Genomic DNA, 57,671 nt, shown 5'->3' on the forward strand with positions numbered 1-57,671 from the left:
TGCAGCGTCCACGGCACGTTGCCGCCCATCACCTTCTGCTCGAGCCCGACCATCAGCGTGCCSAGGTACAGCCCCTTGGCCATCCACTGCTTGAAGTTGCGCGCGCGGTACAGCTCCGTGTACAGCCACGATTGCTTGAAGGCGTCCGGGTACGCGTTGAGTTCGTCGCTCTGGCGGCCGGCCTGCACCGCGTCGAACGCGGCGTCCGCCGCCAGCATGCCGGTCTTGATCGCCGCGTGGCTGCCCTTGATCCGCGACGCGTTCAGGAAGCCCGCATCGTCGCCGATCAACGCGCCGCCGGGGAACACCGTCTTCGGCAGCGACAGCAGGCCGCCCGCCGTGATCGCCCGCGCGCCGTACGACACGCGCTTGCCGCCTTCCAGAAATGCGCGAATCGACGGATGCGTCTTGTAGCGCTGGAATTCCTCGAACGGCGACAGGTACGGGTTCGTGTAGCCGAGGCCCACCACGAAGCCGACCACGACCTGGTTGTTGTCCATGTGATACAGGAACGAGCCGCCGTATGTATCGGACTTCAGCGGCCAGCCGGCCGTGTGGATCACCAGGCCCGGCTTGTGCTTGGCCGGGTCGATCTCCCACAGCTCCTTGATGCCGATTCCGTAGGCCTGCGGATCCGCGTTCGCGTCGAGCTTGAACTTCGAGATCAGCTGGCGGCCCAGATGGCCACGGCAGCCTTCGGCGAACAGCGTGTACTTCGCGTGCAGCTCCATGCCGAGCTGGAAGTTCTCGGTCGGCTCGCCGTCCTTGCCCACGCCCATGTTGCCGGTCGCGACGCCCTTCACCGAGCCGTCGTCGTTGTAGAGAATCTCGGCAGCCGGGAAGCCCGGGAAGATCTCGACGCCCAGCGCTTCGGCCTGTGCCCCAAGCCAGCGCGTGACGTTGCCCAGCGAGATCACGTAGTTGCCGTGGTTCTGGAAGTTGGCGGGCAGCGCCCAGTTCGGCGTGGTGACCGCGCTTTTCTCGGACAGGAACAGGAAGCGGTCTTCCGTCACCTCGACATCGAGCGGCGCGCCGCGTTCCTTCCAGTCGGGGAACAGTTCGTTGATCGCGCGCGGGTCCATCACCGCGCCCGACAGGATGTGCGCGCCGATCTCGGAACCCTTCTCGAGCACGCACACGCCGATCTCGGTGCCTTTCTCGGCGGCCAGCTGCTTGAGCCGGATCGCCGCCGACAGCCCGGCGGGGCCGCCGCCGACGATCACGACGTCGTATTCCATCGATTCGCGCGGGCCGTATTGCTCGATGAGGCTTGCGGGGGTCATTGGCGTTCCTCTAACCGTTAGAATGCTTTTATTCGGGAGCGTATTGTCTGCGAAACGAAACGCTTGCCGCAACAGCATGCGTCTAGATTAGCACGATCGTTCTATTTTTTGTGCTAGGGTAATGCCGTTCGGGCCATGCTGCCCGGGCGGCGAAACGACATCGAAAGGGGAAGTGCAAATGGGTCGGTCGATCAATCTGGAAGGCAAGGTTGCGTTGGTCACGGGTGCGTCGAGCGGCCTCGGGCAGCGCTTTGCGCAGGTGCTGTCACAGGCCGGCGCGAAGGTCGTGCTCGCGAGCCGTCGCGTCGAGCGCCTGAAGGAGCTGCGTGCCGAGATCGAGGCGGCGGGCGGTGCCGCGCACGTCGTGTCGCTCGACGTCACCGACGTCCAGAGCATCAAGGCAGCGGTCGCGCATGCGGAGACGGAAGCCGGCACGATCGACATCCTCGTGAACAATTCGGGCGTCTCGACGATGCAGAAGCTCGTCGACGTGACGCCGGCGGATTTCGAGTTCGTGTTCGATACCAACACGCGCGGCGCATTTTTCGTCGCGCAGGAAGTCGCGAAGCGGATGATCATGCGCGCGAACGGAAGCGGCAACGGCAAGCCGCCGTGCCGGATCATCAACATCGCATCGGTGGCCGGGCTGCGCGTGTTTCCGCAGATCGGGCTGTACGCGATGAGCAAGGCCGCGGTCGTGCAGATGACGCGCGCGATGGCGCTCGAGTGGGGGCGCCACGGAATCAACGTCAATGCGATCTGTCCGGGCTATATCGATACCGAAATCAATCATTACCTGTGGGAAACCGAGCAGGGCCAGAAGCTGCAGTCGATGCTGCCGCGCCGGCGCGTCGGCAAGCCGCAGGATCTCGACGGGCTGTTGTTGCTCCTCGCGGCCGACGAGTCGCAGTTCATCAATGGCTCGATTATCTCCGCCGACGATGGCTTCGGCCTCGCCTGAGCGGATGACGTCCAGCAACAAAGAAGACTGCAATGAGCGATTATTCCCCCGTTTTTGAAATGTCGATGCCGATCCGCTGGGGCGACATGGACGCGTTCGGCCACGTGAACAACACGGTCTATTTCCGCTACATGGAGCAGGCGCGGATCTCGTGGTTCGAGGAGCTCGGCATCGCCGGCGGCAACGGCGAGGGGCAGGGGCCTGTCATCGTCACGGCGTCGATGGAGTTTCTCAAGCAGCTGCACTATCCGGGCGACGTGATCGCGAGGATGTCGGCTGCGAAACCCGGCCGCAGCAGCTTCGACACGGGTTTCGAGCTGACGCGCGCCGACGATCCGCAGCATGTCTATGCGCGCGGCAATGCGCGCTGCGTGTGGGTCGACTATGCGCTCGGCAAGTCGGTGCCGCTGCCTCAGTTGCTGCGCGACACGATCGAGCGTGCGCTCGCGACGAAAGTCAGCTGAGCGTCGATACGGCGAGGCCGGCGCCAGGTCGCCGGCGGCACGCCATACCCGTTGGTTCCCGAATCGGCCGCCTTGCGCGGCCGATTGTCATCCGGGCGCAGCCATTCACTGCCCGAGCAGGCGCTGCAGCAGCTCCGGCGTATTGTTGGTTCCGTACTTGCGCATCAGCCGTGCGCGGTAGATGTCGACCGTGCGCGAGCTGATGTCGAGCACGCGCCCGATCTGCTTGCTGGTCTTGCCGGTCGCGAGCTGCGCGGCGATTTCGCGCTCGCGCGGGGTCAGTTCGACGGCGACCCGGCGCGTTGCGCTCAAATCCTCGAAGGTCCAGACGCCCGCCGCGAGCGGCGCGGTGCGGTCGAGCGCGCGGCCGGTGACGTGGCACCAGAACAGCTCGCCGTCCGCGCGTTTCATGATTCTGTCATCCGAGTAGATGCCGTTCGCGGCCATGACGCGCGCGATACGTTCGCCGATTCGCTGGAATTCGTCCGTCGACGGGTACAGCACCTCGTACGATTTCCCGATCAGATCGGCCCGCGCGCAGCGGAAGATCGACGCGAGCGCGTCGTTGCAGTCCTCGATCACGCGGTCGCGCGACAGGACGAGGCCGAGCGGCGCGAGGTGGAAGGCAGTCTGGTAATCGAGAGCGGGCATGGCGCAGGCAAGCGGAGGCAAACGCTTATGTATTTTTGCGTATTGTGCCGCATCCGCGCTGCATCGTACCCTTTCAGGCATCTCGTGGCGGTTTGCCGCGACATAAAAACAGCGCGCCTCGACGCAGGCATCGCCGTGCATGCATAGAATGATGCGGCGGGCTTGCGGCCCAGCTGGGCGCGTGAACCGGTTTTGCTGGTTTCCATAGAGGAAGGGACAACTGATGAACAAAGTCTATCCAAGCGCGGCTGCCGCGCTGGAAGGGATCGTCCGCGACGGACAGACCTTCGCGGTGGGCGGCTTCGGCCTGTGCGGGATTCCGGAAGCGCTGATCGCGGCGTTGCGCGATACGGCCGTCAAGGGCATCACCTGCATCAGCAACAACGCGGGTGTCGACGGCTTCGGCCTCGGCCTGCTGCTGGAAACGCGCCAGATCAAGAAGATGATCTCGTCGTACGTCGGCGAGAACAAGGAGTTCGAGCGCCAGTACCTGGCCGGTGAACTCGAGCTCGAATTCACGCCGCAGGGTACGCTCGCCGAAAAGCTGCGTGCGGGCGGCGCGGGCATCCCCGCGTTCTTCACGAATACGGGCTACGGCACCGTGATCGCGGAAGGCAAGGAAACGCGCCAGTTCGGCGATCGCCACTACGTGCTCGAGCCGTCGCTGACGGCCGATGTCGCGCTCGTGAAGGCCTGGAAGGCCGACAAGTCTGGCAACCTGATCTTTCGCCGCACCGCACGCAACTTCAATCCGATGTGCGCGATGGCTGGCAAGATCACCGTCGCGGAGGTCGAGGAGATCGTCGAGAACGGTGAGCTCGATCCGGATCACATCCACACGCCGGGGATTTTCGTGCAGCGCATCGTGCTGAACGCGACGCCCGAAAAACGCATCGAACAACGCGTCGTACGCGCGAAAGGAGACTGACATGGCCTGGAATCGTGACCAGATGGCCGCGCGCGCGGCGAAGGAACTTCAGGACGGCTTCTACGTGAACCTCGGTATCGGCCTGCCGACGCTCGTCGCGAACCACGTGCCGGAAGGCGTCGAGGTGTGGCTGCAGTCGGAGAACGGCCTGCTCGGCATCGGCCCGTCGCCGACCGAAGACGAAGTCGACGCCGATCTCATCAACGCCGGCAAGCAGACCGTCACGACGCTGCCGGGCTCGTCGATCTTCTCGTCGGCCGATTCGTTCGCGATGATCCGCGGCGGCCACATCAACCTCGCGATCCTCGGCGCGATGCAGGTCAGCAAGCAGGGCGACCTCGCGAACTGGATGATCCCCGGCAAGATGATCAAGGGGATGGGCGGCGCAATGGATCTCGTCGCCGGTGTGAAGCGCGTCGTCGTGCTGATGGAGCATGTCGCGAAGGGCGACCAGCACAAGATTCTCGAGGAGTGCAACCTGCCGTTGACGGGTGTCGGCGTGGTCGACCTGATCATCACCGATCTCGGCGTGATCGAAGTGACGCCGTCCGGCCTGAAGGTCCTTGAGCTCGCAGATGGCGTGAGCGCCGACGAGATCCAGGCAAAGACGGGCGCGCCGCTCGACGTCAGCGCGGTCGCATAAGGTTCCGCGCGCCGGCGCGGCTTCGACGCCCCGCATGCCGTCGTCCGGCGTGCGGGGCGTTTGTCATTGCGTGCGCCAGGCCGATTGGCTGGTGCCCGGTGAGCGGACCCGCGCAGCGGAAGCGGTTTACAATCGTTTGCATCGGGCGTCGCAAGCATTGCCCCGCGGTTGCCCCGCGCGTCGCCCCCGTTCGACAGGATGCCAACGATGCCAACGAATCCAGCGAATCCCCAGGTCCCTCGCCAGCGGCGCGTGCAGTGTGCAAGCGCTGCCGGCCTTCACCACGTTGCCTATACCGAGTGGGGCGATCCCGCCAACCCGCGCGTGCTGGTCTGCGTGCATGGCCTGACCCGTTCCGGGCGCGATTTCGACCGGCTTGCCGCTGCGCTGTCCGATACGTATCGCGTCGTCTGCCCCGATGTCGTCGGACGCGGCCAATCGGACTGGCTGGCCGATCCGCGGCTCTATGCGATTCCGCAGTACGTGGCCGACATGGTGACGCTGATCGCACGGCTCGACGTCGAATCGGTCGACTGGTTCGGCACGTCGATGGGCGGGCTGATCGGCATGGCGCTCGCGGGGCTGCCCGGTTCGCCGCTGCGCCGGATGATCGTCAACGACGTCGGCCCGCGCATCGAGCCCGATTCGCTCACGCGCATCGGCGAATATCTCGGCGTGCAGCCGCGCTTTGCAACCAGGCAGGAAGGCATCGACTATCTGACGTCGCTGTCGCTGCCGTTCGGTGCGCTGACCGCCGACGAGTGGCGCGAGATCAACGGGCCGCTGCTGCGCGAGCTGCCCGAAGGTGGCTGGACGATCCGCTACGATCCGCGCATCGCCGAACCGTTCAAGGCGACGACGCCCGAGCTGGCCGCGCTCGGCGAAGCTGCGCTGTGGCACGCCATCGAGACGACGAACGCCTCGCTGCTCGTCGTGCGTGGCGAGACGTCCGACCTGCTGTCGCGCGAGACGGTGGCCGACATGGTGCGGCGCGGCCGGCATGTGACGCACGCCGAGATTCCAGGGGCGGGCCATGCGCCGGCGTTCATCGACGCCGGCCAGATTGCGCTCGCGCGGCGGTTTTTCGTCGAAGGCGGCGCATAAACGCGTCATAATATGCGGTTCGGCGGCACGCGGGCCGTGCCGCCGTTCGATTCTCACCCATTCACGACCGGAACATTTCATGGCAGTCATTCGTCACCACGTCGGGGCCCGTCTCTCCGAAACCGCGATCCACAACGGTACCGTGTATCTGGCCGGCCAGATCGCCGAAGACACCACGCAGGACATCAAGGGGCAGACGCGCGAAGTGCTCGGCCACATCGACCGCCTGCTTGCCGAAGCGAACAGCGACAAGGCGCATCTGCTGTCGGTGCAGATCTACATCTCGGATCTGGCGAACTTCGAAGGCATGAATGCGGAGTGGGATGCATGGGTCGCGCAGGGCAACACGCCGCCGCGTGCGACCGTCGAAGCGAAGCTCGCGGATCCCGCGCTGCTTGTCGAAATCGTGGTCGTCGCCGCGCAGCGGAGCTGAACTGAGCGTAATCCGACGATGACCGTGTTCCGCCAGGCCGAGCAATGACCGAGTCCGTTTCCGCTTCCCCCGTCGCGGCGCCGTCGTTCGACGACGTGCTCGCGTTCGTGCGCGAACGGGCCGGCGACGTGCGTCTGTCGTCGGGCGAACTGCTCGCCGATCACTCGGCGGGCACGGCGTCGATCATGCGCACGCTGAACGTCGATCCGCCCGCGATGCAGGCGGCCGCGCTGTTCGTGCTGACGCCGCACCTGAGTGACCCCGCGCGCGAACTCACCGAGCGTTTCGGCGACGAAGTGGCGCGGCTCGTGTCCGACGTGCGCAAGCTGTTGCGGCTCGGTACGGTCAGCCTGCGTGCCGCGCAGAACGCGGTGCCCGACGTGGGGCGCGACGCGGCGGAAGAGCGGCGTACGCAGATCGAGGCGCTGCGCAAGATGCTGCTTGCGTTCGCGCAGGACATCCGCGTGGTGCTGATCCGGCTCGCGTCGCGCTTGCAGTCGCTGCGCTACTACGCGGCTGCGAAGATCGACCCGCCGCCCGACGTCGCGCGCGAGACGCTCGAGATCTATGCACCGCTCGCGAACCGTCTCGGTATCTGGCAACTGAAGTGGGAGCTCGAGGATCTCGCGTTCCGTTTCGAGGATCCCGTTACCTACAAGCGGATCGCGAAGCTGCTCGACGAGAAGCGCATCGAGCGCGAAGCGTACGTCACGCAGGCGATCGATCGGTTGCAGCAGGAGCTGGCGGACGCGAACATCCAGGCCGACGTGAGCGGCCGGCCGAAGCATATCTACAGCATCTGGCGCAAGATGCGCGGCAAGGAGCTCGATTTTTCCGAGCTGTACGACGTGCGCGCATTTCGCGTGATCGTGCCGGACATCAAGGATTGCTACGCGGTGCTCGGCATCGTGCATCACCTGTGGCAGCCGGTGCCGAAGGAATTCGACGACTACATCTCGCGGCCGAAGCCGAACGGCTACAAGTCGCTGCATACGGTCGTGATCGGCGACGACGGCCGTGCGTTCGAGGTGCAGATCCGCACGCAGGAGATGCACCGTTTCGCCGAGTATGGCGTCGCCGCGCACTGGCGCTACAAGGAGGCCGGCGCGCGCGGCTATGGCGGCCAGTTTTCGGCGAGCGACAAGTACGACGAGAAGATCGCGTGGCTGCGCCAGCTGCTCGCGTGGAAGGACGACGTCGAGGACGGCGCGGAAAAGTCGGGCGACAAGGCGTGGGCGCAATTGCGCGAGACGTCGCTCGACGACGACCACATCTACGTGCTGACGCCGCAGGCGCGCGTGATCGCGTTGCCGCAGGGCGCGACGCCGGTCGATTTCGCGTATCACCTGCACAGCGAACTTGGCCATCGCTGCCGTGGCGCGCGTGTCGATGGCGCGATGGTGCCGCTCAATACGCCGCTCGCAAACGGCCAGACGGTCGAGATCGTCGCGGTGAAGGAGGGCGGGCCGTCGCGTGACTGGCTGAACCAGCAGCTCGGCTATATGAAGAGCCCGCGCGCGCGTCAGAAGGTGCGTGCGTGGTTCAACTCGATCGAGCAGGAAGAAAACGTCTCGCACGGCCGCGCGCTTGTCGAAAAGACGCTGCAACGCGAGGGCAAGACGTCGGTCAACCTGGACAATCTCGCCGCGAAGCTTGGCTTCAAGTCGCCCGAGGAGCTGTTCTCGGTCGTCGGCAAGGAAGAGTTCAGCCTGCGCAATGTCGAGCACGCGCTGTCCGATGCGCCGCCGCCCGAGCCGGCGCCCGAAGCACCTGCGGATTTCGAGAAGCGCAGCAGCGGCGCGAGCGTGGCGCACGGCGCGTCGACCGGCGTGCTGGTGGTGGGCGTCGACGCGCTGCTGACCCAGCTCGCGCGCTGCTGCCGTCCGGCGCCGCCCGATCCGATCAGCGGTTTCGTCACGCGCGGCAAGGGGATGTCGATCCACCGCACCGATTGCCCGACGTTCCGCCGGATGGTCGAGCGTGCGCCGGAGCGCGTGCTGCAGACGACCTGGTCGGCCGACGTGCTCGGCGGGCGCGGCGCGTCTGTCTACCCGGTCGACCTGATGATCGAGGCGAGCGACCGTCAGGGGTTGCTGCGCGACATCTCCGAAGTGTTCGCGCGCGAGAAGATCAACGTGGTGGGCGTGAAGACGCAGAGCCGCCGCAACGCGGCATTCATGCAGTTCACGGTCGAGGTGTCGAACTCGGCGCAGGTGCAGCGCGCATGCACGTTGCTTGGCGAGGTGCAGGGCGTCGTGCGGGCGGGGCGGAAGGCATGATGTGGGGTTGGAACGCCGTTATTTTGCTGCGGTCGCATAAAAATACTTGCCAAGCGGGTAACGGCTCCATATAATCTTAGCTTCTCTAGGCTCGTAGCTCAGCTGGTTAGAGCACCACCTTGACATGGTGGGGGTCGTTGGTTCGAGTCCAATCGAGCCTACCAACGAATTGAGAATGCCCGGTCTCCGGGTGTTCGATGCAGTAATAACTCAACGCGAACAAGGCGAATACGGTTATGACACCGCGAACGTTGACCGAAACCTTTTCGGAGCGACGCTAGTCGAGGAACCCTTTCGCCCTTTCAGTTTGAGTGAAGTATCGAATGCGGCCCCTCGAAAGCGGGGCCGCATTTTTTTTGTCGCGAAATTTTCCTGCGTGATTTTTATATCGCGTACCTGGTCTGCCGCCCACTGTCGGCATCACGGAGATTGCTATGGTTTCGATACGCTTGCCTGACGGCTCAGTTCGACAATACGAGCATCCGGTGACAGTTGCCGAGGTTGCGGCCTCGATCGGTCCCGGCCTTGCGAAGGCTGCGCTTGGTGGCAAGCTCGATGGCGAGCTCGTTGACACGTCCACGGTGATCGACCGTGACGCGTCGCTCGCGATCATCACGGACAAGGATGCCGACGGCCTCGATATCATCCGTCACTCGACCGCGCACTTGCTCGCGTATGCGGTGAAGGATCTGTACCCGGACGCGCAGGTGACGATCGGCCCGGTGATCGACAACGGCTTCTATTACGACTTCTCGTACAACCGTCCGTTTACGCCGGAAGATCTGGAAAAGATCGAAAAGCGCATGCAGGAGCTCGCGAAGAAGGACGAGCCCGTGACGCGTCGCGTCGTGTCGCGCGACGAGGCGGCCGGTTACTTCCGCAGTATCGGCGAGAAGTACAAGGCCGAGATCATCGAATCGATTCCGCAAAGCGACGAAATCAAGCTGTACTCGCACGGCGGCTTCACCGATCTGTGCCGCGGCCCGCACGTGCCGTCCACCGGCAAGATGAAGGTCTTCAAGCTGATGAAGGTCGCGGGCGCGTACTGGCGCGGCGATTCGAAGAACGAGCAACTGCAGCGCATCTACGGTACGGCCTGGACGAAGAAGGAAGACCAGGATCAATACCTGCACATGCTCGAAGAAGCGGAAAAGCGCGACCACCGCAAGCTCGGCAAGCAGCTCGACCTGTTCCACATGCAGGAAGAGTCGCCGGGCATGGTGTTCTGGCATCCGAAGGGCTGGGCGCTGTGGCAGCAGGTCGAGCAGTACATGCGCCGCCGCGTGAACGAAGCCGGCTACCTCGAGATCAAGACGCCGATGATCATGGACCGCTCGCTGTGGGAGGCGTCGGGCCACTGGCAGAACTACCGCGAGAACATGTTCACGACGGAGTCGGAGAAGCGCGACTACGCGATCAAGCCGATGAACTGCCCGGGCCACGTTCAGGTGTTCAAGCACGGCCTGCGCTCGTACCGCGACCTGCCGCTGCGTTATGCGGAATTCGGTTCGTGCCACCGCAACGAGGCATCGGGCGCGCTGCATGGCCTGATGCGCGTGCGTGGCTTCGTGCAGGACGATGCACACATCTTCTGTACGGAAGACCAGTTCATCTCGGAATCGATCGCGTTCAACACGCTGGCAATGAGCGTGTACAAGGACTTCGGTTTCGATCACATCGACATCAAGCTGTCGTTGCGCCCCGAGCAGCGCGCGGGCACGGACGAAACGTGGGATCGCGCCGAGCAGGGCCTGCGCGACGCGCTGACGGCCTGCGGCCTCACGTGGGAAGAGTTGCCGGGTGAAGGCGCGTTCTACGGCCCGAAGATCGAGTACCACATCAAGGATGCGCTCGGCCGTTCGTGGCAGTGCGGCACGCTGCAGCTCGACATGGTGCTGCCGGAGCGCCTCGGCGCCGAGTATGTCGCGGACGACAGCAGTCGCCGCCGGCCGGTGATGCTGCACCGTGCGATCGTCGGTTCGATGGAGCGTTTTCTCGGCATTTTGATCGAGCACCACGCCGGTGCGATGCCGGCCTGGCTCGCGCCGTTCCAGGCAGTTGTGCTCAATATCGCCGAAAGTCAGGCCGAATATGCACAATCTCTGACCCAATCGTTGCAAAAACAAGGGGTTAGAGTGACGGCCGATTTGCGCAATGAGAAGATTAGCTATAAAATACGCGAGCACACGCTGGAAAAGGTGCCTTATCTCCTCGTCGTGGGTGATAAGGAGCGTGATGCGCAAACGGTAGCCGTGCGTGCCCGTGGCGGCGTCGATCTTGGCGTGATGCCGGTCGAAGCCTTCGTTGAGCGTCTGCAGGAAGACCTGCGCTCGTTCAAGTAACCGCCCTGGCAGCGCGGCTCGTTTTTTTAATTTTTAGAGGAAACGTAACATCGCTACTGATAAGTCGTCGCATCGCATCAACGGTGAAATCACTGCGCCGGAAGTGCGTCTGGTCGGGATCGAGAACGAACCGCTCGGTATCGTAAAACTCGCTGATGCTTTCCGTAAATCGGAAGAACTGGATGTTGACCTGGTGGAAATCGCGCCGCAAGCGGTTCCCCCGGTTTGCCGTCTGATGGATTACGGCAAGTTCAAGTACCAGGAATCGAAGAAGCAGCACGAAGCGAAGCTGAAGCAGAAGGTCATCCAGGTCAAGGAAGTCAAATTCCGCCCGGGTACCGATGACGGGGATTACAACGTCAAGCTTCGCAATCTCGTGCGCTTCCTCGAAGAAGGCGACAAGACGAAGATCACGTTGCGTTTCCGCGGCCGGGAAATGGCTCACCAGGAAATCGGTATGCGGATGCTGGAGCGTCTGCGCACGGATCTCGAGGAAGTCGGCCAGGTTGAGCAGATGCCGAAGATGGAAGGGCGCCAGATGATCATGGTGCTCTCGCCGAAGAAAAAGAAGTAACGGGCCCGCGCGCTTCGCGCGCAGGTTCGCAGTGGTTCGGTGCGCTGCCCGGTCAGGGCGGCGTGCCAACAATGACGGCGGCTGCGCAAGCGGTTCGCCGTACACAAGTGGACTGGGTTTCGAAGGGCGGGTCAAGGGCGCAAGCCAACCGCACACCCATCGCCATCTAATAAACTGGAGTTGTTCGTCATGCCTAAGATGAAGACCAAGAAGAGCGCTGCAAAGCGCTTCGTGGTGCGTCCGGGCGGTACCGTCAAGCGCGGTCAAGCCTTCAAGCGCCACATCCTGACCAAGAAAACCACGAAGAACAAGCGCCATCTGCGCGGCGCAACGGCAGTTCATGATTCCGATCTGAACTCCGTCCGCGCGATGCTCCCGTTCGCGTAACCCCTCAATCGATACTCCAAGGAGAGAAACATGCCTCGAGTCAAACGTGGGGTAACCGCACGGGCCCGCCACAAGAAGATCATCAACCTGGCCAAGGGTTATCGCGGCCGCCGCAATAACGTCTACCGCATCGCCAAGCAGGCGGTGATGCGCGCTGGTCAGTACGCGTACCGCGATCGCCGCAACAAGAAGCGTGTGTTCCGCGCACTGTGGATCACGCGTATCAACGCGGCAGTTCGCCAGCACGACATGACCTACAGCGTGTTCATCAACGGCCTGAAGAAGGCGTCGATCGAACTCGACCGTAAGGTGCTGGCCGACATGGCGGTGTTCGACAAGGCTGCTTTTGCTGCGATCGTCAAGCAGGTGAAAGCCGCCGTTGCAGCCTAATTGCGAAATTAGCACTGCGTGGTTAGTTGCAGCGATGTTCCGGTAGTTTCGGCCGCTGCAGCGAAAACGGGGCTCTTCCGAGCCCCTTTTTTGTTTGGTGTGCGATTTCGCTCGCCAAGACCGAATGACGTTGGAAATGATGGGATCTATGGATCTGGACCAGATTGTCGCCGACGCGCAGCAGTCCTTTGAACAGGCTGCCGACATCACCACGCTCGAAAACGAGAAAGCACGATTTCTCGGCAAGTCGGGTGCGCTGACCGAGTTGCTGAAGGGCCTCGGCAAGCTCGATCCCGAAGCACGCAAGACCGAAGGCGCCCGCATCAACGTCGCGAAGCAGCAGGTTGAAGCCGCGCTGACCGCACGCCGTCAGGCACTGGCCGACGCGTTGCTGAACCAGCGCCTCGCCGCCGAGTCGATCGACGTGACGTTGCCGGGCCGCGGCGCCGGTGCAGGCAGCCTGCACCCCGTGATGCGCACGTGGGAGCGTGTCGAACAGATCTTCGGCTCGATCGGCTTCGATGTGGCAGACGGCCCCGAAATCGAGACCGACTGGTACAACTTCACGTCGCTGAACAGCCCGGAGAACCATCCGGCGCGTTCGATGCAGGACACCTTCTACGTCGAAGGCAAGGATGCCGACGGCCGTCAGTTGCTGCTGCGCACGCACACGAGCCCGATGCAGGTGCGTTACGCGCGCATGAACCGCCCGCCGATTAAGGTGATCGCGCCGGGCCGTACGTATCGCGTCGACAGCGATGCGACCCACTCGCCGATGTTCAATCAGGTCGAGGGGCTGTGGATCGACGAAAACATCAGCTTTGCCGATCTCAAGGGCGTCTATACCGACTTCCTGAAAAAATTCTTCGAGCGCGACGACATCCTCGTGCGCTTCCGTCCGTCGTATTTCCCGTTCACGGAACCATCGGCCGAGATCGACATGATGTTCGAGCAAGGCAAGAACGCCGGCAAGTGGCTCGAGATCTCCGGTTCGGGGCAGGTGCACCCTACCGTGATTCGCAACATGGGCCTCGATCCCGAGCGCTACATCGGCTTCGCGTTCGGCAGCGGCCTCGAGCGCCTGACGATGCTGCGCTACGGCGTCCAGGATCTCCGGCTGTTCTTCGAGAACGACCTGCGTTTCCTGCGCCAGTTCGCGTAACGCCGCGCGCCGCGCCGACCTGTGCCCGTGCACGCCCCGACGGACGATCCGACGGGGCCCGGGCGTCGATCTAACCTGTTTCGAACGTAGACATCCATGCAATTCCCTGAATCCTGGTTGAGAACCTTTGTCGACCCGCAGCTGACGACCGACGAACTGTCGCACGCGCTGACGATGGCGGGGCTCGAAGTCGAATCGCTGAGCAAGGCTGCGCCGCCGACGTCGAAGATCGTCGTCGGCCGCGTGCTCGAAGTCGTCAAGCATCCGGATGCGGACAAGCTCAATGTCTGCCAGGTCGACGCCGGCACCGGCGCGACGCTGAACATCGTCTGCGGCGCACCGAACGTCGCGCCCGGCATCAAGGTACCGGTCGCGCTGGTCGGCGCGGAACTGCCGCCGGCAGAAGAGGGCGGCAAGCCGTTCGCGATCAAGCTGTCGAAGCTGCGCGGCGTGGAGAGCCAGGGGATGCTGTGCTCGGCGCGCGAGCTGAAGCTGTCCGAGGATCACAGCGGCCTGCTGGTGCTGCCGGAAGATACGCCGGTCGGCCAGGACATCCGCGAGACGCTCAATCTCGACGACACGATCTTCGAAATCAAGCTGACGCCGAACAAGGCTGACTGCCTGTCCGTGTTCGGTATCGCACGCGAGACGGCCGCGATCACCGGCGCGCCGCTGACGCCGGCCGACATCCGTCCGGTGCGCGTCGAACTCGACGAGACGCTGCCGGTGCGCATTGCCGCGCCCGATCTGTGCGGTCGTTTCTCGGGTCGCGTGATCCGCGGTGTGAACGCGCATGCGAAGACGCCGCAATGGATGGTCGAGCGCCTCGAACGTTCCGGCCAGCGCAGCGTGTCGGCGCTCGTCGACATCTCGAACTACGTGATGTTCGAGCTCGGCCGCCCGTCGCACGTGTTCGATCTCGACAAGATCCACGGCGGTATCGAGGTGCGCTGGGGCAAGCGCGGCGAATCGCTGAAGCTGCTCAATGGCAACACGGTCGAACTCGACGAAACGGTCGGCGTGATTTCGGACGACCGACAGGTCGAAAGCCTGGCCGGCATCATGGGCGGCGACAGCACGGCCGTCACGCTCGACACGACCAACATCTACCTGGAAGCCGCGTTCTGGTGGCCGGACAGCATCCGTGGCCGTGCGCGCAAGTACAACTTCTCGACCGATGCGGCCCATCGCTTCGAGCGCGGCGTCGATTACGCGACGACCGTCGAGCACGTCGAGCGCATTACGCAACTGATTCTCGAGATCTGCGGCGGCAAGGCCGGCCCGGTCGACGATCAGTCCGTGAACCTGCCGCAGCGCGCGCCGGTGAAGATGCGCGTGTCGCGCGCGAACCGCATCATCGGCGTGCAGATCGGTGCCGACGAGATCGCCAGCATCTTCACGCGCCTCGCCCTGCCGTTCGAGCGTGAAGACGATGCGTTCCTCGTCACGCCGCCGTCGCATCGCTTCGACATCGAGATCGAGGAAGACCTGATCGAGGAAGTGGCGCGCATCTACGGCTTCGAAAAGATTCCGGCGCGTCCGCCGGTCGCGACGAGCGAAATGCGCGCGACCAACGAGACGCGACGCTCGATCCACGATATCCGTCACGCGCTCGCCGCGCGCGACTACGCGGAAACGGTCAACTTCAGCTTCGTCGATGCGGAGTGGGAGCAGGATTTCGCAGGCAACGATCATCCGATCCGCCTGCTGAACCCGATCGCGAGCCAGCTGTCGGTGATGCGCACGACGCTGTTCGGCAGCCTGATTTCCGTGCTGCGCCACAACCTGAACCGCCGCGCGGATCGCGTGCGCGTGTTCGAGGCCGGCCGCGTGTTCTTAGCCGATGCGGCGGCGAAGGCCGGTGAGCTGACGGTCGAGGGCTACGTGCAACCGAAGCGCGTCGGCGCGCTTGCCTATGGTCCGGCGCTCGACGAACAGTGGGGCGTGGCGACTCGCGCGGTCGATTTCTTCGACGTGAAGGGCGATCTCGAAGCGCTGCTCGCGCCTGCGGCCGCACGCTTCGTGAAGGCAGAGCATCCGGCCCTCCATCCGGGCCGCAGCGCGCGTATCGAAGTCGATGGCCGTGCGGTTGGCTGGATCGGCGAACTGCACCCGCGCCTGATGCAGAAGTACGAGCTGCCGCACGCGCCGGTGATGTTCGAGGTCGATGCGGACGCGCTGATTGCGCGTGCGTTGCCCGCGCCGACCGACGTGTCGAAATTCCCGCCGGTTCGTCGCGATATCGCCGTTGTCGTCGATCAGGCGGTCGAGGTTCAGGCACTTTTCGACGAAATGAAGAAGGCGCTTGCCGAAGAGGCCTGCCGATTCGTTCAGAAGGTTGTACTCTTCGACGAATTTCGTGCAAAATCAAATACTTCCGGTGGTCTTGCCGCGCACGAGAAGAGCCTTGCCTTCCGCGTGACGCTGCAGGACGCGGCTGGCACGCTACAGGACGAGGTCGTCGATCAGGCGATCCAGACGCTGGTCGAGCGGATGGCTCGTGCCGGTGCGCGCCTGCGCGGCTAAGGAGGGGGTCCGCCCGCTTGCGGGCGGCCTTTTCCGATCGTAAGTTTTGATTTAACGCGCTGTATGGCAGATATGAACGACATGACCTCGAGTGAATTCGAAGCCCTCCTGACGGCGCAACGCAGCGCCATGAACCGCGACGCTTCGGCGCCGGCGTCCACCGAGACGCCCACGCTGACGAAGGCGGAGCTGGCGGAGCTGCTGTTCGACAGCGTCGGGCTGAACAAGCGTGAAGCGAAGGACATGGTCGAGGCGTTTTTCGAGGTGATCCGCGACGCGCTCGAAAATGGCGAAAGCGTCAAGTTGTCGGGGTTCGGCAATTTCCAGTTGCGCGACAAGCCGCAGCGTCCGGGCCGCAATCCGAAGACGGGCGAGGCGATTCCGATCGCGGCCCGCCGGGTGGTAACCTTCCACGCGAGCCAGAAACTGAAGGCGCTGGTCGAAAACGGCACGGAGTAAGTCCCGCGCGCTGACGTCCCCGCGCGGCCGCCGCGCACCCATTACCGACGGTTAACCGACGATGACCACTACGGTTGAGAAAGTCGTCTTGCCTCCGATTCCCGCGAAGCGCTACTTCACGATCGGTGAAGTCAGCGAACTGTGCGGGGTCAAGCCGCATGTGCTGCGCTATTGGGAACAGGAATTTACTCAGCTGCGGCCGGTGAAGCGGCGTGGCAATCGCCGGTATTACCAGCACCATGAAGTGCTGCTGATCCGGCGGATTCGCGAGTTGCTGTACGAGCAGGGATTCACGATCAACGGCGCGCGCAACCGGCTCGATTCGCCGGGCGGCGAGCGGGCTGCGGCGGCACCCGTCGAGCCGGAGGCGCAGGCCGCCGATGCACGCGCGCCGGGCAGGCCGGGCGCGACCGTCGACCTGACTGCATTGCGCCAGGCGCTGCTCGACGTGATCGACGGACTGAAGCACGACTGAACGCGAAGCGTGAAGGATGAGATGAAAAGCCCGGTTGGCAACGTGCCACCGGGCTTTTTTCATGTGCGTCGTGCATGCACGTCAACGCGATGCGAGCGGATTCTTTTGCCCCATGTCGACGACCAGCGTGCCGTCCGGCAGCATCCGCACCGAGCCTTGCGCGACCTGGCTACGGTAGCCGTACAGGTCGAAACGCATCGGGCCGGACTCGGCCGAATTCCGGATCAGCGCGCGCACGTTCAGTTCGAGCACGTTGAACATCTTCATGTCGCCGCCTTCCATCCACATGTAGCTCGGCGCATCGATCTGCGGCCGCTGCGGCGCAGGTGTACCCGCCGCGCGCCTGAACGTGAGGCGCAGCCCGTCGCGCTCGACGCTTGCCTGTCCGAGCTTGCCGTTCAGCACGGGCGGCGGGAACACGGTGTACTGATCGAGCACGAGTGTGTCGCCGCGCAGTTCCGCGCCGCGCCGCTGCAACGGCGTCAGCGAAGCGAGCTCGATGCCGAGCGAACGCAGCAGCTTCGCCTGCGGAATGCCGAGCACCGACACCTGGGACGGCGTGAACGCGAGGTGCCGGTCGTCGAGCACGGACAGCGAGCCCTTCATGTCGGTCGGCAGCCAGACGCCCGGCACGTGGTTCCATAGCTTGATGCCGCCCTGGACGCGCAGGTTCGTGCCGTCCGCGCTCAGTTGCAGTTCGTTGAGCGAGCGCGGCGAGTAGTCCAGCAGATAGTTGTTGAAGAGCGCGGACATCGCCTTCCACGACTCGACGACCGTGCCGCCGAGAATGCGAATGTCGTACTGGTTCGGATCGTCGAGATCGACGGGGTCACCGGGCCGCTTCGATACGAGTTCCACGTCGAGATCCTCGACGTGAAAGCCGATATCCCCGGACAGGTTGAAGTCGACGTTGCGCAGGTGGATCGTCGGATTGCGGTTCGACACGTGCCGTTCGTTGAACGGCGTGGTCGACGTGCGCCGCATCGCGACCTTCTGCATGCCGGGGTGGGCGGTGTTCGCCACGAGTGCGTAGGCTTCCCAGTGCTGGCGTATGTCGCGCAGCGCATTCTGCTGTGCGGCGAGGAAGCTGTCGTTCAGGCGCGCGGCCGCGTTGCCGAGCAGCGCACCGCTGGCCGGGCCCGCGTACGAAGGCATCCGGATCGCCATCGCACCGCTTTCGTCGAAATTGAAGTAGCCGGCCGAGACCTGGTCGCGATAGTGATACAGGTCGAACACGAAGGTCTGGTCGCGCTTCGCCGGATCGACCGGGCCGATCAGGATGTCCGCGTTCATCGGCATCGAGCGCATGAACTTCACGTCGCCGCCGCGAATGTACATCGCCTGCTGCGGTGCGTTCGCGGGCATCGCGAAGCCGGCACGCGTGCCGTCGTCGAGCTTCAGGTCGAGGCCGGCCGGCGTCACGCGCAGCGCGGTGATCGTGAGCTTCAGGCGCGGCGGCGGCATCAGTTTGTCGACCGACATCACGAGATCGTCGCCGGCGAGCTGCGCGATCGGCGTCTGGACTTTCAGCAGGTCGGCCATCTTCACGTTGGCCGCACGCATCACCGGCTGCGCGTTGATGCCCGATACGCGCACGCCCGTCGGATGGAACACGAGCTGGCTGCCATCGCGGATCGCGAGCGTGCCGGTCAGCGAGAACGGCACCCAGCCATCGCGCTGCATTTCGCCTTGCAGGTGGATCACGCCGTCGCCGGCGGACACGGCGAGCTTGCGCAGCGGCGCGTTGCGGTAGCCGAAGATGTAGGTATTGAAGAGGGCGGTCAGCTTCGCGTTGTCGAGCGTGACCGTACCTTCATGTACGTCGATCTCGAAACTCGTCGGATCGTCGAATACGATCGGCGCGCCGGCCTGCGTCGGCACGAGCGTCGCTGACAACTGGTGGATGAAGAAGCCGAGGTTGTTGACGATGCGGAAATCGACGTCGCGCAGGAACGTCATCGCACCGTTCTGGCCCGAGTCCCGCAGCGTGAACGGGCGCGGTTGCGTGAGGCTGATCGATGCAAGCGACGGCACGGTGCGTGCGACTTGCTGCTCGCGGGCGAGGCGTTCGGCTTTGGTGCGTTCGATCTTCGTCGATGCGACCGACGTGTTGCCGTCACGCTGCGCGGACGATTCCGCGCAACCGGCACACAGCAGCGCGAGCGCCAGCGCGCCGCAGCCGAATACACGGGATGTCGCGGGCGAGAGGGAGCGGGCCGCGCGTGGCGGGCCGGAAATCCAGTCGAAAATTGCCAAAGGCGAGCGATGGCCGCGCCGGACCGCATTCCGCATCGTCTGTCTCCAAGTCTTGTCGTGATCGACGGCGGCGCGCGCCACAGCACTGCACGGCGCGAGCGTCGATGCCGTGCAGTGTGTCATAGCGTGCTAGAGCGGCGTTACCAAACAACGGGCGCTGGGGCAGAGCGGGCCGGCGGGCTGCCGGACAACGGATTCGGGGTGGTTGGGCGACCGGATCAAACGGTCGTTTGGTTTGCGCGCTCCCTCGCTGGCGGATGTCGCTGCGTCCAGGCAAACCCGCTCCAGCCTTGGCCAGTGCGGGTTTCGCCGGATACGAGGTGCAGCAGCCGGTATGGTCGAAGCGGCCCGTGGGCGATCAGACCAGCATGTGCTGGCGGATTGCATTCAGCGTCGCCTGGTCGAGTTGCAAGCCGTTCGCGATATACGACGTCATCGAGCCGTATGACGCAGTCGCCTGATCGAACGCCGCCTGCAGATAGTCGGTGTGCGCGCCTTGCAGCGCGGTCATCATGTCTGCCGCATTTTGGCCGCCGGCTTTTTGCGCCTGGGCGATCGATGTGGCGATTTCCGACGCACTATAGACGTTGGTCAGCAGATAGTCGGCGAGTATCGTCGATGCAGAGATGCCGAGGATCGTGTGCAGGATGGCGGTCGCCCAGCCCGTGCGGTCCTTGCCGGCCGTGCAGTGGAACACCTGGTTTTCGCCGGAGGCGGCGAAGCCGGTGAAGAGTGCGTGATAGCTGGCATGTGCGGTGTCCGACGTGACGAATGCGCGGTACATGCTCAGCATGAATGCCGTCGCGGTGGCGCCGGTGGTCGGGATCGGATCGATGCTGGCGGCCCCGAGCACGTTGAGGTTTTGCCAACTGGCGCCGGACAGCGGCACATCCGGTTGCGACTTGATTTCGGCCGGCGTGCGCAGGTCACAGATCTGCCTGATGCCGAGCGTGCCGACGGTGGCGACGTCGGCGGCGGACAACGCGAGCGCGGATGAGCGATAGACCACGCCTTTCTTCATCTTCGCGCCGCTTGTCGTCACGTAGCCGGTTCCGTCCGGCCCGGCCGTGTCGCGAAAATTCGATGCCGAACTCAGCCGTGGTGTCGTGACCGGCGCGACCGAAATCGAGTCGCCTCCGCATGCCGACAGAAGCGACGCGCTCCCCAGCGCCACGCCGATCGTGCCGGCGCCCAGCCGGAGAAAATGTCGACGGGAAATTTCTTTTTTCCGATGCATTCAATGCCCTTTGTCGGAGACGGTTACAAAAGGTCGCGACTGCGGTGGTGACCGAAGCCGCCTCCTGTATCACGCGCGACGCAGCATAGCCGGGGCGGGCCGGATCGATCGGCATGCAGTCGGACGGTTCGCCCGTGCGCATCGATCTCGCACCGGTAACCGCACGGTAGCGATTTGCGGCGAACCGGCCATCGTCCTTTTCGATTAGGGCCGAATGCGGGTTGCCGGTGTCGGCTGCGCGCCGTCGACCGGTAGGATCGGTGGCAGCGGCGAGGTAAGATCGGCATCAGTGGCTGTATCGACCAAAGCACAGTAGCCATTACGGGGGAGCGTCATGGATCTCAAGGAAGTCGACGTATTGGGTGCGGGCGTGGGCGATCACTGGTACTACGCGTCGAAGGCGAGTGCGATCCGCCGGTTCCTGGGTGCGTCGGGCGCGAACCGGATACTCGATGTCGGTGCGGGCTCCGGCTTCTTCTCGAAGCACCTGCTGGAGCGTACTCAGGCGACGGAAGCATGGTGTGTCGATACGAGCTACGCCGACGATACCGATGGCGAAGCGTCCGGCAAGCCCATCCACTTTCGGCGCTCCGTTGATCGATTCGATGCCGATCTCGTGTTGCTGATGGACGTGCTCGAGCATGTCGACGACGATGTCGGCCTGCTGATGCAGTACGTAAAGGGCGCGCCGTCGGGCAGCCGGTTCCTGATCACGGTTCCTGCGTTCCAGTTTCTCTGGAGCGGCCATGACGATTTTCTCGAGCACAAGCGCCGATATACGCTCGGCAGTCTCGAGGACGTGGTGCGTCGCGCGGGGCTCCACGTCGAGCACGGCGCCTATTATTTCGGGCTCACGTTTCCGCTCGCGGCAGCGTTGCGGCTGGGCGAGCGGGCGCGCCGGCATCCGCGTGAGCCGGCGTCGCAATTGCGCCGTCACCATCCGTTCGTCAACGGCCTGCTCAAGACGATCTGTCGGATCGAGTTGCCGATGTTCCGCTTCAATCGCGTCGCCGGCCTGACGGTCATCTGCGTCGCGCGCAAGCAGTGAATGCGATGCGGGGCCATGGGGCCGATGCGCAGGGCGCTACGGCATGCGCGTCATTGCTTGCATCGGTACGGGCACGCCAAAAAATTTCGCAAGAATATTCACAAAATGCATGCGACCCGTTCTAAATCGGAAAACTGTCTGTTATAATTTTTTTCTTTCGGGGCGTAGCGCAGCCTGGTAGCGTACCTGCATGGGGTGCAGGTGGTCGGAGGTTCAAATCCTCTCGCCCCGACCAGACAAAAAAACCCGCGTCGGCTCAGGCTGGCGCGGGTTTTTTCTTGCCGGTCGCTTTTTTGCACATCGCGGCGCGGCCCCGGTAAAATGCAAGGTTGATCCACGGAAAGCGCCGTGATTTAGCGGAAGAGGATTCCCCGAACATGACTGATCTTCGTCTTACCATGCGGTTCGCTGCAGTGCTCGCCACCGGCGCGCTCGTCGCCGGTTGCGGTACGTCGTCGCCCACGAAAGTGGACTACAAGAGCGATTCGAAATCGAAGGAAGCGTCGCTCGCAGTGCCGCCCAACATGCTCGACGAGACGGCCGATCAGCGTTCGCTGCCGCCCCAGGGCGGCGCGACTTCCCTGTCCGCGCTTCAGCAGGTCCAGCAGGCAGCACCAGCGCTGGACACCGTTGCTCCGGCCGTAGCCGGCATGCATATCCAGCGGGACGGCACCGAGAGCTGGCTCGTGATCGACGGCAAGCAGCCGGCCGACGTCTGGCCGCAGGTCCGCCGTTTCTGGCAGGAGCAGGGCTTCCTGCTCGTCGTCGACCAGCGCGACAAGGGCGTGATGGAAACCGACTGGAACGAAACCCATCCGCAGATCAACGATGGCCTGATCCGCAGCGTGATCTCGAAGGCGATGGGCAACTCGTATGTGACGGCCGAGCGCAACAAGTACCGCACGCGTCTCGATTCGGCGCCGAATGGCGGTACCTATGTGTTCATCAGCCAGAAGGGAATGCGCGAAGCGATCACGGGCGCGAACAACGATTCGAGCAAGTGGGAGCCGAAGCCGAACGATCCGGCGCTCGAGACCGAATACCTGAAGCGGTTGATGGCCGTGCTCGCACAGAACGAGCAGCGCGCGAAGAACGGCGAGCCGCCGATCGCGAACATCAAGGACAACACGGTACCGAAGGAAAAGAAGGCCGACGCCGACGCATCGTCGAAGGCCGCTGCAGCGATTGCCGCACAAAACGTCTCCCGCACGTCGGCGCAAGGCAACGATACGGCCGATGCCGCCGTGCCGTCGGAAGTCACGCTTGGCGAGCCGTACGATCGATCGTGGCTGCACGTGGGTCTCGCGCTTGATCGTGCGAACTTCACGGTCGACGATCGCGATCGCACGAAGGGCTTGTATTTCGTACGCTATGTCGATCCGAAGGATCTGACTTCGGCCGAGCAGGGCTTCTGGAGCCAGCTGTTCCACGGCAAGAAGGAAAAGCAGGCGAAGCAGTACCGTGTCAACGTGAAGGCGCTCACCGGCGACCAGACGCGCGTGGCGGTCGTCGACGATTCGGGTGCGATCGACACGTCGTCACCGGCTCGCCAGATCATGGGGCTGCTTGTGAATCAGCTCCGCTGATTTCGACGTTCCTCCGCACCAATGAAAAGCCCGCCACATGGCGGGCTTTTTTCATGGCCGCTCGCCGGAACCCGCGTGTGCGGGACGTTCGGCCTCTCCTCGTGACGTTACGTAACATCCGCGCGTTACAGCGGCAGAACACATGCCGCATGGGTGCTGGCTAAAAAAATTTATCCTTATAAATCAATTGGATGGCCGGCATGTTGGGGCTGGCACGCAATCTGCTTTATATGTGGGAATCGTTGAAGCAGGGAGGATGGCGTCAGATACCGGGGGCGCTATGAGCGCCCGACCAACGGAATCGACGTTTTCGAATGCCGACGCGACAAGCGTCGGCGCAACGGATGACGATCCGCGCCAGCGTGCGGATCTCGATGGCCCCGTCGCCTATCCTCGTAGGGCGACGGTTTCGCCCGCGCTTCTCTGAAGCGCGGGCTATTTTTTTGGCCGTCGTGCGATGCCGTGCTGGCATAGCCGATGCACGGTGAGTGATTCGCGTATTCTCGGACTTTTCCAGATGAAAGGGGAGCGAGAATGGCGGAAATTGCAGTCGTGGCGCTGATCGTGGCGAAGCCGGGCGCCGAGGAGAAGGTGCGTGCCCAGCTCGAAGGGATCGTCGAGCCGACCCGCAACGAAGCAGGGGCATTGCAGTACGACCTGCACCGGGATCTGAAGGAGCCCGCGCGGTTCGTATTCGTCGAGCGCTGGGAAAGCGAGGAGGCGCTGGCGGCTCATGCACGTTCTGCGCACATTCTCGCTTATCGGGAGGCGGCGGCGAACTGGATCGAGCGTTCCGAAATCCGCGTGCTGTCGAAGCTCGTCTGAGCCGTGCGGGGCGACCGGACGCGTCCGGTCGCGGGGTGCGTCAGTGCGCCGTGTTGGGTACGTCGAGGATCAGGATGATCGTCCAGTCGGCGTCGCCGTCGTGATGATACTGTCGCTCGGCAACGATGAACGGTTGCTGCTTGCCTTGCGGGCCGAGGAAAAGCACGTCGCCCTCCATCGGCAGGCACTCGATCGGCGGCAGCGCGAGGAACGCGTCGGTCGAGCCACGGGGCATCAGTTGCTTGATCTGGCGAGTGGCGGCTTCGGTCCACTCGATGTCGAGTTGAATGTTGCTCATGCTGTCCTCCGCACCGGGGTGCGCACGGGTGGAAAAATTCGGTGCGCGACTTTAGCACAGCGCACGGGCACCGCAACCAAAAAAGCCGAACCCGGTTGCCCGGATTCGGCTTTTCGCTTGTGCGGTGCCGCCGAACTTACTGGCTGGCAGCGTCTGCGGCCTTGGCAGCCTTCTTGCCGGCCTTCTTCGCGGCAGCCTTGTGGTGAGCAGCCTTCTTGCCGTGGTGATGCTCTTCCTGCATCGCCGGCTGTGCGGCTTCAGCCGCTTGCTGCTGCTGCAGCGCCTGTGCGCGCTGCTCGATCTCGGAGATCTTGGCCGGATCGGTAATCGTCTTGATTTCCGTGCTCTCTTGCGCATACGCTGCGCCAGTCAGCGCCGACATCGCTACCAGGATAGCCAGGGACGTCTTCTTCATTGCTTTACCTCCGCTAAGTGGTGATGAACCCGAGTGTTGCCGTTTTGTCTGGCGACTGCAATCGAGTGCGTGTCGAGTGTAACAAAAGTGACGGATCAATGTGCATCGGATCGCGGCGCGGCGCAAGGCCCCGTTGAAGTCGCGCAACACTTCGCACCCTTCGTCACGTGCCTGCCATCGTCGCCGCCGCGGATATTTCCGTGCCGGTTTCTTCCGAGGCAGTCAGAACCACCCGAGCCATCGATAGACATGGAACTGCGCGATGCCGACCAGTTCGTGCAGCGCGCGCTCGGCGTTGGCCACATTGCGCCAGCGCGGCAGCCAGCCCGTTTGCGCGCGCCGGCGATTCGCGTACACGGGCTGCGGGTCGATGCCGAAACGGCGGAAATCGAGCAATGCGCGGCGCATCTGGTACGACGAAGTGACGAGAATGCGTGTGTCGTCATACTGTGAGCGTAGTATAGGCGCAGTGAATTTCGCATTTTCGTAGGTCGTGCGGCTATCCGGTTCCAGAACGAGGTCCGCGGGAGCGACGCCTTCGGCGACGAGTTGCCGCCCGTAGACGGCCGCCTCGGTTTCGCCGTGATGCTGCGGGTCGCCGCCCGACATCACCACGGTGCAGCGTTCGGCTTGCTGCCGGCAGGTGCGGTAGAGCGCCGCGACCTTGTGGATGCGGGCGGCTCCGTCAGGTGGCGGCCGCAATCCGGTGTCGGTGCGCCGGGTGCCGGCACCGATGAGAATCAGTGTGGTTCGCCCGTGCATGTCCGGGTGCTCGACGGGTACGACGCCTGCCTCGCTCCAGGCGATCAGCGGCGCGGCGAGCCAGCCTGTCGCGAGCAGCCAGAACAGCGCAACGGCAACGGTCGAGATGATTCGCCGCCGCTTGCGGCAGAGCATGAAACAGATGAAGAGAAGTACAAATGAATCGAACAGAATCAATTTGATTGGGGTATGGTGTCTTTTTATGGACGGCTGACGATCCGGCCCTGACGCGACGCCGAACGTTGGCCTCCAGAATCGGTGGCGGTATCGGCGGGCGGAGACCCTGCCCGGCGCGCCGCTTCGCATTGTCGCTGCACTTTAAGAAAGAATCGAGATGGCCACGTATTCCAACGAAGCGGTGCTCGACGCATTGAGGCGAGTGCAGTACCGCCAGGTACCGTGGGCGCGCCGCCCTGGCGTGTTCGAGTATCTCCGTTCGCTCGGGCTGATGGACACGGTCAGGCAGAAAACCGTTGCCCCTGCGCCGGGCTTCCATGCGCCGGTCGACATCGCCGTGCTGACCGAGAGCGGTCGAGCCGAATTCTCGCGCCTCGAGCGCGACGAGAAATTACTTTCCTGGACCGATCGCCGCATGGCCGACTACGCATTGAGCGAAGCGAGTGCCGTGGTGATTCTCGAAAGCCGCCTGTAGCGGCCGATCATCCCGCCACGCGCATCGCCGCGCGCTTGGCGATGCCCCCAAAAAAAAGCCCGTATCGCGAGGATACGGGCGTACCGGATACTTTTGCTGTTGCCACGCTGTGCTCATGGCAACGTTGTGACTCGCCGCATGCGGCGCAGTTCCCGGCAGCGGGCATTTTCTTTGGCGAAATCCTGATATTGGCAGGACTACGGATGACGCGGCACGTCCGACGGCTGCGAGCCGATGCGCGCTCGCGCATTGCTGGCGATGTCGCCGCGCAGGTCGCCGCGCGGCACAGTCTGTCGGCTGGACGGGTTGGCGGCCGGTGGCTGGCGCAGGGTGTTCCGGTGATCCTGCTGACGATGGGGCGGCTTCGCGCGATCGTCGGCGTGGGCTGGAGCGGACAGCGCCAGGGAAACGACAATGCCGCATGCGACGAGCAGTGACATTGGTTTCATGGCGGGGCTCCCTTCAAGCCGTCGACGCGGCCTGTTGATATGTCGCTAAGGTAAGCGCGGGAGTGCAGGCTAGCTGTAAATATTGGTAAATAGATGTATCGGGGCACGACAACGGTAATCGACGGCAACGCAGGCGTCGCGAACAAGTCGCGTCGCAGAAAGAAACCGGGCGGCCGAAGCCGCCCGATCGAGTATTCGTTACGCCATCTTGACGGGCGCGCGCCAGGATTCCGGATTGGTCCAGAAGGCGCCGCGCAGCCGGTCGCGGCTCGGCGGAGCGGGCGGCTTCGCAGCGCTTGCGCCGATGCGCCCGCGCAGGGAGATCTGCCGGCCGCTCGTGCCGAGTCGCTTCACGATTTCGGCGAGCGTGCCGTCCGCTTGCCATTCGTCGAAGCGACGGCGGCAAGTCGGCGGTGACGGATAGCGGCCCGGCAGCTTCGACCAGCCTTCGCCCGTCGACAGCACCCACAGCACGGCGTTCACCACCGAGCGGGCTTCCACGCGGGGGCGGCCGCGCCGCTCACTCCGTGCGGGTTCCGAGCAAAACAGACCCTCGACCAGCGCCCACTCGTTATCTCTCAAATCGTCGAACAGCATCATGTCCTCACCTCAGCGAAGCTAACTCCGGTGCGCTGCCCTGCGCCGCGCACTCTTCAAGCACTCGATCATCGAGTGCCGGGTGGGGGCGTCCGGTTGGCCGGCAGCGGCGTTTCTGCTCTTCCGTCCGACGAAACCTGCGCCCTGTGCGCAAGGTAATGCACGAAGCGTGCCATGTCGGAGGTAATTCCCTCGAGAGCCGCTTGGCAGCGAGCTAACGGCTAAGTCAGCTAGGGGCGTATAAGACGCCAAAATAACCCGGCAGCAAATCGGGACAATCACCAATCTTGTGCAGTTCGCCCGCGCTACGTGCGTTCGCGGATGTATTGCACCGCAGCGAAACATGTGGGGCGGGTGCCTGATTCGACATCGACACCGGATTCGCGCATTAAAATCGTGCATCGATATCGACGATTGATGAGGTCAGGAAATGAACGTCACGCTGCGCCAGCTTCGCGTCTTCATCGAGGTCGCGCGGCTCAAGAGTTTCAGTCGCGCGGGCGACGAGATCGGGCTCACGCAGTCCGCGGTCAGCCGCTGCGTGCGCGAGCTCGAGGCCGAGCTCGGGTTGAAGCTGATCGACCGCACGACACGCGACGTGCAGCTGACCGATGTCGGCGCGAACCTGATCGCGAGTGTGTCCCGCCTGCTCGACGATCTCGACGACACGCTGCGCGAGATTCGCGAGATCGGCGAGCAACGTCGCGGGCGCGTGATCGTCGCGGCAAGCCCGACGATCGCCTGCCGGCTGATGCCGCGCGTGGTTGCGTCGTGCGAGCGCCAGTTTCCGTTCGTAACGCTGGGCTTGCGCGACGACGTGCAGAGCGATGTGTTGCGCAAGGTGAAGTCGAGCGAGGTCGATTTCGGCGTCGTGATCGGGCCGCTCACGGTGGCCGATCTCGTCTGCGAATCGCTGATGACCGATTCGTTTTGCCTGGTCGCGCGCGCCGACCATCCGCTCGCGGCGCGTGCCGAGGTGCCCTGGACGGCGCTGGACGGCGAGCGTCTCGTGCTCCTCGATCATGCGTCGGGAAGCCGGCCGCTGATCGATGCCGCGCTGGCCGCCCATCGCGTCAACGCGACGGTCATGCAGGAGCTCGGGCATTCGGCGACCGTGTTCGGACTCGTCGAGGCTGGCGTCGGCGTGAGCGTGCAGCCGTGGCTATCGCTGCCGCTGCCTGCCGGCTCGACGCTCGTCGCACGGCCGCTCACGCCACGCACCGAGCGCACGGTCGAGCTGGTGCGCCGCCGCGACCGGTCGTTGTCGCCCGCTGCGCAGGCGATCTGGGAACTCGTGCGGCAGATGCCGGCGAGGGCGGAGGACCTCGACTGACGTACACCGGCGCGCGCCAGTCCGGCTTGCGGGCCGGTACACTACGCGGATCGTGTTCCTCGATGGTGGTTTTCGATGGTGCGTTCCGCAGATTCTCTTCCGGTGGCCGGCGCGCCGGCGGTGCGCGACGCGGTGCACGCGTTGCGTCCGTCGTTGATCCGGGAAGTGGCCAACGCCGGCTTTGGCGTGCCGGACATGCTGCCGTTCTGGTTCGGCGAATCCGATCGCGTGACGCCGGACTTCATCCGCGACGCCGCAGCGGCGGCGCTGCGCGATGGCGCAACCTTCTACACGCACAATCTCGGTACCGCACCGTTGCGCGACGCGATCGCGGCCTACGTCAGCGCCCGTCACGGTGCAACGGCGGCCGACACGGTGGCCGTGACGAGTTCCGGCGTGAGCGCACTGATGCTGGCCGCGCAGATGCTGGTCGGTCCGGGCGACCGCGTCGTCGCGGTCACGCCGCTGTGGCCGAATCTCGTGGAGATTCCGAAGATCCTTGGCGCGCGGGTCGAGTGCGTGCCGCTCGGCTATGGCGAGGCGGGCTGGCAGATCGATGTCGGGCAACTGCTTGCGGCACTGACGCCCGATACGCGGATGCTGCTGGTCAACTCGCCGAACAATCCGACCGGCTGGACGATGTCGCGCGACGATCAGCAAGTCGTACTCGCCCATTGCCGCCGCCACGGTATCTGGCTGGTTGCCGATGAGGTGTACGAGCGGCTCGCGTTCGACGCGGGCGGCGCGCCGTCGTTCCTCGACATTGCGTCGCGCGACGAGCGGGTCGTCGTCGTGAATTCGTTTTCGAAGGCATGGGCGATGACGGGCTGGCGCCTGGGATGGCTCGTTGCGCCGGCAGCGGTGATGGGCGACCTGTCGAAGCTTGTCGAATACAACACGTCGTGTGCGCCGGGCTTCGTGCAGGCCGCGGCTGAGGTCGCGCTGCGAGATGGCGAGCCGTTCGTGCAGTCGTTCGTCGCGGCGCTGCGCGATGCGCGCGATCACCTGGTTGCCGCGCTATGCACCCTGCCGGGCGTCGAGGTGCCGCCTCCACCGGGCGCGATGTACCTGTTCCTGCGCCTGCCGGGCGCGGCCGACAGTCTGGCCTTCTGCAAGACGCTGGTGCGCGAGGCGGGGCTCGGTCTCGCGCCTGGGCGGGCATTCGGCCCGGAGGGAGAAGGGTACGTGCGCTGGTGCTACGCATGTGATCCGGCACGACTCGACGCGGGTGTCGAGCGGCTGCGCCGGTTCCTCGCGCGTGGCGCGGCCATGCGCTGAAGCGGGGCCGGAGCGGACTCGGTGCGCTGCCGGCAGCCCGTTCAGCTCATCTTTACGCACCGGGCAATTTTGCGTAATATGGCGCTCAGTCACGCGGTTCCGTCGTTGAGCCGTGCTGTTCCGTCCGGTTTGGGCCTGGCCTGAAGTTGGTTCGCCGCCCCCGGTTCGTGCTCCCATCAATATGACCGATCAGAATCGGGCGAGCGCGTCTTCCGTTCCTTTCGTCTGTTTGTTGATCCGGTTCGTTTGACCACAGGGTCTGGCCTAGCTGCATGAATACCCAAGAGGCGAAGATCGTCCTCGAGACTGCTTTGATCTGCGCGCAGGAACCGCTGAAACTCGGCGATTTGCGCAAGCTCTTTGCCGACGGCGTGTCGGCTGACACGGTCCGCACGTTGCTCGAAGATCTGAAACAGGATTGGTCCGGCCGCGGCGTCGAACTGGTGGCGCTGGCGACCGGATGGCGCTTCCAGAGCAAGCCGGCGATGCGTCACTACCTGGATCGTCTGCATCCCGAGAAGCCGCCGAAATATTCGCGCGCGGTGCTCGAAACGCTCGCGATCATCGCGTACCGGCAACCCGTCACGCGCGGCGACATCGAAGAGATTCGCGGTGTCACGGTCAATACGCAGGTGGTCAAGCAACTCGAGGATCGCGGCTGGATCGAAGTAATCGGTCATCGCGACGTGCCGGGGCGGCCGGCGCTGTACGCGACGACCAAGCAGTTCCTCGACGATCTCGGCCTGAAGGCGCTCGATGATCTGCCTGCGCTCGAAGAGCCGGCCGCGAACATCGAGGCTGCGCTGCTGGCGCAGCAGGCAATGGATTTCGACGGGGACATGCCGGCTGCCGACGACGCAGCGGGCGACGCGCCGCACGCGGATGAGGCATCAGCTGGTCAATCGGCGGGATTGCCGGGAGATCCGGCGGCCGACATCGTGTCGGCGCAGGAAATCCCGAGCCGCGATACGCTTGGTGCTGATCGCGTGCAAGCGGAACAATTGGAACAGGCTGGCGCCGAAGCAGTGCCGGCCGGTGTGCAGCCCGAGCCGCTGCGCGCGGATTGGAGCGAGGAAGATCGCAAGCCGGCTGCCGAAGCGGTTGCCGGAGACGGAGCGGAAGCGGCCGGCGACACGCCCGGCGAGGCCGGTCAGGCCGACGCCTCCCGTTCCTGTCCCGCGGACGGCGAGATGCTGGACGACTCGTCCGACAGTCTCGCCGATGCCGTACGAAGCGCCAGTGCACCCATCGGTGCCGACGCGCTGCCGGACGACGAAGCAGAACCCAAACAGCGTCGCGCCTGATCGCGGCCAACTTCTTGCCGCGCCCGCGCCGGGCGCGAGACCTGACATTTTGAGGTTGTTTTGACAGATATCCACGATATTGAATCGTCCGCGCCTGCCGTGCAGGCAGCGCGTGCCGACGATGCACCGGAGCAGGGCGCTCCGGCCGAGGGTGGCGACGAGCGTCCCCGCCGCGGTCTGCGGCGAGGCCCGCGCAGCCTGATCGCGCGGCGTCGCGCGGCGGCCAAGTCGAAGGGCGCCGAAGGCGAGCCGCAAGGCGGCGAAGGCACTGACGTGCAGGCGCCCGAGGCTGCCGAAGCGCAACCGGCACGTGCACCGCGCAAGGAAGGTGCGGCCAAGGGCGGTCGCAAGCCGGCCGCCAAGCGCGAAGGCGCGGCCAAGGGTGCCCAGGGCGGCCAAAGCCGCCGCGGCGGCGCACCGAAGGTTGAAGGCGGCCCGGCGAAGGCGGAAGGCGATGCGTCCGAGGACGAACTGTTCGCATACGTGACGTCGCCGGCATTTGACGCGGACAACTCCGCAGGCGGTAGCGGCGTGCGTGCACCGATGCTGCGTCGCGGCCGCAACCAGCCGGCGAACAAGCGCGTGCTGTCGCCGGACGACGACGCGCCGAAGCTCCACAAGGTGCTGGCGGAAGCGGGCATGGGCTCGCGCCGCGAAATGGAAGAGCTGATCGTCGCCGGCCGCGTGTCGGTGAACGGAGAGCCGGCGCACATCGGCCAGCGCATCATGCCGACCGACCAGGTGCGAATCAACGGCAAGCCGGTCAAGCGCAAGCTGCCGAACAAGCCGCCGCGCGTGCTGCTGTACCACAAGCCGACGGGCGAGATCGTCAGCCACGCGGATCCGGAAGGCCGTCCGTCGGTGTTCGACCGCCTGCCGCCGATGAAAACGGCGAAATGGCTCGCGGTGGGCCGCCTCGACTTCAATACCGAAGGTCTGCTGATGCTGACGACTTCGGGCGACCTCGCAAACCGCTTCATGCATCCGCGCTACAGCGTCGAGCGCGAGTACGCGGTGCGCGTCGTCGGCGAGCTGGCCGAAGGCATGCGGCAAAAGCTGCTGCACGGCGTCGAGCTCGATGACGGCCCGGCGAACTTCCTGCGCATCCGCGACGGTGGCGGCGAGGGTACGAACCACTGGTATCACGTCGCGCTGGCCGAGGGCCGCAACCGCGAAGTGCGCCGGATGTTCGAGGCGGTCGGCCTGATGGTGAGCCGCCTGATCCGTACGCGTCACGGCCCGATTCCGCTGCCGCGCGGTTTGAAGCGCGGCCGCTGGGAGGAACTCGACGATGCGGAAGTGCGCAAGCTGATGGCGACCGTCGGCCTGAAGGCGCCGTCCGAGGAGAAGGGCAAGCGCGGCGGTGCCGGCCAGGCCGAGCGTCGCCAGCCCGATCCGATGCAGACGTCGATGGGCTTCATCGGCCGGGAGCCGGTGCTGACGACGCACGGGCAGCTGGATCAGCCGCGTCGCGGCGGCGGTCGCCGTGGCGGGCCGGGCCTGCCGGGCCTGAGTGGCTACGGCAGCCTGCCGGTCGCGCCGTCGGGCTACGGTAATCGCGCCGGCGGCGGCCGAGATGGCAACCGTGCTGGCGGTGGGCGCGATGGCAATCGCGCTGGTGGTGGTCGTGGCGATGTCGACGGCAACCGCGCGTCGTATGGCGCTGGCCCCAAGCGCGACGGTGCGGGTCCCAAGCGCGGCGGCAGCAAGGGCGGCAACCGCAACCCGAACGGCAATCGTGCCGAGGGCGCCGGCAGCAGCGGCGGCCCGCGCGGCGGCCAGCGCCCGCAGCGCAGCCGCACGCGCAGCCGCTGAGCGTCAGGCATGCGGCGGCGTAAAGCCGCCGGCGTGCCGGCCGGTCTTGTCGGCGCGACGCATTGCGTTGATTGCCTTCGATCGTATATATGTCGTTCGGCGCTGCGTGGCCACCGGCATAACCGATCCCCGGCGTGTCACGATGGCGCCGGTTGATCGTGCAGCCCGATTTCGCATTTTGGGTCCGTAAAGGCAGGGGCACGCTGCTTTTACCGGCTGGCTTGGCGTTTGCGCCAAAAATCGCTATAATCGCGGAGTCGCTGGGCGTACGGATTCAATGTGCGGCTCAGGTGCGACCACCAGTAAGAAGATGGGCGTTCCGCCCATTTTTTTTTGCTGAAACGGTTAGGCATCTCGGGTAGCGCTTCCTGCGCCGGCTAAGGCGCGCGCCCGCGGGTGAATCGCGAGCGGCGGGCGCGAACACCTGAGAGGACACAGTGCAACTGACGGAACTGATAGAAACCACGGTCACCGGGCTCGGCTACGAGCTGGTGGATCTCGAGCGCACCGGGCGCGGCATGCTTTGCATCTATATCGATCAGCCTGCCGGCATCTCGCTCGAAGATTGCGAAAAGGTCACGCGTCAGCTCCAGCACGTCTTGACGGTCGAAAACATCGATTACGAACGGCTCGAAGTCTCGTCCCCGGGGCTCGACCGCCCGTTGAAGAAGCTGGCCGACTTCGAGCGCTTCGCTGGCAGCGAAGTTTCCGTGACCTTGAAAAAGCCGCTGGACGGGCGCAAGACGTACCGGGGCATTCTGCACGCGCCGAATGGCGAAACGATCGGTTTGGAATTTGAGAGGAAGAAGGGCGAGGCGGCCATGCTGGATTTCACGCTGGCCGATATCGACAAAGCCCGCCTGATTCCGCAAGTTGACTTTAGGAGCCGCAAATAATGAGTCGCGAAGTGTTGATGCTGGTGGATGCGCTGGCGCGCGAGAAAAACGTCGACAAGGATGTGGTGCTGGGCGCCCTCGAGGCTGCGCTCGCGTCCGCTTCCAAGAAGCTGTTCGACGAAGGCGCCGAAATTCGCGTCCATATCGATCGCGAAAGCGGCGAGCACGAAACCTTCCGTCGCTGGCTCGTCGTTCCCGACGAGGCAGGCTTGCAGGAGCCGGATCGTGAGATCCTGCTGTTCGAAGCACGTGAGCAGAATGCCGACGTCGAAGTCGGCGAGTATGTCGAGGAACCCGTTCCGTCGATCGAGTTCGGTCGCATCGGCGCGCAGGCCGCGAAGCAGGTGATCCTGCAGAAGGTGCGCGACGCCGAGCGCGAGCAGATCCTGAACGACTACCTCGAGCGTGGTGAAAAGATCATGACGGGTACGGTGAAGCGCCTCGACAAGGGCAACTTCATCGTCGAATCGGGCCGTGTCGAGGCGCTGCTGCGCCGCGATCAGCTGATCCCGAAGGAAAACCTGCGCGTGGGCGACCGCGTGCGCGCGTACATCGCGAAGGTCGACCGCACCGCGCGCGGCCCGCAGATCGAGCTGTCGCGTACGGCGCCCGAGTTCCTGATGAAGCTGTTCGAGATGGAAGTGCCGGAAATCGAGCAGGGCCTGCTCGAGATCAAGGCGGCCGCCCGCGATCCGGGCGTGCGCGCGAAGATCGGCGTCATCGCGTATGACAAGCGGATCGATCCGATCGGCACCTGCGTCGGCATCCGCGGTTCCCGCGTGCAGGCCGTGCGCAACGAGCTCGGTGGCGAAAACATCGACATCGTGCTATGGTCGGAGGATCCCGCCCAGTTCGTGATCGGCGCGCTCGCGCCGGCAGCTGTCCAGTCGATTGTCGTCGATGAAGAAAAGCACTCGATGGACGTCGTCGTCGACGAGAACGAGCTGGCTGTCGCGATCGGCCGCAGCGGTCAGAACGTTCGCCTTGCAGGCGAACTGACCGGCTGGCAGATCAACATCATGACGCCGGACGAATCCGCCCTGAAGCAGGGTGAAGAGCGCGACCGGCTGCGTGCGCTGTTCATGGCGCGTCTCGACGTCGACGAAGAAGTTGCCGACATCCTGATTGACGAAGGCTTCACGAGCCTGGAAGAGATCGCCTACGTGCCGCTCAACGAAATGCTTGAAATCGAGGCGTTCGACGAGGATACCGTGCACGAACTGCGCAATCGCGCACGCGACGCGCTGTTGACGATGGCGATCGCGAACGAAGAAAAGGTCGAGAACGCAGCGCTGGATCTCAAGAGCCTCGACGGCATCACGCCGGAGCTGCTCGCGAAGCTGGCCGAACACGGCGTGCAGACGCGCGACGATCTCGCCGAGCTGGCTGTGGATGAACTGGTCGACATGACCGGGATGGAAGAGGATGCCGCTAAGGCGTTGATCATGAAAGCACGTGAACACTGGTTCCAGTGAGAAATGACCATGGCGCACTGATTTGATGGCGGCCGTATGGCCTGACCCGATGCTAACCGCAAGGAATCGGTCCTTGCACTAAGAGGAATGAATGGCGAGTAACAACGTAGCCCAATTTGCCGCGGAACTGAAAATGCCTGCTGGTGTGCTGCTCGAACAGCTGCAGGCAGCGGGCGTCCAGAAAGCGAGTGAAGACGATGCGCTGTCCGAAACGGACAAGGCGCGTCTGCTCGATCATTTGCGCAAGTCGCACGGCGCAACCGACGGCGACAAGCGCAAGATCACGCTGACCCGCAAGCATACGTCGGAGATCAAGCAATCTGACGCGACGGGCAAGGCTCGCACCATTCAGGTCGAGGTCCGCAAGAAGCGTACGTTCGTCAAGCGCGACGACGTGAGCGAGGGTGCGGAACAGGGTCAGGCGCAGGTCGCCGAAGCGGACGACGATGCAGAACTGAAGCGTCGCGAGGAAGAGGCGCGCCGCGAGGCCGAGCTGCTCGAGAAGCAGGCGCAGGAACTGCGCGAGCGTCAGGAACGCCTCGAGCGCGAGGAAGCAGAGCGCCGCGCCCGCGAGGAAGCGGCTGAAGCCGAGCGCCGTCGCGCCGAGGAAGAGGCCGCGGCGAAGCGTGTCGCGGCCGAAGCTGCGGCAGCACAGCAGCAGGCAGCCGCGCAGCAGGCCGCTGCAGCCGAACAGGAAGTGGCAAGCACGCAGTCCGCGCAGGACGAAGCACGCGCAGCCGCCGAACGTGCGGCGCAGCGCGAAGCGGCGAAGAAGGCTGAAGACGCTGCCCGCGAGGCGGCGGACAAGGCGCGCGCCGAGCAGGAAGAGATCAGCAAGCGTCGTGCGGCGGCAGAAGCCGAAGCGCGTGCGATTCGCGAAATGATGAACACGCCGCGCAAGGCCGTGGTCAAGGCAGTCGAGCCGCCGAAGCCGGTCGAGCCGCCGAAGCCGGCCGAAGCGAAGGGCACGCTGCACAAGCCGGCAAAGCCGGAAGGTGCGCAGGCGCGTCCGGCCGTGAAGAAGCCGGCCGGTGCAGCACCGGCAACGACGCAAGCGCCGGCAGGCGCGGGCGATCGCAACAAGAAGCCGGGCGCAGGCAAGGGCGGCTGGCAGGACGACGCGTCGAAGCGTCGCGGTATCAAGACGCGCGGCGATTCGAGCGGCGGCGTCGACCGCGGCTGGCGCGGCGGCCCGAAGGGTCGCGGCCGTCACCAGGACAGCGCATCGTCGTTCCAGGCGCCGACCGAGCCGATCGTCCGTGAAGTGCACGTGCCGGAAACCGTGTCGGTTGCCGATCTCGCGCACAAGATGTCGATCAAGGCCTCCGAAGTCATCAAGGTGATGATGAAGATGGGCCAGATGGTCACGATCAACCAGGTGCTGGACCAGGAAACGGCGATGATCGTCGTCGAGGAACTGGGCCACCGCGCGGTTGCCGCGAAGCTGGACGATCCGGAAGCGCTGCTCGTCGAAGGCGAAACCGGTACCGATGCGGAGCAACTGCCGCGTCCGCCGGTCGTCACGGTGATGGGTCACGTCGACCACGGCAAGACCTCGCTGCTCGACTACATCCGCCGCGCGAAGGTTGCCGCAGGCGAAGCGGGCGGCATTACGCAGCATATCGGCGCCTATCACGTCGATACGCCGCGTGGCGTCATCACGTTCCTCGATACACCGGGTCACGAAGCGTTCACGGCAATGCGTGCACGCGGCGCGAAGGCGACCGACATCGTGGTGCTGGTGGTGGCGGCTGACGACGGCGTGATGCCGCAGACGAAGGAAGCCATCGCTCACGCGAAGGCGGGTGGCGTGCCGATCGTCGTCGCGATCAACAAGATCGACAAGCCGGATGCGAACACCGACCGCGTCAAGCAGGAACTGGTCGCGGAAGGCGTCGTGCCGGAAGAATACGGTGGCGATTCGCCGTTCGTGCCGGTGTCGGCAAAGACGGGCGCGGGCATCGACGATCTGCTCGAGAACGTGCTGCTGCAAGCCGAAGTGCTGGAATTGAAGGCGCCGATCGAAGCACCGGCCAAGGGCATCGTGATCGAAGCGAAGCTCGACAAGGGCAAGGGCCCGGTCGCGACGATCCTCGTGCAGTCCGGTACGCTGAACCGCGGCGATATCGTGCTGGCGGGTACGGCCTACGGCCGCGTGCGCGCGATGCTCGACGAGAACGGCAAGCCGACGAAGGAAGCCGGCCCGTCGATCCCGGTCGAAATCCAGGGTCTGTCGGAAGTGCCGGGTGCGGGCGAGGAAGTGATCGTGCTGCCGGACGAGCGCAAGGCGCGTGAAATCGCGCTGTTCCGTCAGGGCAAGTTCCGCGACGTGAAGCTTGCGAAGCAGCAGGCCGCGAAGCTGGAAAGCATGCTCGAGCAGATGGGCGAAGGCGAAGTGCAGAACCTGCCGCTCATCATCAAGGCGGACGTGCAGGGCTCGCAGGAAGCACTCGTGCAGTCGCTGCTCAAGCTGTCGACCGACGAAGTGCGCGTGCAGATCGTGCACAGCGCGGTTGGCGGCATCAGCGAAAACGACGTCAACCTCGCAACGGCATCGAAGGCGGTCATCATCGGCTTCAACACGCGTGCGGATGCACAGGCGCGCAAGCTGGCCGAGTCGAATGGCATCGATATCCGCTACTACAACATCATCTACGACGCCGTGGATGAGGTGAAGGCGGCAATGTCGGGCATGCTGGCGCCGGAGAAGCGCGAAGTCATCACCGGTATGGTCGAGGTGCGCCAGGTCTTCAAGGTGCCGAAGGTTGGCACGGTTGCAGGCTGTATGGTCACGGACGGTATCGTCAAGCGCTCGTCGTCGGTTCGCGTGCTGCGCAACAACGTCGTGATCTTCACGGGCGAACTCGAATCGCTGAAGCGCTTCAAGGACGACGTGAAGGAAGTGAAGCAAGGCTTCGAGTGCGGTATGTCGGTGAAGAATTTCAACGACGTCGTCGAAGGCGACCAGTTCGAAGTCTTCGAAGTGACCGAAGTCGCGCGTACGCTGTAACCCTCGCGCATCGGCTCATGGGCGGGGCAGGCTTGGGCCTGTCCCGCCCATTTTCATGGTGGCGTGCCAACACTGGCCGCCGCTTTATCCTGATAAACGGATCACGGATCGATCATGTCCAGGAAACGTACTTCCCCGAATCGCAACGTGCAGATCGCTGACCAGATTCAGCGCGATCTGTCTGAACTCATCATGCGCGAGGTCAAGGATCCGCGCATCGGCATCGTGACCATCCAGAGCGTGGAACTCACGCCGGATTACGCACATGCGAAGGTCTACTTCACCGCGCTGACCGGCGATCCGGCCAAGACGCAGGAAGCGCTGAACCACGCGTCGGGTCACTTGCACAACCTGTTGTTCAAGCGCCTGCACATCCATACGGTGCCGACGTTGCATTTCCACTACGACCAGACGATCGAGAAGGCCGTGGAGATGTCGCGCCTGATCAAGGAAGCGAACTCGACGCGTGCCAAGGACGACGACGAGACCGACGCAGCCACCAAGGACGACTGAGCTCGACCGGCCTATGACGACTGCAGCATCCCAACGTCCGCGCGTGCCTCGTCGCGTGCTGGACGGCGTCCTCCTGCTCGACAAGCCGGTCGGCCTGTCGAGCAACGACGCGCTGATTCGCGCGAAGCGCCTGCTGCTCGCGAAGAAAGCCGGTCACACCGGCACGCTCGATCCGCTGGCTTCGGGCCTGCTGCCGCTGTGCTTCGGCGAGGCGACGAAGTTCTCGCAGGATCTGCTCGAAGCAGACAAGACCTACGAAGCGACAATGCGTCTCGGCCAGCGTACGGCCACCGGCGACGCGGAAGGCGATGTGATCGACACGCGGCCCGTCGAATGCGACCGCGCGGCGGTGGCAGCCGCGCTCGTGCGCTTCACCGGCGAAATCGTGCAGGTGCCGCCGATGTATTCGGCGCTCAAGCGCGATGGCAAGCCGCTGTACGAATATGCGCGCGCGGGGCAAACCGTCGAGCGCGAGGGCCGCAACGTGACGATCCTCGCGCTCGACCTGCTCGCGTGCGACCTGCCGAACGTGACGTTTCGCGTGACCTGCAGCAAGGGCACTTACGTGCGAACGCTGGCGGAGGATATCGGCGAGGCGCTCGGTTGCGGTGCGCATCTGACGATGCTGCGTCGCACGGGTGTCGGTGCGCTGACGCTCGAGCACGCGGTGACGCTCGATGCGCTGTCCGATGCCGACGAAGCGTCGCGCGATGCGTGGCTCCAGCCGGTCGACGCGCTGCTGTCGACGTTTCCGCTGGTTCGTCTCGATGAAACCAGCGCGAAGCGGTTCCTGCACGGCCAGCGTCTGCCGCTGTCGGCGCTTGGCGCGATCGATGCGGTCGAAGGCGAGCGTGTGCGCGTCTACGACGCGACTCGGCTGCTCGGCGTGGCCCGCAAGGCGAACGGCGTACTGGCGCCGGAGCGGCTCGTCGTCACGGCTGCCTGACGCAGGCGCGCGAACGCGCGCCCTTCGGTATAAAAAAGCCCGGTCGATGCGACCGGGCTTTTTGTTTGCCTTCAGGCTGCGTGCTCAGTGTGCAGCCGATGCTGCGGCACCTGCATCGCCGCCGCCCGAGCGCTCGGGCTTCGTGATCCAGATCAGCCCGATCAGCAGCACGAAGATCGCCGCCGAGATGTAGAACAGGTCGTTCACCCCGAGTTGTGCGGCCTGCTGCGTGGCCAGGTTGTTGATCAGCCCGTGCGCCTGGTCCGGCGTCAGCCCGAGGTTGCCCATCTGCGTGACGGCCTGGTTGAACGTCGGGTTGTAGACATTCGTCTGCTCGACCAGCTGCGCGTGATGGAAGTTGTTGCGATGGTCCCAAGCCGTCTGGAAGATCGACGTGCCGATGCCGCCGCACATGATCCGCACGAAGTTCGACAGGCCCGACGCCGCGGGAATGCGGTGGCCAGGCAGGCCGGACAGCGTGATCGATACCAGCGGGATGAAGAATCCGGCCATTGCGATGCCTTGCACGAGCGTCGGCAGCGTCAGCGACCATTCGTCGACACCCGTCGTATAGCGCGAGCGCATCCAGAAGCACAGCGCAAACGTCAGGAACGACGCCGTCGAGATAAAGCGCGGATCGGTGCGTGGCAGGTACTTCCCGGTGAGTGGCGACAGCAGGATGGCGAACAGCCCGACCGGCGCCATCACGAGGCCGGCGTCGGTCGCGGTGTAGCCGATCTGCGTCTGCAGCCACAGCGGCAGCAGCACGAGGTTGCCGAAGTACAGGCCGTACCCGATCGACAGCGCAACCGTGCCGCCGGTGAAGTTCCGCATGCGGAACAGCGACAGGTCGACCACCGGGTGCTCGGCGGTCAGTTCCCAGATGACGAAGAACGCGAACGCAATGACGGCGGTCAGCGCGAGCACGATGATGGTTGTCGACGCGAACCAGTCGAGATCCTTGCCCTTGTCGAGCATGATCTGCAGCGAGCCGACCCAGATGACCAGCAGTGCGAGGCCCACGCCGTCGATCGGCGCGCGGCGCACGGCCGACTCCCGATTGCGGTAGATCGCCCACGTCGCGGCGGCGGCGGCGATGCCGACCGGGATGTTGACGTAGAAGATCCACGGCCACGAGTAGTTGTCCGAGATCCAGCCGCCGAGGATCGGGCCGGCAACGGGCGCGATCAGCGTCGTCATCGCCCATAGCGCGAGCGCCATTGGCGCCTTGGCGCGCGGATAGCTCGACAGCAGGAGCGCTTGAGACAGCGGAATCATCGGGCCCGCAACCGCGCCTTGCAGCACGCGCGACGCAAGCAGGAACGGCAGGGTGGGCGAGAGCCCGCACATCCACGACGAAATCACGAACAGGATGATCGACGCGAGGAACAGGCGCACCTGCCCGAAGCGGTCGGTCAGCCAGCCGGTCAGCGGCACGGAGATCGCGTTCGCGACCGCGAACGACGTGATGACCCACGTGCCCTGGTCGGACGACACGCCGAGGTCGCCCGAGATGGTCGGGATCGCGACGTTCGCGATGGACGTGTCGAGCACGTTCATGAACACCGCGAGCGATACCGCGATCGTCCCGATCACGAGCTGCCCGCCCTGCAAGGGCGGGTGAGAGACAGGAGCCTGTGCCATGTCGGTTGTCTTTCCGGAGTCGGAACGGTTACATCATCTTCGCGGCGGCGTTCGACTTCGCCGCGGCCGGTGCCGATGCCGATGCGTTACCGCCTGCGTTCTCGGCGATGACGCGGGCGATTTCGGCGTCGGCTTCGTCGCCGTACTTCGCGAACACGTTGGTCTCGTAGACGGTATTCGGCGCGTTCACGAGCTGGTCGCCGCGTTCGTCCTTGATGTCCACATCGACCTGCATCGACAGGCCGATGCGCAGCGGATGCTTGTCGAGATCCTTCGGATCGAGTTCGATCCGTACCGGCAGGCGCTGCACGACCTTGATCCAGTTACCCGTCGCGTTCTGCGCGGGCAGCAGCGAGAACGCCGAGCCGGTACCGGCCGAGAAGCCCACCACCTTGCCGTGGTACACCGCCGACGAGCCGTAGATGTCGGCCGTCAGTTCGACCGGCTGGCCGATACGCATGTGCTTGAGCTGAACTTCCTTGAAGTTCGCATCGACCCACACCGCGTTCAGCGGCACCACCGACATCAGCGGCGTACCCGGCGACACGCGCTGGCCGACCTGCACCGAGCGCTTCGCGACATAGCCGGTGACCGGCGCGGGCAGCACGTTACGCGCGTTCGCCAGGTACGCGTCGCGAACCTTCGCGGCCGCGGCCATCACGTTCGGGTGCGAGGCGATCGTCGTGTTCGCGGTCAGCGCGCGGTTCGACGCGAGCTGCTGCTGCGAGGCATCGAGCGATGCCTGGGCGGCGCGAACGGCGTCGCGTGCGTGCGAGATTTCTTCCTGCGACACGGCGCCCGTCTGCGCGACGGCCATGCGGCGGCGGAGATCGTCCTCGGCCTTCGACAGGTCGGACTGGCGCAGCGCAACTTGCGCGCGGTACTGGTCGTCGTTGACGAACAGGCCGCGTACCTGGCGCACCGTCTGTGCGAGATTGGCTTCGGCCTGCTGCAGCGCGACCTGCGAGTCGGCCGGATCGAGAACGACGAGCGGATCGCCGGCCTTGACCGTCTGCGTATCGTCGGCCTTCACTGCGATCACGGTGCCGGTGACTTGCGGCGTGATCTGCACGACGTTGCCGTTCACGTACGCGTCATCGGTCCCTTCATGGAAGCGGGCGACGAGGAAGTAGTACAGGCCATACGCAATGGCCGCGATCACGATGACCGCGACGAGCAGCGTCATCATCCGTTTGCGCTTGCCGTTGTTCTGCGGCTGTGCGCTGGCGGCGTTTTGTTGGTCGCTCATGGCGATTTTCTCCGTCCGTTATTTCGAGTGTCTGCGTAGTGGTGGCGCCGGATCAGTTGGCGGCCTGTTTTGTCGGCTTGTCGGCATCGGGCGCGGCGAGCGGCGTACCGGTCGCGTCGAACCCGCCACCCAGCGCCTTGATCAGTGCAAGCTGCATGTCGCGGCGGCGCATCTTCAGGTTGATCACCGTCTGCTCCGATGCGAGGCGGTTGCTGTCCGCAGTCAGCACCTGCAACTGCGGCGACAGGCCGGCCTTGTAGCGGATGACCGCGAGGTCATAGGCGCGCGTCGATGCGTCGAGTGCGCGTTGCGCATCGCCCATCTGGCGATCGACCGCGCGGATCGACGCGACCTGCGTCGCGACGTCGTTCAGCGCACTGATCAGCGTCTGGTTGTAGTTCGCCACCGACAGGTCGAAGTCCGCGTAGCGGCCCTTGAGTTGCGCGCGCAGCGCGCCGGCGTCGAAAATCGGCAGGTGGACCGCCGGGCCGAACTGCGCCTGCCGGCTCGCGAAGTTCAGGAATTTGCCCCAGCCGAACGCATCGAAGCCGAAGCCGGCCGCGAGGTTCACGTCGGGATAGAACTCCGCCTTCGCTTCCTTCACGTCGTGCATTGCGGCTTCGACCTGCCAGCGCGCGGCGACGATGTCGGGGCGGCGCGAGACGAGATCGGCCGGCAGGTTGCCGGGCAGTGCGACTTCGCCGGTCGGGTTCATCACGGGTGCCGCGATCTGCAGCCCGCGATCCGGACCCTTGCCGAGCAGCGCCGCGAGCTGGTAGCGCACCGTCGTGATCTGACCGTCGAGATCGGAGCGCGAAGCCTGGGTCGTCGCGATGTTGCCGCGGGCCGTCTGGCGTTCGACGTTGGTGTCGAGGCCGGCCGACACGCGGCCGTCGGTGATCTTGCCGACCGTCTCGCGGTTGGTGATCTCGCGCTGGGCGATATCGCGCAGCGCATAGAGTTGTGCGAGCGAGTTGTAGGTGCGTGCGACCGACGATGCGAGCGTGATGCGTGCCTGCTGCATGTCGGCTTCGGCCGCCTTTTCCTGCGACACGGCGGTGCGCAGGCGTTCGCGGTTCTTGCCCCACAGGTCGAGTTCCCACGACGCGCTTGCGAGCACGTTGTTCTCGCTATACCACTGGCCGCCGTACGGGGGCGGGAACAGCGCGTTCGACGAATACAGCTCGCGCGTCCACGAATAGCTGGCCTCCGCCTTCGGCATCAGGTTCGAACGCGACGATTCGATGTACGACGACGCCTTCGCGATGCGCGCCTGCGCCTGCGCGATCGACGGATTGCCCTGCAGGGCCTCGTCGATCAGCTTCGGCAGCTGCGGGTCGCCGAACTGGCTGGCCCAGTCGAGCGCCGGCCACTGGCCGCCCTCGGCCGGCAGGCTCTGGGCGGATTCGAATTGCGACGCGGGGGCGATTTGCTTGTCGCTCTTGATGCCGATGTAGTTCGCGCAGCCCGCCAGCGCCAGTGCGGCGACCGCAGCGGCGACGGCGGCGCGGCACGACCCGGCGCGCACGGACAACGGGGAGGATTTCATCGCGCTGATCCCTGACTCGGAATGAATGATGGACACTGCAAGGATTTCCTTACATTAATCTGTCAAAAGTAATTGTTATGGCAACTATTACGTGATGCTGCCGCCGGCGGTCTCGCAGTAGTTGCTGAGAATGCGGCGCAGCATGCTCTTCAGGAACCCGACTTCTTCCGGCGTAAACCCGTCCAGTACCTGGTCGAGCACGCTGCGGAAAATGGGCGGCAGCCGTTCGGCGAGCGCACGGCCTTCGTCGGTCAGCTCGAGGCGCACGACACGCCGATCCTCGATGCTGCGGACGCGGGACAGCAGGCCGCGTTTCTCGACCCGGTCGAGCAGGCGCGTGACCGCGCTCGCGTCGATCCCGTACTCGCGCGCGAGCTCGGCGGCCGTCGAGCACTTGCCGACCGCGATCATGAACAGCATGCTTGCCTGCGTGCCCGTGATCCCCAGCTCTTCCTGCGTGCGTTGCGTGACGAGGTTGGTCATCACCGACTTCACGCGCGACATCAGATAACCGACGCTGTCGTTCATCTGATACGAAGACAGCGGCGAAACGGGCGGGTGGGTAGAAGAATCCGACATAAAACCCTGAAGCTGCAATAGTTGACTAGGCAGCATTGTAGGCGCAGTTGCTTGCCGCGGCAAATGTTAATCGAACGGCAAAGGGCGCGCTTCGCGCCACAAAAATCCCTGATCCCTATAAGGTTTTTGAGCGCGCCGGAGAAGGGGGCTTCGACCGATTGGCGTGTTCCAGGGGAGGGCGTGCCGGCCGCCTTGTTCCATTGCAACCTGCCCGTCAGCTCTCGACACGCCCACGTGCTATAATTTGTGGCTTTCCAAGCTGCAATGCGCGCGCCCGTGAAAAACGAGCGGGCGCTTTTGCGCGTTCAAACGATTTCCAGGTTTCTATGACCCGCGCCCTTCGCAATATCGCCATCATCGCCCACGTCGACCACGGCAAGACTACGCTCGTCGACCAACTGCTTCGCCAGTCCGGCACCTTCCGCGAGAACCAGCAGATTGCGGAGCGGGTGATGGACTCGAACGACATCGAAAAAGAGCGCGGGATCACGATTCTCGCGAAGAACTGCGCGGTCGAGTACGAAGGCACGCACATCAACATCGTCGACACGCCGGGGCACGCGGACTTCGGCGGCGAGGTGGAGCGCGTGCTGTCGATGGTCGACTCGGTGCTGCTGCTCGTCGACGCGGTCGAGGGCCCGATGCCGCAGACCCGCTTCGTCACGAAGAAGGCGCTCGCGCTCGGCCTGAAGCCGATCGTCATCGTCAACAAGATCGATCGCCCGGGTGCGCGGATCGACTGGGTCATCAACCAGACCTTCGACCTGTTCGACAAGCTCGGCGCAACCGAAGAGCAGCTCGACTTCCCGATCGTCTACGCATCGGGCCTGAACGGCTATGCGTCGCTCGACCCGGCTGCGCGCGAAGGCGACATGCGCCCGCTGTTCGAAGCAGTCCTCGAGCACGTGCCGGTCCGTCCGGCGGATCCGGACGCGCCGCTGCAGCTGCAGATTACGTCGCTCGACTATTCGACGTACGTCGGCCGGATTGGCGTCGGCCGCATCACGCGCGGTCGCATCAAGCCGGGCCAGCCGGTCGCGATGCGCTTCGGCCCGGAAGGCGACGTGCTGAATCGCAAGATCAACCAGGTGCTGTCGTTCACGGGCCTCGAGCGCGTGCAGGTCGAATCGGCCGAAGCGGGCGACATCGTGCTGATCAACGGTATTGAAGACGTGGGCATCGGCGCAACGATCTGCGCGGTGGATACGCCGGAAGCGCTGCCGATGATCACCGTCGACGAGCCGACGCTGACGATGAACTTCCTCGTCAACTCGTCGCCGCTCGCCGGCCGCGAAGGCAAGTTCGTCACGAGCCGCCAGATCCGCGACCGCCTGATGAAGGAACTGAACCACAACGTCGCGCTGCGCGTGAAGGACACCGGCGACGAAACGGTGTTCGAAGTGTCGGGCCGCGGCGAACTGCACCTGACGATTCTCGTCGAGAACATGCGTCGTGAAGGCTACGAACTGGCCGTGTCGCGTCCGCGCGTCGTGATGCAGGAAATCGACGGCGTGCGGCACGAGCCGTACGAGCTGCTGACCGTCGACGTCGAGGACGAGCACCAGGGTGGCGTGATGGAAGAGCTCGGCCGCCGCAAGGGCGAGATGCTCGACATGGCGTCGGACGGCCGCGGCCGCACGCGTCTGGAATACAAGATCTCGGCGCGTGGCCTGATCGGCTTCCAGAGCGAATTCCTGACGCTCACGCGCGGCACGGGCCTGATGAGCCACATCTTCGACTCGTACGCACCGGTCAAGGACGGCTCGGTCTTCGAGCGCCGCAACGGCGTGCTGATCTCGCAGGACGACGGCGCGGCAGTGGCGTACGCGCTGTGGAAGCTGCAGGATCGCGGCCGCATGTTCGTGAAGCCGGGCGACGCGCTGTATGAGGGCATGATCATCGGCATTCACAGCCGCGACAACGACCTGGTCGTGAACCCGATCAAGGGCAAGCAGCTGACCAACGTGCGTGCGTCGGGTACCGACGAAGCCGTGCGTCTCGTGCCGCCGGTCCAGATGTCGCTCGAATACGCGGTCGAATTCATCGACGACGACGAGCTCGTCGAAGTGACGCCGCAGTCGATCCGCCTGCGCAAGCGCTTCCTGAAGGAGCACGAGCGTCGCCGCGCGAGCCGCGAAGGCGCGGTCGACTAAGCGTTTCGACTGTTCGCTGCATCACGGAAAAGGCTGCCTGCGGGCAGCCTTTTTTGTATCTGCGCGATGTGCAATCGGGTTGTCTGCAAAACACTGTTCCTGCGGGTCGTGGCAATCCGGCAAAACCCCGTCGTGCGGTGCTTTCGGGCGCATTTCACCGTGAACTTCGGTATCGGTTCTGTGATATGCTGCGCGCACGCAAGTTTTAGGTCCTTCCAAGCAAGACTTGATTCGCAATCCGCTAAACGGTCAGGCCGTGTCGCGGAAGGTTGAGTAACCCGCTATTTCTCGAGAAGCTCGAAGAAAGGTGAGCGTAAAATGTCAGATGTAATGAAGCAGTTTCAGCTGAACTCCTATCTGTTCGGCGGCAATGCTTCGTACGTTGAAGAACTGTACGATGCATACCTCAACAATCCGGCATCGGTGCCGGAGAACTGGCGAGAGTATTTCGACGCGCTGCAGAATGTGCCTGCAACGGACGGTTCGAATGCCAATGACGTCGCCCATTTCCCGATCGTCGAATCGTTCGCCGAGCGTGCGAAGGCCAATGCCTTCATCCCGCGCGAAAGCACCAGCAATCTCGCGACCGCACGCAAGCAGGTTCACGTTCAGTCGCTCATCAGCGCCTACCGCTTCCTCGGCTCGCAATGGGCCAATCTCGATCCCCTGAAGCGTCGCGAACGTCCCGCCATTCCCGAACTCGAACCCGCGTTCTACGACTTCTCCGAAGGCGACCTCGACCAGACGTACAGCGCAAGCAACCTGTACTTCGGTTTCGACCAGGCTTCGCTGCGTGACATCGTCAAGGGTCTGCGCGACACGTACTGCGGCACGATCGGCGCCGAGTACATGTACATCAGCGATCCGGAACAGAAGCGCTGGTGGCAGGAGCGCCTGGAGTCGACCCGTGCGACGCCGGCATTCTCGATCGACAAGAAGAAGCACATCCTGAATCGCCTGACGGCAGCGGAAGGCCTCGAGCGCTATCTGCATACCAAGTACGTCGGCCAGAAGCGCTTCTCGCTCGAAGGCGGCGAAAGCTTCATCGCGGCGATGGACGAAGTCGTCCAGCACGCAGGCAAGAGCGGCGTGCAGGAAATCATCATCGGCATGGCCCACCGAGGCCGTCTGAACGTGCTGGTCAACACGCTGGGCAAGATGCCGGCCGACCTGTTCGCCGAATTCGAAGGCAAGCACGTCGACGATCTGCCGGCCGGTGACGTGAAGTACCACAAGGGCTTCTCGTCGGACGTGTCGACGGAAGGCGGCCCGGTTCACCTGTCGCTCGCATTCAACCCGTCGCACCTCGAAATCGTGAACCCGGTGGTCGAAGGGTCCGCGAAGGCGCGGATGGATCGTCGCGGCGACGAAGACGGCCTGCAGGTGCTGCCGGTGCAGATCCACGGCGACGCGGCCTTCGCAGGCCAGGGCGTCGTGATGGAAACGCTGAACCTCGCGCAGACGCGCGGCTACGGCACGCACGGCACGCTGCACATCGTCATCAACAACCAGATCGGCTTCACGACGTCCGACCCGCGCGATGCGCGCTCGACGCTGTACTGTACCGACGTCGTCAAGATGATCGAGGCGCCGGTGCTGCACGTGAACGGCGACGATCCGGAAGCCGTCGTGCTCGCGATCCAGATCGCGATCGACTACCGGATGCAGTTCCACAAGGATGTCGTGATCGACATCGTCTGCTTCCGCAAGCTGGGCCACAACGAGCAGGACACGCCGGCGGTCACGCAGCCGCTGATGTACAAGAAGATCGCACAGCACCCGGGCACCCGCGCGCTGTACGCCGAGAAGCTCGTGCAGCAGGGTGTGATCACCGCGGAAGACGCCGACAACTACGTGAAGGCGTACCGCAAGGCGATGGACGACGGTCACCACACGGTCGACCCGGTCCTGTCGAACTACAAGAGCAAGTACGCGGTCGACTGGGTTCCGTTCCTGAACCGCAAGTGGACGGATGCAGCCGACACGGCCGTGCCGCTCGCAGAACTGAAGCGCCTCGGCGAACGCATCACGACGGTCCCGGAAAACTTCAAGGTCCACCCGCTCGTCGAGCGCGTGATCAACGACCGCCGCAACATGGCGCGTGGCGACCAGCCGCTCGACTGGGGCATGGGCGAACACCTCGCGTTCGCGTCGCTCGTCGCATCGGGCTACTCGGTGCGTCTGACGGGCCAGGACTCGGGCCGCGGCACGTTCACGCATCGTCACGCGGTGCTGCACGACCAGAACCGCGAGCGCTGGAATGACGGCACGTACGTGCCGCTGCAGAACATCGCTGAAGGCCAGGCGAAGTTCACGGTGATCGACTCGGTGCTGTCGGAAGAAGCCGTGCTGGGCTTCGAATACGGTTACTCGACCGCCGAGCCGAACACGCTCGTGCTGTGGGAAGCGCAGTTCGGCGACTTCGTCAACGGTGCGCAGGTCGTGATCGACCAGTTCATCTCGTCGGGCGAAGTGAAGTGGGGCCGCGTGTCGGGTCTGACGATGCTGCTGCCGCACGGCTACGAAGGGCAGGGTCCGGAACACTCGTCCACGCGGATCGAGCGTTTCCTGCAACTGTGCGCGGATCACAACATGCAGGTCGTCCAGCCGACGACGCCGGCGCAGATTTTCCACCTGCTGCGTCGCCAGATGATCCGCCTGTTCCGCAAGCCGCTGATCGTCGCAACGCCGAAGTCGCTGCTGCGCCACAAGGAAGCGGTGTCGGACCTGTCGGAACTCGCGAAGGGTTCGTTCCAGCCGGTGCTGGGCGAAACCGACGGCGGTATCGACGCGAAGAAGGTCAAGCGCGTGCTGGCATGCTCGGGCCGCGTGTATTACGACCTCGTCGCCCATCGCCGCGAAGCGAAGGCGAACGACGTCGCGATCATCCGTATCGAGCAGCTGTATCCGTTCGCGCACAAGCAGTTCGAAGCCGAAATGAAGAAGTACGAGAACGCGACTGAAGTGGTCTGGGTGCAGGACGAGCCGCAGAACCAGGGCCCCTGGTTCTACGTCGAGCACCATCTGAAGGAAGGCATGAAGGAAGGGCAGAAGCTGGCATACAGCGGCCGTCCGGCTTCGGCCTCGCCGGCGGTTGGCTACTACGCGAAGCACTACGAGCAGCAGAAGGCCCTGATCGAAGGGGCATTCGGCCGCCTGAAGAGCGCATCGATCGCGAAATAACCGACGGAAGCGAAACGGGAAGGCGCCATGCGCTTTCCCGTCTCTTTTGGCCCGCCGGGCGCGTTGCGCGCCGCACCGGCCGAAAGAATCGCACGAACCTCGTCATTACCCAGATTAAGCATCCAGGAAAATCACATGGCTATCGTAGAAGTCAAAGTCCCCCAGCTTTCGGAGTCGGTTTCGGAAGCCACCATGCTGCAGTGGAAGAAGAAGCCGGGCGAAGCAGTCGCTCAAGACGAAATCCTGATCGAACTCGAGACCGACAAGGTCGTGCTCGAAGTGCCGGCGCCGGCTGCGGGCGTGCTCGCGCAAGTGCTGCAGAACGACGGTGACACGGTGGTTGCCGATCAGCTGATCGCGACGATCGACACCGAAGCGAAGGCAGGTGCTGCCGAAGCAGCGGCAGGTGCCGCTGAAGTCAAGCCGGCAGCAGCGCCTGCCGCAGCCGCACCGGCCGCACAGCCGGCTGCCGCGACGGCATCGAGCTCGGCCGCCGCATCGCCGGCCGCAGCGAAGCTGCTGGCCGAGAAGGGCCTGTCGACGGGCGACGTCGCAGGTTCGGGCCGCGACGGCCGCGTCACGAAGGGCGACGCGCTGGCCGCAGGCAGCGCACCGAAGGCGGCTCCGGCCGCCGCACCGGCGAAGGCCGCCGCCGCGAAGCCGGCGCTGCCGGAAGTGAAGGTGCCGGCGTCGGCAGCGACGTGGCTGAACGACCGTCCGGAACAGCGCGTGCCGATGTCGCGCCTGCGTGCGCGTATCGCCGAGCGCCTGCTCGAATCGCAGCAGACCAACGCGATCCTGACGACGTTCAACGAAGTGAACATGGCTCCGGTCATGGAGCTGCGCAACAAGTACAAGGACAAGTTCGAGAAGGAACATGGCGTGAAGCTCGGCTTCATGTCGTTCTTCGTGAAGGCGGCCGTGCACGCGCTGAAGAAGTTCCCGCTCGTGAACGCGTCGATCGACGGTAACGACATCGTCTATCACGGCTACTTCGACATCGGTATCGCGGTCGGTTCGCCGCGCGGCCTCGTCGTGCCGATCCTGCGCAACGCGGATCAACTGAGCCTCGCCGAGATCGAGAAGAAGATCGCCGAATTCGGCCAGAAGGCGAAGGACGGCAAGCTGTCGATCGAGGAAATGACGGGCGGTACGTTCTCGATCTCGAACGGCGGCGTGTTCGGCTCGATGCTGTCGACCCCGATCATCAACCCGCCGCAGTCGGCCATCCTCGGCGTGCACGCGACGAAGGAGCGTCCGGTCGTCGAAAACGGCCAGATCGTGATCCGCCCGATCAACTACCTCGCGCTGTCGTACGACCACCGCATCATCGACGGCCGCGAAGCCGTGCTGTCGCTCGTCGCGATGAAGGATGCGCTGGAAGATCCGGCACGTCTGCTGCTCGACCTGTAAGCCGAGTCTCACTGCATCGACCCGTTCCGCCGGTTCGCGCCCACGCGCGAACCGGCGGGCGTACAAGTAGAAAGGATTGTCATGTCCAAGGAATTTGACGTCGTCGTGATCGGCGCCGGCCCCGGCGGCTACATCGCCGCGATTCGCGCCGCGCAGCTCGGCAAGACCGTTGCCTGTATCGAAAAGTGGAAGAACCCGGCCGGCGCGCTGAAGCTCGGCGGCACCTGCCTGAACGTCGGCTGCATTCCGTCGAAGGCGCTGCTCGCGTCGTCGGAAGAGTTCGAGAACACGTCGCACCACCTGGCCGACCACGGCATCACCGTCGACGGCGTGAAGATCGACGTCGCGAAGATGCTCGGCCGCAAGGACGCGATCGTCGAGAAGATGACGAGCGGGATCGAGTTCCTGTTCAAGAAGAACAAGATCACCTGGCTGAAGGGCCACGGCAAGTTCACCGGCAAGACGGACGCCGGCGTGCAGATCGAAGTGAGCGGCGAGGGTGAAACCGAAGTCGTCACCGCGAAGAACGTGATCATCGCGACGGGCTCGAAGGCGCGTCACCTGCCGGGCATCCCGGTCGACAACAAGATCGTGTCGGACAACGAAGGTGCGCTGACGTTCGACGCGGTGCCGAAGAAGCTCGCCGTGATCGGCGCAGGCGTGATCGGCCTCGAGCTCGGCTCGGTGTGGCGCCGCCTGGGTGCCGAAGTGACGGTGCTCGAAGCGCTGCCGGCATTCCTCGGCGCAGCCGACGAAGCGCTCGCGAAGGAAGCGGCCAAGCTGTTCAAGAAGCAGGGCCTCGACATCCATCTCGGCGTGAAGATCGGCGAAGTGAAGACGACCGCGAACGGCGTGTCGATCGCCTACACGGACAAGGACGGCAACGCGCAGACGCTCGACGCCGACCGCCTGATCGTGTCGGTCGGCCGCGTGCCGAACACCGACAACCTCGGCCTCGAGGCAATCGGCCTGAAGGCGAACGAGCGTGGCTTCATCGACGTGGACGACCACTGCCGTACGGCGGTGCCGAACGTGTACGCGATCGGCGACGTGGTGCGCGGCCCGATGCTCGCGCACAAGGCGGAAGACGAAGGCGTGCTGGTCGCGGAAGTGATCGACGGCCAGAAGCCGCACATCGACTACAACTGCATTCCGTGGGTGATCTACACGTACCCGGAAATCGCATGGGTCGGCAAGACGGAGCAGCAGCTGAAGGCGGAAGGCCGCGAGATCAAGTCGGGCAAGTTCCCGTTCTCGATCAACGGCCGCGCGCTCGGCATGAACGCGCCGGACGGCTTCGTGAAGATGATCGCGGATGCGAAGACCGACGAACTGCTCGGCGTGCACGTGATCGCGGCGAACGCGTCGGACCTGATCGCGGAAGCCGTGGTGGCGATGGAATTCAAGGCGGCGTCGGAAGACATCGCCCGCATCTGCCATCCGCACCCGTCGATGTCGGAAGTGATGCGCGAAGCGGCGCTCGCCGTCGACAAGCGCTCGCTGAACAGCTGAGCACGGTATAGCGCCTGCCGGCCGCCGGCCGGCGCAGCCGTCTCATGACGAAGGCGGGCGGGGTTTCCCGCCCGCCTTCGTTTTTTCCGGTTTGCCCGATGAACGTCACCGAATACTACACGCGCGAACTGACCACGCGCGGCTATCAGTCCGATCCCGCGCAGCGCGCGGCCGTCGACCGCCTGCAGCAATGTTTCGACGAGTGGGTCGAGTACAAGGCGCGCCGCTCGAACGCATTCAAGAAGCTCATCAATCATCCTGACCTCCCGCGCGGCGTCTACATGTGGGGCGGCGTCGGTCGCGGCAAGAGCTTCCTGATGGACAGCTTTTACGCCGTCGTGCCCGTGCAGCGCAAGACGCGCCTGCATTTCCACGAATTCATGCGCGAAGTACACCGCGAGCTCGAGGAGTTGAAAGGGCAGGCCGATCCGCTCGACGAACTCGCACGGCGCATCGCGAAGCGCTACCGGCTGATCTGCTTCGACGAGTTCCACGTGTCGGACATCGCCGATGCGATGATCCTGTATCGTCTGCTCGACCGCCTGTTCAACAACGGCGTGCAGTTCGTGATGACGTCCAACTACGATCCCGACGACCTGTATCCGGACGGCCTGCACCGCGACCGCATGCTGCCCGCGATCGCGCTGATCAAGGCCAAGCTCGATGTGCTCAACGTCGATGCGGGCGTCGATTATCGCCAGCGCACGCTCGCACAGGTGAAGATGTATCACACGCCGCTCGGCGCGGACACCGATCGCGAACTGCGGCATGCATTCGCGAAACTCGCCGCGGTACCCGACGAAAGCCCGCTCCTGCATATCGAGAAGCGCGAGCTGAAGGCGCTGCGCAAGGCGGACGGCGTCGTATGGTTCGACTTCGCGACGCTGTGCGGCGGCCCGCGTTCGCAGAACGACTATCTCGAACTCGCGAGCCGCTTCCACGCGATCGTGCTGTCCGAGGTGCCGCAGATGTCGCCGCGGATGGCGTCCGAGGCGCGCCGCTTCACGTGGCTCATCGACGTACTGTACGACCACAAGGTCAAGCTGCTGATGTCCGCGGCGGTGCCGGCGGAGCAGTTGTACGTTGAAGGCCCGATGGCCAACGAGTTTGCACGTACGGTCTCGCGAATCGTCGAGATGCAATCGAAGGAATATATCGAAACGCCGCGCCGCATCGTCGATACGTCGCTGACCTGAATGCGATTTCCGGCAATTGATGGGATTCAAACGTCAATTCCGGTCAAATTGAGGTGATCTCGGGGTATTTTCGGATTTGTCTTATATTCATTGTTGAGGTGAGCCGATATCGTTGTGTCATGGTTACTAAGGCTGGAGATGTCCATGACACCGTATCGCGATCTGACCGACCACGAGTGGCGCTGTGTCGCGCCGCTTCTGCCCGAAATGCAGCCGCGCACCGAGTTGCGCGGCCGGCCATTGGCCAATACGCGTGCCGTCCTGAACGGCGTGCTCTGGGTGATCTACAGTGGCGCGACATGGTCGGCCATGCCGCGCCGTTACCCTTCGTACCAAACGTGCCATCGACGCTTCAAGGTCTGGCACGAGAGGGGTACGCTGATGAGTATCATGCGTGAACTCTATGGCGACGCAGGCGTGAAGCTGTGCAACGAATTGTCCACGCGGATGCGCAAGCACACGCAATCGAAGGCAGCGGAAGCGCGTAGCAATGTGGCGCCCGCGTATCGCGCACCTGGCAGCTATGCGCCGGACACGCTGAAGCATGCAGCGTGATGTCCGTCAGTTCCAGCTACGCACGCACCAAAAGAAAATCGGCCTGACGACTTCGTCGCAGGCCGATTTTTTCATTGAGCCGCGCGTTTAAGCGCGAGCCGCATTATTGCTGGCGAACCCAGGTCTGCGAACGACCGAGCAGCGACACGCCGATATAACCGCGCACGACGAGTTTCTGGCCGCCGTCTTCAAGCGTCATCTTGCACTTGTAGACCTTGCCGTTCTCCGGGTCGAGAATGTTGCCGCCGTCCCAGTGGTCGCCTTCCTTCTTCATTGCCTTGATGATCGTCATGCCCTTGATGAGCTGATCCTTGCGTTCGTCCGTGCAGGCGCTGCAGCGGCGGTCAGGCGTATCGTTCGCACCGAGGCCCTTGACGACCTTGCCGGTCAGCGCACCGTCGCCGTCTTCGGAGATCTGCACGAGTGCCTTCGGCTGATGGGTGTTGTCATCGATCGTCTGCCACATGCCGATGGGGCTGTCTGCTTGTGCGAGCGTGGGAGCGGCGCAAGCGAGCAGTGCGCCGGCGACGGCGATTGCACGCAACGGGCGGGTCAGTTGAAACATTGTCGTCCTCCTTGTTTTACATGTCGTGTCGATTTGCTCGCACGACCGTCTGCATGGGGCGGGCATGTTGCGAGCTTCGCCAGAATACGTGAAACCGCGCGCCACGTTTGATAGAGGGGACTCTAATCAAAACAGCCCGCGTGGCGCGGGCTGTTTGGTGACCGATCAGTTGAGCTGATACGAGAATGCGGCGTTGATGCGCGGGCTGCGTGATGCGCTTTCGACGGGCGCGTCACCCACCGGTTTCGCGACGTTCAGGTCGAGGCTGTAGAAGCGGCTGTCCGTGAAACGCACGCCGATGCCGACCGACGACATGCGGTTCGGCGACGGCGTGCCGGCGTGCAGGTACACACGCGCCATGTCGTAGGCGATGTACGGCGTAACGGATTTCATATACGTCCAGCCCGGCGTGAAGCCACGGTTGATCTCCAGCGACATCCCCCATCCCGAGTCACCCGACGCTTCGCCCGGCTGATAACCGAGCGCGTAGCGCGTCGAGCCGAATGAGATCTGCTCGGACGTCGGCAGCGAGTCGGGGCTGTATTGCCCGGTGAGCGAAACCGATGTGCCGATCCGGAACGGCCATTCGTTGGTTTGCGTGAAGGTCGCGCCGGTACGGACGAAGGTCAGCGAAGTCGGGTCGGCATAGGTCGTCGTGGTGCCGCCATTCGTGCCGATTTGCGATTTCGATGCGCCGAGAATGTCGAATGCCTTGGCGACGTTGATGCTGAGCTTTCGCACCTGTTTCGGCTGGACGTTGGTGTAGTCAAGCTGCAGTTGCAGCACGCGAACCTGTGACCGGTTGTTGAGGGTCGCTCCGTTGATCTGGTTCTGGTAATTGTCCTCGTTGTGCGCCGCGTAGCCCGACACAGTGCCGAGCAGGCTGCGCTGGTTGTTCAGCAGTATCGGATAGGATGCCGAAAGACCAAGTTTCTCGTTCTTGACCGTGCGCTGCACGTACGACGGCAGCCCCGGATTGTCAGTCGGCTTGCCGCGATAGGTGCTCGCGTCGAGGCGCGTGATCAGGCCGCTGCTGCCGACGGGTACCGCGCCGCTGAATGCGAAATAAGTCTGCTTGTCTCGCCCCGGCGGCGCCAGCGCGGAAATACTCAGTTGCTCGCCGAACGACGTGAGGCCGTTTTCGGTCGCGGTGATGAGGCCCTGGACGCCCGGGTGGTTGAAGTCGATACCGGTGCTGACGTTGAACGGCTTGCGGTCGACCGCGAGTTCGAGCGTCGTGGCACCGTCGGTGGTTTGCGGCGGCGGTACGTTCGCCTTTACCGTGAGGCCGGGCAACAGGCCGAACGTGTTCACGTAGCGTTCGAACGTCGCGCGGCGCAGCGGGCGATCGGCAGTGATATGCGCGGCGATCGCACGAATCTTCGATTCCATCGCACCGGGCTTGCCGGTGACCTTGACGTCCGATACATAGCCTTCGACAACCGTGATGCGTACGACGCCGTTCTCGAAGGTCTGCGCGGGAATGAACGCGAACGACAGTGCGTAGCCGCGATCCTGGTACAGCTTCGTCACGCCGTTGGCGGTTTCGATCAGTTCGCCGATCGTGATGTCCTTGCCGACGAGAGGGGTGAAGCGACGCGAGATTTCCTCGAACGGCACGGACTTCACGCCTTCGACCTGGAAGGTGGTCGGCGTCAGGTGGCGCGACAGCAACTCCTGCAATTGCGGCGCTTGCGGTGCGACCTGCACGGTCACGTTCGGGCCGGTTTTCGGCGCGTTGATCTGGGGCAGGGAGTCGAGCGGGTTACCCCCGACGCGCGTTTGTGCATGTGCCGTGCCTGCTGCCGCGATGGCGAGCAGCATCATCCATCTATCGAGTCTGGATTTCATTGTTCTTCCTCGTTGGCCTTGCTTTTCGTCTTCTTTGTAATGCCGGCGCGCGACACCAGGGTGCCGCGCGCCGCGTACCGCAATGCCGGTTGTGTTTGTACGGTCGCGCCGTTCGCTCCGGCTGCGAAGATGCGACCGTCCTCCTTACTTGCCAACGCTACCCAGCGTACCCAGCAACCCCGTTACCGGTGCCAGCAGGCCCGTCGACCCACCGCCCGACGTCGCCGTACCCGTGACGCTGCCAACGAGCGACGTGACCGGTGCGAGCGGGCTCGCGCCACCGGATCCTGCTGCGCCGCCAACTGCTCCGGTGACAGTATTCAGCAAACCGGTGACAGGCGCGAGAGGGTTTGCACTGCCTGCGCCACCGGTTGCGCCGCCGAGCGTGCCCGTGACCGTCGACACGAGATTCGTGACGGGCGCGAGCGGGCCGCCGCTGCCGCCCGCCGCACCGCTCAGTGCGCCG

The 57,671-nt window shown here is 64.3% G+C and carries 49 protein-coding genes, 2 tRNA genes and 1 pseudogene (1 of these 52 running past the window's edge); 36 read left to right on the plus strand and 16 right to left on the minus strand.

From position 1 onward, the window contains the following. Positions 1–1,283: NAD(P)/FAD-dependent oxidoreductase (locus B7G54_RS09355; RefSeq protein WP_085038863.1), on the minus strand; the 1,283-nt coding region annotated here is incomplete at its 3' end. 178 nt (positions 1,284–1,461) lie between these two features. Here B7G54_RS09355 and B7G54_RS09360 point away from each other — a divergent pair. Both B7G54_RS09360 and B7G54_RS09365 read left to right on the plus strand, forming a co-directional pair. Further along, positions 1,462–2,244 carry an SDR family oxidoreductase gene (locus B7G54_RS09360; protein WP_011351770.1) on the plus strand — a complete coding sequence of 261 codons (783 nt, stop codon included), beginning with the start codon at positions 1,462–1,464 and terminating at the stop codon, positions 2,242–2,244. A 32-nt stretch (positions 2,245–2,276) separates the two neighbouring features. Then, positions 2,277–2,708, plus strand: a complete 432-nt coding sequence (locus tag B7G54_RS09365; protein ID WP_085038864.1) for an acyl-CoA thioesterase — start codon at positions 2,277–2,279, stop codon at positions 2,706–2,708. A gap of 105 nt (positions 2,709–2,813) precedes the next feature. Here B7G54_RS09365 and B7G54_RS09370 read toward each other — a convergent pair whose 3' ends face one another. Continuing rightward, the gene (locus tag B7G54_RS09370; RefSeq protein WP_039371401.1) at positions 2,814–3,359 is read right to left on the minus strand and encodes a LuxR C-terminal-related transcriptional regulator; all 546 of its coding nucleotides are present in this window, start codon (positions 3,357–3,359) and stop codon (positions 2,814–2,816) included. A gap of 223 nt (positions 3,360–3,582) precedes the next feature. On the opposite strand from B7G54_RS09370, the gene B7G54_RS09375 reads away from it, so the two are divergent. From B7G54_RS09375 to B7G54_RS09445, 14 genes are all read left to right on the plus strand, one after another. Continuing rightward, positions 3,583–4,287, plus strand: coding sequence for a CoA transferase subunit A (locus B7G54_RS09375; protein ID WP_085038865.1), 705 nt, complete (start codon positions 3,583–3,585; stop codon positions 4,285–4,287). 1 nt (position 4,288) lies between these two features. Further along, a complete protein-coding gene (locus tag B7G54_RS09380) occupies positions 4,289–4,930 on the plus strand; it encodes a CoA transferase subunit B (protein WP_021162427.1) in 642 nt (213 codons plus the stop codon). 207 nt (positions 4,931–5,137) lie between these two features. Then, positions 5,138–6,034: an alpha/beta fold hydrolase gene (locus B7G54_RS09385; protein WP_085038866.1), complete on the plus strand. Its 897-nt coding sequence runs from the start codon at positions 5,138–5,140 to the stop codon at positions 6,032–6,034. A 79-nt stretch (positions 6,035–6,113) separates the two neighbouring features. After that, positions 6,114–6,467, plus strand: a complete 354-nt coding sequence (locus B7G54_RS09390; RefSeq protein ID WP_014897238.1) for a RidA family protein — start codon at positions 6,114–6,116, stop codon at positions 6,465–6,467. Between the two features lie 44 nt (positions 6,468–6,511). After that, on the plus strand, positions 6,512–8,746 hold the full coding sequence (locus B7G54_RS09395; RefSeq protein ID WP_085038867.1) for a RelA/SpoT family protein: 2,235 nt from the start codon (positions 6,512–6,514) through the stop codon (positions 8,744–8,746). 87 nt (positions 8,747–8,833) lie between these two features. Beyond that, a tRNA-Val gene (locus B7G54_RS09400) sits at positions 8,834–8,910 on the plus strand. A gap of 270 nt (positions 8,911–9,180) precedes the next feature. Further along, on the plus strand, positions 9,181–11,088 hold the full coding sequence (gene thrS / locus B7G54_RS09410; RefSeq protein ID WP_085038868.1) for a threonine--tRNA ligase: 1,908 nt from the start codon (positions 9,181–9,183) through the stop codon (positions 11,086–11,088). 49 nt (positions 11,089–11,137) lie between these two features. After that, entirely contained in the window at positions 11,138–11,662 is a 525-nt protein-coding gene (gene infC, locus B7G54_RS09415) for a translation initiation factor IF-3 (RefSeq protein WP_071734130.1), read from the plus strand. Positions 11,663–11,851: 189 nt separating this feature from the next. Continuing rightward, positions 11,852–12,049, plus strand: a complete 198-nt coding sequence (gene rpmI, locus B7G54_RS09420) for a 50S ribosomal protein L35 (protein ID WP_004191477.1) — start codon at positions 11,852–11,854, stop codon at positions 12,047–12,049. Positions 12,050–12,079: 30 nt separating this feature from the next. Then, complete coding sequence (gene rplT / locus B7G54_RS09425; RefSeq protein ID WP_004192938.1) at positions 12,080–12,439, plus strand: 50S ribosomal protein L20; 360 nt, start codon at positions 12,080–12,082, stop codon at positions 12,437–12,439. Between the two features lie 148 nt (positions 12,440–12,587). Further along, positions 12,588–13,601, plus strand: a complete 1,014-nt coding sequence (gene pheS / locus B7G54_RS09430) for a phenylalanine--tRNA ligase subunit alpha (RefSeq protein ID WP_021162419.1) — start codon at positions 12,588–12,590, stop codon at positions 13,599–13,601. A gap of 96 nt (positions 13,602–13,697) precedes the next feature. After that, complete coding sequence (gene pheT / locus B7G54_RS09435; protein ID WP_085038869.1) at positions 13,698–16,127, plus strand: phenylalanine--tRNA ligase subunit beta; 2,430 nt, start codon at positions 13,698–13,700, stop codon at positions 16,125–16,127. A 72-nt stretch (positions 16,128–16,199) separates the two neighbouring features. Next, the gene (locus B7G54_RS09440) at positions 16,200–16,586 is read left to right on the plus strand and encodes an integration host factor subunit alpha (protein WP_046545481.1); all 387 of its coding nucleotides are present in this window, start codon (positions 16,200–16,202) and stop codon (positions 16,584–16,586) included. 61 nt (positions 16,587–16,647) lie between these two features. Further along, positions 16,648–17,061 (plus strand): MerR family transcriptional regulator, encoded by a 414-nt coding sequence (locus tag B7G54_RS09445; RefSeq protein ID WP_085038870.1) that lies wholly within the window; start codon positions 16,648–16,650, stop codon positions 17,059–17,061. Positions 17,062–17,142: 81 nt separating this feature from the next. Here B7G54_RS09445 and B7G54_RS09450 read toward each other — a convergent pair whose 3' ends face one another. Continuing rightward, a complete protein-coding gene (locus B7G54_RS09450; RefSeq protein WP_085039184.1) occupies positions 17,143–19,353 on the minus strand; it encodes a hypothetical protein in 2,211 nt (736 codons plus the stop codon). 322 nt (positions 19,354–19,675) lie between these two features. Next, complete coding sequence (locus B7G54_RS09455) at positions 19,676–20,491, minus strand: tyrosine-protein phosphatase (RefSeq protein WP_279628061.1); 816 nt, start codon at positions 20,489–20,491, stop codon at positions 19,676–19,678. Between the two features lie 397 nt (positions 20,492–20,888). Here B7G54_RS09455 and B7G54_RS09460 point away from each other — a divergent pair, with 397 nt between their 5' ends. From B7G54_RS09460 to B7G54_RS09475, 4 genes are all read left to right on the plus strand, one after another. Then, positions 20,889–21,602, plus strand: coding sequence for a class I SAM-dependent methyltransferase (locus B7G54_RS09460; protein WP_085038872.1), 714 nt, complete (start codon positions 20,889–20,891; stop codon positions 21,600–21,602). Between the two features lie 158 nt (positions 21,603–21,760). After that, positions 21,761–21,837, plus strand: a tRNA-Pro gene (locus B7G54_RS09465). Between the two features lie 142 nt (positions 21,838–21,979). Then, the gene (gene bamC / locus B7G54_RS09470; RefSeq protein ID WP_085038873.1) at positions 21,980–23,188 is read left to right on the plus strand and encodes an outer membrane protein assembly factor BamC; all 1,209 of its coding nucleotides are present in this window, start codon (positions 21,980–21,982) and stop codon (positions 23,186–23,188) included. 534 nt (positions 23,189–23,722) lie between these two features. Then, on the plus strand, positions 23,723–24,013 hold the full coding sequence (locus tag B7G54_RS09475) for a putative quinol monooxygenase (protein WP_085038874.1): 291 nt from the start codon (positions 23,723–23,725) through the stop codon (positions 24,011–24,013). Positions 24,014–24,053: 40 nt separating this feature from the next. Here the strand turns inward: B7G54_RS09475 and B7G54_RS09480 are convergent, their stop codons facing one another. The 3 genes from B7G54_RS09480 to B7G54_RS09490 form a co-directional block, all read right to left on the minus strand. After that, entirely contained in the window at positions 24,054–24,311 is a 258-nt protein-coding gene (locus B7G54_RS09480; RefSeq protein WP_085038875.1) for a DNA-binding protein, read from the minus strand. A 136-nt stretch (positions 24,312–24,447) separates the two neighbouring features. Continuing rightward, entirely contained in the window at positions 24,448–24,726 is a 279-nt protein-coding gene (locus tag B7G54_RS09485) for a hypothetical protein (protein ID WP_011351789.1), read from the minus strand. A 222-nt stretch (positions 24,727–24,948) separates the two neighbouring features. Continuing rightward, on the minus strand, positions 24,949–25,665 hold the full coding sequence (locus B7G54_RS09490; protein WP_085038876.1) for a YdcF family protein: 717 nt from the start codon (positions 25,663–25,665) through the stop codon (positions 24,949–24,951). 157 nt (positions 25,666–25,822) lie between these two features. On the opposite strand from B7G54_RS09490, the gene B7G54_RS09495 reads away from it, so the two are divergent. Then, positions 25,823–26,140, plus strand: a complete 318-nt coding sequence (locus tag B7G54_RS09495; RefSeq protein WP_085038877.1) for a hypothetical protein — start codon at positions 25,823–25,825, stop codon at positions 26,138–26,140. A 197-nt stretch (positions 26,141–26,337) separates the two neighbouring features. Here B7G54_RS09495 and B7G54_RS39640 read toward each other — a convergent pair whose 3' ends face one another. Together B7G54_RS39640 and B7G54_RS09505 are read right to left on the minus strand one after the other, a co-directional pair. After that, the gene (locus B7G54_RS39640) at positions 26,338–26,589 is read right to left on the minus strand and encodes a hypothetical protein (RefSeq protein WP_085038878.1); all 252 of its coding nucleotides are present in this window, start codon (positions 26,587–26,589) and stop codon (positions 26,338–26,340) included. 201 nt (positions 26,590–26,790) lie between these two features. Continuing rightward, a pseudogene (locus tag B7G54_RS09505) lies at positions 26,791–27,186 on the minus strand (transposase); the annotation flags it as partial. 430 nt (positions 27,187–27,616) lie between these two features. Between B7G54_RS09505 and B7G54_RS09510 the strand changes: the two are divergent. The 9 genes from B7G54_RS09510 to truB all read left to right on the plus strand — a co-directional run bounded on the left by B7G54_RS09510 (position 27,617) and on the right by truB (position 39,756). Then, on the plus strand, positions 27,617–28,519 hold the full coding sequence (locus B7G54_RS09510; RefSeq protein WP_046545490.1) for a LysR family transcriptional regulator: 903 nt from the start codon (positions 27,617–27,619) through the stop codon (positions 28,517–28,519). A gap of 75 nt (positions 28,520–28,594) precedes the next feature. Then, entirely contained in the window at positions 28,595–29,797 is a 1,203-nt protein-coding gene (locus tag B7G54_RS09515) for a pyridoxal phosphate-dependent aminotransferase (RefSeq protein ID WP_085038879.1), read from the plus strand. A gap of 272 nt (positions 29,798–30,069) precedes the next feature. Further along, complete coding sequence (gene scpB / locus B7G54_RS09520; RefSeq protein ID WP_085038880.1) at positions 30,070–31,101, plus strand: SMC-Scp complex subunit ScpB; 1,032 nt, start codon at positions 30,070–30,072, stop codon at positions 31,099–31,101. Positions 31,102–31,161: 60 nt separating this feature from the next. Then, on the plus strand, positions 31,162–32,916 hold the full coding sequence (rluB, locus tag B7G54_RS09525; protein ID WP_085038881.1) for a 23S rRNA pseudouridine(2605) synthase RluB: 1,755 nt from the start codon (positions 31,162–31,164) through the stop codon (positions 32,914–32,916). A 437-nt stretch (positions 32,917–33,353) separates the two neighbouring features. Next, positions 33,354–33,812: a ribosome maturation factor RimP gene (gene rimP, locus B7G54_RS09530; RefSeq protein WP_014897219.1), complete on the plus strand. Its 459-nt coding sequence runs from the start codon at positions 33,354–33,356 to the stop codon at positions 33,810–33,812. Next, on the plus strand, positions 33,812–35,287 hold the full coding sequence (nusA, locus tag B7G54_RS09535) for a transcription termination factor NusA (RefSeq protein WP_085038882.1): 1,476 nt from the start codon (positions 33,812–33,814) through the stop codon (positions 35,285–35,287). Before rimP ends, nusA begins: the two co-directional genes overlap by 1 nt. A gap of 91 nt (positions 35,288–35,378) precedes the next feature. Beyond that, positions 35,379–38,297, plus strand: a complete 2,919-nt coding sequence (gene infB / locus B7G54_RS09540; protein WP_085038883.1) for a translation initiation factor IF-2 — start codon at positions 35,379–35,381, stop codon at positions 38,295–38,297. 114 nt (positions 38,298–38,411) lie between these two features. After that, on the plus strand, positions 38,412–38,810 hold the full coding sequence (gene rbfA, locus B7G54_RS09545; RefSeq protein WP_085038884.1) for a 30S ribosome-binding factor RbfA: 399 nt from the start codon (positions 38,412–38,414) through the stop codon (positions 38,808–38,810). 13 nt (positions 38,811–38,823) lie between these two features. Beyond that, positions 38,824–39,756, plus strand: a complete 933-nt coding sequence (truB, locus tag B7G54_RS09550) for a tRNA pseudouridine(55) synthase TruB (protein ID WP_085038885.1) — start codon at positions 38,824–38,826, stop codon at positions 39,754–39,756. Positions 39,757–39,840: 84 nt separating this feature from the next. On the opposite strand, the gene B7G54_RS09555 is transcribed toward truB, so the two are convergent. From B7G54_RS09555 to B7G54_RS09570, 4 genes are all read right to left on the minus strand, one after another. Continuing rightward, positions 39,841–41,400 carry a DHA2 family efflux MFS transporter permease subunit gene (locus tag B7G54_RS09555; RefSeq protein ID WP_085038886.1) on the minus strand — a complete coding sequence of 520 codons (1,560 nt, stop codon included), beginning with the start codon at positions 41,398–41,400 and terminating at the stop codon, positions 39,841–39,843. Between the two features lie 28 nt (positions 41,401–41,428). Continuing rightward, entirely contained in the window at positions 41,429–42,649 is a 1,221-nt protein-coding gene (locus tag B7G54_RS09560) for an HlyD/EmrA/EmrK family protein (protein ID WP_085038887.1), read from the minus strand. 52 nt (positions 42,650–42,701) lie between these two features. Then, positions 42,702–44,198, minus strand: coding sequence for an efflux transporter outer membrane subunit (locus B7G54_RS09565; protein ID WP_085038888.1), 1,497 nt, complete (start codon positions 44,196–44,198; stop codon positions 42,702–42,704). Between the two features lie 87 nt (positions 44,199–44,285). Beyond that, positions 44,286–44,777 carry a MarR family winged helix-turn-helix transcriptional regulator gene (locus B7G54_RS09570; protein ID WP_085038889.1) on the minus strand — a complete coding sequence of 164 codons (492 nt, stop codon included), beginning with the start codon at positions 44,775–44,777 and terminating at the stop codon, positions 44,286–44,288. A 326-nt stretch (positions 44,778–45,103) separates the two neighbouring features. On the opposite strand from B7G54_RS09570, the gene typA reads away from it, so the two are divergent. From typA to B7G54_RS09605, 6 genes are all read left to right on the plus strand, one after another. Further along, on the plus strand, positions 45,104–46,930 hold the full coding sequence (gene typA, locus B7G54_RS09575; RefSeq protein ID WP_039358989.1) for a translational GTPase TypA: 1,827 nt from the start codon (positions 45,104–45,106) through the stop codon (positions 46,928–46,930). A gap of 318 nt (positions 46,931–47,248) precedes the next feature. Then, positions 47,249–50,113, plus strand: a complete 2,865-nt coding sequence (locus tag B7G54_RS09585; RefSeq protein WP_085038891.1) for a 2-oxoglutarate dehydrogenase E1 component — start codon at positions 47,249–47,251, stop codon at positions 50,111–50,113. Between the two features lie 135 nt (positions 50,114–50,248). Then, complete coding sequence (gene odhB / locus B7G54_RS09590) at positions 50,249–51,526, plus strand: 2-oxoglutarate dehydrogenase complex dihydrolipoyllysine-residue succinyltransferase (RefSeq protein WP_085038892.1); 1,278 nt, start codon at positions 50,249–50,251, stop codon at positions 51,524–51,526. An 81-nt stretch (positions 51,527–51,607) separates the two neighbouring features. Beyond that, entirely contained in the window at positions 51,608–53,038 is a 1,431-nt protein-coding gene (gene lpdA, locus B7G54_RS09595) for a dihydrolipoyl dehydrogenase (protein WP_085038893.1), read from the plus strand. A gap of 98 nt (positions 53,039–53,136) precedes the next feature. Further along, a complete protein-coding gene (zapE, locus tag B7G54_RS09600; RefSeq protein ID WP_085038894.1) occupies positions 53,137–54,234 on the plus strand; it encodes a cell division protein ZapE in 1,098 nt (365 codons plus the stop codon). A 144-nt stretch (positions 54,235–54,378) separates the two neighbouring features. Then, complete coding sequence (locus tag B7G54_RS09605; RefSeq protein WP_085038895.1) at positions 54,379–54,789, plus strand: transposase; 411 nt, start codon at positions 54,379–54,381, stop codon at positions 54,787–54,789. A gap of 103 nt (positions 54,790–54,892) precedes the next feature. On the opposite strand, the gene B7G54_RS09610 is transcribed toward B7G54_RS09605, so the two are convergent. The 3 genes from B7G54_RS09610 to B7G54_RS09620 form a co-directional block, all read right to left on the minus strand. Beyond that, positions 54,893–55,354 carry a DUF2147 domain-containing protein gene (locus tag B7G54_RS09610; RefSeq protein ID WP_085038896.1) on the minus strand — a complete coding sequence of 154 codons (462 nt, stop codon included), beginning with the start codon at positions 55,352–55,354 and terminating at the stop codon, positions 54,893–54,895. Between the two features lie 165 nt (positions 55,355–55,519). Further along, positions 55,520–57,205: a ShlB/FhaC/HecB family hemolysin secretion/activation protein gene (locus B7G54_RS09615; RefSeq protein WP_085038897.1), complete on the minus strand. Its 1,686-nt coding sequence runs from the start codon at positions 57,203–57,205 to the stop codon at positions 55,520–55,522. 144 nt (positions 57,206–57,349) lie between these two features. Continuing rightward, positions 57,350–57,671, minus strand: partial view of a collagen-like triple helix repeat-containing protein gene (locus B7G54_RS09620; RefSeq protein WP_085038898.1) — the 3' portion only. It continues 1,100 nt past the right edge of the window; 322 of the gene's 1,422 nt are visible here — the last part of the coding sequence; its start codon lies beyond the right edge, outside the window; the stop codon is at positions 57,350–57,352.

It is taken from the genome of Burkholderia puraquae, from assembly GCF_002099195.1.
Classification (GTDB): domain Bacteria; phylum Pseudomonadota; class Gammaproteobacteria; order Burkholderiales; family Burkholderiaceae; genus Burkholderia; species Burkholderia puraquae.

Bases quoted from the DNA above. Each gene is read 5' to 3' on its own strand.
- B7G54_RS09390 (WP_014897238.1), top strand. From the start codon at position 6,114: ATGGCAGTCATTCGTCACCACGTCGGGGCCCGTCTCTCCGAAACCGCG.
- typA (WP_039358989.1), top strand. From the start codon at position 45,104: ATGACCCGCGCCCTTCGCAATATCGCCATCATCGCCCACGTCGACCAC.
- B7G54_RS09360 (WP_011351770.1), top strand. From the start codon at position 1,462: ATGGGTCGGTCGATCAATCTGGAAGGCAAGGTTGCGTTGGTCACGGGT.
- B7G54_RS09570 (WP_085038889.1), bottom strand. From the start codon at position 44,777: ATGTCGGATTCTTCTACCCACCCGCCCGTTTCGCCGCTGTCTTCGTAT.
- B7G54_RS09395 (WP_085038867.1), top strand. From the start codon at position 6,512: ATGACCGAGTCCGTTTCCGCTTCCCCCGTCGCGGCGCCGTCGTTCGAC.
- B7G54_RS09450 (WP_085039184.1), bottom strand. From the start codon at position 19,353: ATGCGGAATGCGGTCCGGCGCGGCCATCGCTCGCCTTTGGCAATTTTC.
- B7G54_RS09515 (WP_085038879.1), top strand. From the start codon at position 28,595: ATGGTGCGTTCCGCAGATTCTCTTCCGGTGGCCGGCGCGCCGGCGGTG.
- B7G54_RS09510 (WP_046545490.1), top strand. From the start codon at position 27,617: ATGAACGTCACGCTGCGCCAGCTTCGCGTCTTCATCGAGGTCGCGCGG.
- B7G54_RS09460 (WP_085038872.1), top strand. From the start codon at position 20,889: ATGGATCTCAAGGAAGTCGACGTATTGGGTGCGGGCGTGGGCGATCAC.
- B7G54_RS09385 (WP_085038866.1), top strand. From the start codon at position 5,138: ATGCCAACGAATCCAGCGAATCCCCAGGTCCCTCGCCAGCGGCGCGTG.
- B7G54_RS09445 (WP_085038870.1), top strand. From the start codon at position 16,648: ATGACCACTACGGTTGAGAAAGTCGTCTTGCCTCCGATTCCCGCGAAG.
- B7G54_RS09440 (WP_046545481.1), top strand. From the start codon at position 16,200: ATGAACGACATGACCTCGAGTGAATTCGAAGCCCTCCTGACGGCGCAA.
- B7G54_RS09610 (WP_085038896.1), bottom strand. From the start codon at position 55,354: ATGTTTCAACTGACCCGCCCGTTGCGTGCAATCGCCGTCGCCGGCGCA.
- B7G54_RS09475 (WP_085038874.1), top strand. From the start codon at position 23,723: ATGGCGGAAATTGCAGTCGTGGCGCTGATCGTGGCGAAGCCGGGCGCC.
- B7G54_RS09555 (WP_085038886.1), bottom strand. From the start codon at position 41,400: ATGGCACAGGCTCCTGTCTCTCACCCGCCCTTGCAGGGCGGGCAGCTC.
- B7G54_RS09370 (WP_039371401.1), bottom strand. From the start codon at position 3,359: ATGCCCGCTCTCGATTACCAGACTGCCTTCCACCTCGCGCCGCTCGGC.
- B7G54_RS39640 (WP_085038878.1), bottom strand. From the start codon at position 26,589: ATGAAACCAATGTCACTGCTCGTCGCATGCGGCATTGTCGTTTCCCTG.
- thrS (WP_085038868.1), top strand. From the start codon at position 9,181: ATGGTTTCGATACGCTTGCCTGACGGCTCAGTTCGACAATACGAGCAT.
- B7G54_RS09565 (WP_085038888.1), bottom strand. From the start codon at position 44,198: ATGAAATCCTCCCCGTTGTCCGTGCGCGCCGGGTCGTGCCGCGCCGCC.
- B7G54_RS09480 (WP_085038875.1), bottom strand. From the start codon at position 24,311: ATGAGCAACATTCAACTCGACATCGAGTGGACCGAAGCCGCCACTCGC.
- B7G54_RS09615 (WP_085038897.1), bottom strand. From the start codon at position 57,205: ATGAAATCCAGACTCGATAGATGGATGATGCTGCTCGCCATCGCGGCA.
- B7G54_RS09365 (WP_085038864.1), top strand. From the start codon at position 2,277: ATGAGCGATTATTCCCCCGTTTTTGAAATGTCGATGCCGATCCGCTGG.
- truB (WP_085038885.1), top strand. From the start codon at position 38,824: ATGACGACTGCAGCATCCCAACGTCCGCGCGTGCCTCGTCGCGTGCTG.
- scpB (WP_085038880.1), top strand. From the start codon at position 30,070: ATGAATACCCAAGAGGCGAAGATCGTCCTCGAGACTGCTTTGATCTGC.
- bamC (WP_085038873.1), top strand. From the start codon at position 21,980: ATGACTGATCTTCGTCTTACCATGCGGTTCGCTGCAGTGCTCGCCACC.
- B7G54_RS09605 (WP_085038895.1), top strand. From the start codon at position 54,379: ATGACACCGTATCGCGATCTGACCGACCACGAGTGGCGCTGTGTCGCG.
- B7G54_RS09495 (WP_085038877.1), top strand. From the start codon at position 25,823: ATGGCCACGTATTCCAACGAAGCGGTGCTCGACGCATTGAGGCGAGTG.
- lpdA (WP_085038893.1), top strand. From the start codon at position 51,608: ATGTCCAAGGAATTTGACGTCGTCGTGATCGGCGCCGGCCCCGGCGGC.
- B7G54_RS09585 (WP_085038891.1), top strand. From the start codon at position 47,249: ATGTCAGATGTAATGAAGCAGTTTCAGCTGAACTCCTATCTGTTCGGC.
- B7G54_RS09380 (WP_021162427.1), top strand. From the start codon at position 4,289: ATGGCCTGGAATCGTGACCAGATGGCCGCGCGCGCGGCGAAGGAACTT.
- pheS (WP_021162419.1), top strand. From the start codon at position 12,588: ATGGATCTGGACCAGATTGTCGCCGACGCGCAGCAGTCCTTTGAACAG.
- odhB (WP_085038892.1), top strand. From the start codon at position 50,249: ATGGCTATCGTAGAAGTCAAAGTCCCCCAGCTTTCGGAGTCGGTTTCG.
- B7G54_RS09560 (WP_085038887.1), bottom strand. From the start codon at position 42,649: ATGAGCGACCAACAAAACGCCGCCAGCGCACAGCCGCAGAACAACGGC.
- zapE (WP_085038894.1), top strand. From the start codon at position 53,137: ATGAACGTCACCGAATACTACACGCGCGAACTGACCACGCGCGGCTAT.
- rpmI (WP_004191477.1), top strand. From the start codon at position 11,852: ATGCCTAAGATGAAGACCAAGAAGAGCGCTGCAAAGCGCTTCGTGGTG.
- B7G54_RS09485 (WP_011351789.1), bottom strand. From the start codon at position 24,726: ATGAAGAAGACGTCCCTGGCTATCCTGGTAGCGATGTCGGCGCTGACT.
- rplT (WP_004192938.1), top strand. From the start codon at position 12,080: ATGCCTCGAGTCAAACGTGGGGTAACCGCACGGGCCCGCCACAAGAAG.
- infB (WP_085038883.1), top strand. From the start codon at position 35,379: ATGGCGAGTAACAACGTAGCCCAATTTGCCGCGGAACTGAAAATGCCT.
- rbfA (WP_085038884.1), top strand. From the start codon at position 38,412: ATGTCCAGGAAACGTACTTCCCCGAATCGCAACGTGCAGATCGCTGAC.
- pheT (WP_085038869.1), top strand. From the start codon at position 13,698: ATGCAATTCCCTGAATCCTGGTTGAGAACCTTTGTCGACCCGCAGCTG.
- B7G54_RS09375 (WP_085038865.1), top strand. From the start codon at position 3,583: ATGAACAAAGTCTATCCAAGCGCGGCTGCCGCGCTGGAAGGGATCGTC.
- nusA (WP_085038882.1), top strand. From the start codon at position 33,812: ATGAGTCGCGAAGTGTTGATGCTGGTGGATGCGCTGGCGCGCGAGAAA.